Here is a 53,399-nt window from a genome sequence, read left to right as displayed (position 1 = left end):
TTGTTTTAGAATAAATCGTTCGCAAAGTAAGAACACAATATTCAATAACTTAATAACAAAAATGGTCGATAGAGATAAAATATATCAAACTAAATTAATAAGTAACTAACTACTGACCTCTATTCATTTTTACAGTTTCTATAAGATATCTTTCTCGTTTTACCCATAGAGGCCAAAGAAACCGGATTCGTCAACACATATTCAGCTCTAGCCTATCGGCGAGCCGAATACTTAGTTATTGTAACAAGTTTTTTATTCTTGTCTATACTTATCATATTTTCTTATTAATTTTTCAATAGTTTTTAAAGCGAGTTTTTTTCCAGGGGTAGTGTAATCAAGTAAACCTTCAAGAACACTCTCGTCATCTTCAGATCTTTTGGTTACTTTTACTTGACCAAATGCAGTGGATTCAGATATCAACTCCAACTTGTCTAAATCATATATTCGAATTTTCGTCCAAGCTTCATTATATTTTATTGCCGTACCGAAATCAGGGGTATGGTGAGAAGAGCTACCCATTTGATTTTTTTCAATTTTTGATTCAATATTGATTAAAAAATTAGAACCTGAGAATTTCTTAATTTGAGATAATTCATTGGTTGTCGGATTTAGAGGTAATTTCTTTTCAATTATTTTAGTTTGCCTTAATTTTATTAACTCCACTAATGAATCTCCTAGGATTTCTTCAAATTCCACTTTAGCATACTTGTAAGCATCGTTGTCCTTATAATTTGTAAACGGTTCATTTAAAATCCATTTTCCGCTTTCGAAATTTATGTTTTTTCCCTTTTCAAAATTGTAACTATATTTTGCACCTCCACAGCTTGAAATAGAGATATTCAAAAAGAATATTATTATATGTTTTTTCAATTAATTAATTAATTTTTAGTTAGGAGTGATATTCATGTACAAAGAGTCTAATTGAACCTTATTTTCTAAAAAAACAATCCAGAAATATCCCGGGTGTTAGTAGCAAAATAAAAGGGGTGTGGATATGCAAGATCCCCTTCCATAGTAAAATTATTATTTATAATACTTGTCATTTCCTTTTCGAACTCGTATTGATAAAGGTCACCTAATATAAATCCACTAGCTAAAGCAATAGAATCTCCTTTTTTATCTTTTAAATCGCCATTTAATGTGTAATTATTTTTCTCTTGACCTAGACATTTACCAGTAGCCAATACAGATATAAAAACTAAACTCAATAATACATACTTTTTCATTATATATTTTTTTAATGGACTTGTTTTAACTATAAAACTCGTTGATTAATGTCTGTCTTTATTTGAAAAATATTCCAATATTAATTGTAAAAATAAAAATAAAAATAAAAATCATGATTTTAATAACTAAATTTATTGATCATAGTCAATTTTTAGGAATTAAAAACCCGCTTAATTAGCTTAAGTTAAGTGTTTTATGTTTGTTTTAAAATAGTCGTAAAAAATTCTGTTTTAAATATGTTTTTCGTTGTAAATTAATATGTTTTATGGAGTTTAACATTATTTCTATAAATGAAAACTACTAAGGTGAAATAGCTGTAATATTTATATGACTAGACTCTAAAATCGCGACCCCAAATCCTTCATCGTTTTCACGAAATTTGAAGTAATTTTTTCACGTTCCAAATGTTGTCCATTTTTAGCTTTCCACTGTCCATTAATTATGGTTCCTAGTTGATGAGACACATCACTAGAATACACAAACGTGTTACATAAATGTTTTGTAGAAGTTGTAGCAACTAAAGGTGATTTTGCATCCATAATTACAGCATCAAAAGGCTCTCCAATTTTAAAGAATATTTCATTTTGTTTCCCCATTGCTTTTCTACCCGTTTGCCAAGCCATTTTTATGGCGTTAAATCCGCTATCCCCCATATTGGTTTTGTAAAAGGTGTTGCGTTTATGGGTGTGTAATCGCTGACCATAATCTAAAATTCGCAACTCTTCAAACGGATTAATTCCCACATGACTATCGGTACCAATACTCCAATTTCCGTTTAATTTTTTAAAGTCATTAAACCGGAATAATCCATCACCTAAATTACCTTCTGTAGACGGACAAATCACAACATTAGCGTTTTGTTTGGTAATGCCTTTTAATTCGAATTTATCTAAATGTGTAGCATGAACCAGATGAAAATTATCGTTTACATTACAGTTGTCTAATAACCATTGTACGGGTCGGACACCATACATTTCAATACAATCTGCAATCTCCTTTTTTTGTTCAGACACATGTATATGGAATGGTTTGTCTCCTTTTAGATTAGTACACAATTCAATACAGCTATAACTATCTACGGCTCGTAATGAATGAATTCCGATTGCCACATTTACATGATTATAGTGTTTAGCAACCTGTTCTGTGCTTTCTAAAAGCTCGTAATACTCGTCTATGGTTTTCGAGATAAAACGACGTTGTTTATCTTCTGCAGGCATATTAAATCCGCCTTTCTGATAAAACATGGGAATTAATGTAATATGTATTCCTGCTGTCTTTGCTGCCGAAATTAAGCGTTCCCCGAGCTCGGCTAAATTTGCATAGCGGTTCCCGTTTAAATCGTGATGTAAATAATGAAATTCGGCAACTTGGGTATAACCATGTCGTACCATTTCGGCATATAACATGGTGGCAATGTCTTCTAAATGCTGTGGAGAAATACGCAATGCTAAATTGTACATAGCTGTTCTCCAACTCCAAAAATCGTCGGTGTCGCCTGTGTCTTCATGTAATTCTGCTAAACCTGCCATCGCATATTGGAAAGCATGTGAATGTGCATTCTGAAATCCAGGTAACGCATAACCATCGACATATTCTGAAGGTGTTTCTGAATCTGTTGAAATATCTGAAATTTCACCAGTAGAGGTCACTGAAACAGTTACGTTCTCTAGCCAACCGTTTTCGGTTAAAAGCCCTTTAAAAGTATAGTGTTTAGACATGATTAATTAGGATAAGGTTTGTATAAGATCTTGAAACATAGCTTTAAGAGTGACTTGCATTTTTGCGGCACGTTCGGCATTATATTCCGTTTCGGCATCATTCATATAATTGGTTTTTGCCATTTCTAACTGAAGTGCGTGAATGTTTTCGTCTGGCCTGCCAAAAGCACGTGTAATCTGTCCGCCTTTAAACGGGTGATTATGCTCTAAATGAAGGTTGGCACGTTTTAAAGCGTTGTAAGCGGTATCAATAATCTGTTTAGAAGCAGAAGTTTCATCATTATCACCAAGAATTAAATCAGGAAATGGTGTGTCTTGGATGCCAGGTACATGTTTTCGAATAGAATGCGCATCAAAAAGCAGTGCTTTTCCAAATTGTTTTTTAGTGTCTTGAAGCAGTTCTTCAACTTTCAAATGATACGGTTTGTAATAGTTTTCAATTCTAAAATTGATATCGTCTTGTGTAGGCGTTTCAGATTTGTAAAGTTCGTCCCCATTAAAATTTGTGGTAGAGACTAATCCCGTTATTACACGACCGTCGTTGTATAGTGGTTTGCTTTCGGGATCACGATTTAAATCGACCACCCAGCGGTTATAATTTGCAGAAATTATGGTGATTCCTAAATCAGAAGCAAAACTGTATAATTTATCAATAAACCAATCGGTGTCATCTGGATTTGAAACAAACTCAGGATAAAACTGCGATCTAATTTCAGGAGGGAAGTAGGTTCCTGAATGTGGTGAACTAAGTATAATTGGAACGGCGTTTACCTTTGGATTAATGATGTTGTAAAGTGTCATGATACAATCTCTTTTTTTGATTTACTATAGAAAAAAGTAAGTCTTACAAAAGTACAAGTAATATGATTAATTACTTAGAGAAATAGGATGGGTTCTGATAAACATGAATTGAAAGGAAATTTCAGGAAATAAAAGTCTTCAATTCTAATAAGTTATAATGATTTAAGGTTTCTTTAACAAAATTAAACTAAACTTAAAGATAGTTTTGGAGTCTAATACGTTTTAAAGAACCCTGTATGAGAAAAATTATACTTAGTGTCTTAGGCTTGCTTTTTATTGTTGCTTCTTTTTTTATAGCAAAAAGCCTTATTGATAATAAAAATAAAGTTAAACCTATCGCGCCAAAAGTTGTTAAAGTTGTTTTTGCCGATACGGTTAGAAATAGTACAATTCCTATTGTAATTCCTGCAAACGGTAATCTGACTGCCAAACGAAGATTCGAATTGTATTCTGAAGTTCAAGGTATTTTTAAACCAGGTACACCTTTGTTTAAAGCGGGCCAATCTTATAGAGCCGGACAAACTTTAATTCGTATAGAAGATTCGGAATATTATGCGAGTGTACAATCTGCAAAAAGTAATTTATATAATTCAATTGCAGCAATAATGCCTGATTTAAGGTTAGACTTCCCTGAAGTTTTTCCGAAATGGGAAGCGTATTTAAGTCATTTCGATTTAAATAAAACAACACCTAAACTTCCTGAAATGACTTCCGAAAAGGAAAATTATTTTATTACGGGTAGGGGCATTGTTTCTAATTATTTTAATGTAAAAAATCTAGAACAGCGATTATCAAAATATGTGATTAGAACGCCTTTTAACGGCATCCTTATCGAAGCCTTGGTTAATGAAGGGACTCTGATTAGAAGTGGGCAAAAGTTGGGTGTATTTATAGATCCTTCTGTTTATGAAATGGAAGTGGCTATAAGTAAATCCTTCGCCGGTTTGTTAAAAGTAGGAGAGTCCGTTGCCCTTAATAATTTAGAAGGTACTGAAACTTACCTCGGAAAAGTATCTCGAGTAAACGGTAGTGTCGATGCGACAACGCAAACCATTCGAGTTTTTATTGAAGTAAAAGATGAAAGTTTAAAAGAAGGCATGTATTTAGAAGCTAATGTAGATGCTAAGGATGAGGAAAATGCGATAGAAATTGACAGAAATCTACTTCTAGATACTCAAGAAATTTTTGTTGTTCGCGATTCTGTTTTAGATGTTATTCCTGTTAAACCTATACATTTTAGTGATACTAAAGTTGTTTTAAAAGATGTGCCAGAGGGTAGTGTTATTGTATCTCGTCCTATTCAAGGTGGTTATGCTGGTATGTTAGTAACCGTTTTTAAAGAACAAGAGCCTAAAAACAACTAACGACACATGAGAAAAATAATAGCTTATTTTATAAAGCATCATATTGCCGTAACTATATTTATTCTGGCTTTTACTGTCTTTGGAATTATAGGATTGATGTCTTTAAAATCATCTTTCTTCCCGATTATAGAGTCTAAAATAATTACAATTCAAATCGTCTATCCTGGAGCTTCTCCTCAAGAAATTGAAGAAGGAATTGTACTTCAAATAGAAGATAATTTAAAAGGGTTGCAAGGTGTAGATCGTGTGACGTCTTCGTCGTCAGAAAACAGTGGTATGATTACTGTTGAAATTGAAAAAGGCGAGAATATAGATTTCATGCTTTTAGAAGTTAAAAATGCGGTAGACCGTGTGGCAAGTTTTCCTTCTGGTATGGAGCCTCTTGTTGTTTCTAAGACTGAAAATGTAAGAGAAACAATATCTTTTGCTATTAGCGGGAAAGATATTCCTTTAGCAACCTTAAAACAATTAGGGAGGCAGATTGAAAACGACTTAAGGGCCATTGACGGCATTTCGCAAGTAGAAGTTTCGGGATATCCAGAAGAGGAAATCGAAATAGCCGTTAACGAAAACAGTCTTTTAGCTTATAATATTACTTTTAATGAAGTAGCTGCAGCAGTAAGCAATTCCAATATATTAGTAACTGGTGGTAACATTAAAACCAATTCCGAAGAGTTTCTTATTCGTGCTAATAATCGTTCGTATTATAGTGATGAACTTTCTAATGTTGTGGTGCGTGCTTTTGCAGATGGAAAAACAATTCGTTTAAAAGATGTTGCTATTTTAAGAGATCGCTTTTCAGAAACACCTAAAGCGACTTATTTTAATAAAGATTTATCTGTAAATGTTAGTGTAACGAGTACAGATAATGAAGATTTACTGACATCGGCAGATAATGTTAAAGCATATATAGAAGAGTACAATCAGTCGCATAATAATGTGAAATTAGATATTGTTCGTGATTTATCGATTACCCTAAAACAGCGTACGCAATTATTAACAGAAAATGCCATTGCAGGAATGCTTTTGGTGTTAGTGTTTTTATCTATTTTCTTAAATACTAGATTAGCATTTTGGGTGGCCTTTGGACTGCCAATTTCTTTTCTTGGGATGCTTATTTTTGCGAGTCAGTTTAATGTCACGATAAATGTATTCTCACTTTTCGGAATGATTATCGTTATCGGTATTTTGGTGGATGATGGGATTGTAATCGCAGAAAATATCTATCAGCATTTCGAAGACGGTAAAGATCCTATTAATGCGGCTATTGATGGAACAATGGAAGTTATTCCGCCAGTTGTTTCTGCTATTATTACAACTTTATTAGCATTTTCTACCTTCTTATTTTTAGACAGTAGGATTGGAGAGTTTTTTAGTGAAGTTTCGGTCATAGTTATCTTAACATTAGTCGTTTCATTAATAGAAGCTCTTATTATTTTACCTGCGCATTTAGCGCATTCGAAAGCGTTACAAAGACATAAAGAAAGAAAGAATAAACCGAAAACGAAGGCAGGATTGTTTTTCTCTAAAATGAGAGGAATTAATGCTTTTGGAGATCGTATTATGATTTTTCTAAGAGAAAAAATCTACGTACCAGTTCTCGATTTTATGTTCGAGTTTAAAATATTGGCCCTTGGTTTATTTTTAGGAGGCTTAATTTTAACTTTTGGTGCCATGGGAGGCGGTGTAATTGGTGTCACTATTTTTCCAAGTATCGCGAGTGATCGTGTGTCCATAGAACTAGAAATGCCAAACGGAACGAATGTTCGAGTTACAGATTCCATTATGTCTATCATTGAGGAAAAGGCCTATTTGGTGAATGAAGAATTCAGTAAGAAATATCTAGGAGATACCGATAAAAAGCTTTTTGAAAACACTATTAAGGAAATTAATAGTGCGTCTAGTGCCACTTTAAGTATAAATATGTTGCCTGGAGAAGAACGTCCAGATGTGATTAATGCGTCTTTGGTTGCGAATCGTGTACGCGACTTGGTAGGGCCAGTAATTGGTGTTGAAAAATTAATCTTTGGATCTGGAGGGAACTTTGGAGGAAGTCCAGTCGCTGTTTCATTACTAAGTAATAATATAGAAGAATTAAAGGCTGCTAAAGTCGAATTGAAATCTATTTTAGAGAGCAACCCATTATTAAAAGATGTTGCCGATAATGATCCTGCAGGTATTAAAGAAATTAGACTAGAGCTTAAAGAAAGTGCTTATTTATTAGGCTTAGATTTAAGTGCGGTAATGAGTCAGATTAGAGCTGGATTTTTTGGAGTACAAGCGCAACGTTTTCAGCGTGGCCAAGACGAGATTCGTGTTTGGGTACGTTACGATATAGAAAATAGAGCGTCTATTAACGATCTAGACGATATGCGTATTGTAACACCTTCAGGAGAGCGTGTCACTTTAAAAGATATTGCTAATTATTCTATTGAGCGTGGTGATGTGTCTATAAATCATTTGGAAGGACGTAGAGAAATTGAAGTGTCTGCCGATTTAGTAGATCCAAATACAAGTGTAACAGATATTTTAGATGATATTAAAGCTACAATTATACCTGATTTACAAGCTAAATATCCTACAATTTCAGCGTCTTACGAAGGACAGAATAGAGAAGCCGATAAACTGAAACGTTCACTTAATAGTGCAGGTTTGGTTATCATTCTATTGATATATATCACCATAGCTTTTACGTTTAGAAGTTTAAGTCAGCCGTTACTTTTAATCCTTTTAATTCCGTTTAGTTTAACTGCTGTAGCTTGGGGCCACTGGCTTTTAGGGTTCCCAGTAAACGTACTGTCGTTACTTGGTATTATTGCATTAATAGGTATTATGGTTAACGATGGATTGGTGCTAATCGGAAAATTTAATACCAATTTAAAGGCCGGATTAAAATTCGACGATGCGTTAAAAGAAGCAGGTAAATCTCGTTTTAGAGCTATCTTTTTAACAACCATTACCACAATGGCAGGGTTAGCACCTTTACTAATGGAAAAAAGTAGACAAGCACAGTTTTTAAAGCCTATGGCCATTTCTATTACGTTTGGGATTGCTTATGCAACCATCTTAACATTATTAGTATTACCACTATTGTTATCGTTTAGTAACACTATTAAACAGAAAACAAAATGGTTAATCACTGGAAAGCATGTTACCAAAGAAGAGGTCGAGCGTGCTATTAAAGAACAAAATGAAGACTATGGACATTAAATATAAAATAGTTGCACTCATGTTGTTGGTTTTTACTTCGGCTAAAGCTCAAGAACAATTGCCGTTAACGAAAGCTATTTCTATTGCGTTAGAAAATAATTATGGTATTAAAATCGCGAATAACAATACTGAAATAGCCGAAAATAATAAGGATGTTTTAAACTCAGGTTACTTGCCAACACTAACAGGTGATGCTGGTGCAGGTTATAATTTAGATAATACAGAAGTGGAATTTTCTGACGGAGGAGTCACCACATTAAATGGCGCAGAAAGTTCGAGTTATAATGCGTCAATTAATTTAAACTATACCCTTTTTGATGGCTTAGGACGCTATTATAATTATAAACAATTAAAAGAAGAATATCAATTATCAGAACTTGAAGCTAGACAAACTATTGAAACGACCATGGAACAATTGTTTACGGTTTATTACAATGTGGCTCAAGTGTCCGAAAACGTCGAAGCTTTAACGCAAACGCTAGAAATCTCTAACGATCGTGTGATAAGAGCGCAATATCAGTTCGATTATGGGCAAGGTACAATGTTGGATGTATTAAACGCGCAAGTAGATGTGAATAACGATAGTATTAATTTAATGAATTCTCAACAAAACCTGTTTAATACGAAGCGGGATTTAAATGTGGTTTTAGGAACAGAATTAGCGCCAAGTTTTGAAGTAGATACCCTTATAACTTTTTCATTAGACATTAATAAAGACGATTTATATGCTAAAATGAAAGAGAATAACGTGTCTCTTTTACAAATTGAAAAAAATATTGTTATTAACGAGTTTACTATTAAGGCAAATCAATCTGGGTATTTACCAACTTTGGGATTAGTTGGGTCTTATGGATGGAATAAAAATAATAATAATGCCGCCTCTTTTACTGCACAATCTACAAATACAGGGCTTTTTGGAGGATTGAATTTAAGTTGGAATTTGTTTGATGGCGGTAGTACAATTACTAATGTTAGGAATGCAAAGATTAATTTAGATAACCAAGAGTTGCAAAAAGAATCTATTGCTATAAGTTTAGATCGCGATTTTGAAAATGCATGGGGAGATTATCAAAACAAGCTTAAAATCTATTATATACAAGAAAATAATATAATAACAGCACAAAATAATTTCGATCGGACTAAAGAGAAATTTAAATTAGGACAAACAACTTCTATAGAGTTTAGACAGGCGCAGCTTAATCTTTTAACAGCAGAGCTTAGTATGAACAATGCAAAGTATCAGGCTAAACTAGCCGAATTATACTTGCTTCAATTAAGTGGAGAATTATTAAATATTTCCTTTTAATATAAACTTTATTCTGGTTTAAGTATTGAAAAACGCCATGTTCAAATTTTGAATATGGCGTTTTTATTTAAGTTTAAATTAAAGTGTGCTTATTTTAATTTAAGAGAGTCTAAGCTGTGGAAAAAGAAATCTTTTTCGTCGTTCATGGATACAAATAAACCATTCGGGTATTTAGGGCCTAAAGATTCTGTGGTCACATCGCAACCATCGGTTTCAATTGTCCCAAGGTTTAATGTTTTTACATAGCTATTATCACCACGTTTAAAAATATTAAAACTGTGGTCTTGTTGGTTAGAAACGATTAAGAACCCATCGCCATCAGTATAAGTTGCTAATGCGATTCCTTCGATATCATCTCTAAAATATTCAGATCCAAATATTGAAATTTGTGCATCTCCTTTTGCCGGATCAGCATAGAATTTTCTTATCCCAACACCTTCATCAGAAAAATATACATGTCCCAATTCATCATCTACAACAATAGCTTCAATTTCTTTTTCGCCACTAAATGTTCCGAATTTTCTAACGAGGTTAGCAGAAATTCCGTTTGCTGTAGATACTAATTCATATTGATACAGATAGCCTTCAAGAGGTCCTTTTTTACGACTAACTATTGCGTACGTCTTTTTGTTTTCTGGGTTTTTGTAAATGCTAATTCCCATAGGACGTCTTAATTCAATATCCGTTTCGTCTTCAAAAACAGGAAAACCCCCATTGTCTAAAGGCGTCATGTCTGGAACCGAATACAAACGAATCTGATTTTTTTCACGTTCCGTAAACATCATAATGTCTACTAGAGTAGAATCGTTTAAAGCGAAGTCGTATTCAATATCTACATTGTTTGGGTAGTTTACACCAGTTAAACTTTTGTCTTCAATGATTTGACCATCTAAATCGAAGGCGTAAACACCGCCATTAACTTCATCCTTATCTGTTCCAAAAACAATACTTTGCTCTGGATTGGTTTTGTTAATCCAAATGGCAGGATCGTCTGTATCGTGAGGTGTTTTTTGTGAGACTAGAGTGGGTTTAATTTCAGGTAGATTGCTTTTACAAGCTGTTAAGCAAATTGCAGCAATAGCGATACTAAAAATCTGTTTTTTCATGTGCTTTGTTTTAAAATTAGCCGTTGTATTAAAAACAAACACAACGGCTGTTGAGGTTATTTTTTAAATAAATCGTATTTCAATCCAAAAGTAATATGTGCTTGATAGTATTCCATTTGCATGGTTCTTGCGCTTTCACCTTGGTAATAACGTAAGGGCTGGTTGGTCATGTTATTCACATCTACATATAAACTTAGTTGTTTTGTAATGTTGGCACGTGCATTAAAATCTAAAAAGAATTGCTCGTCGTAATAACGATCATAGAACGCGTTACCACCAATTTCGTCTATATATGCACCAGAGTAGTTTGCAGAAAGACGTATGCTAAAATATTTGTTTGTGTATCCTAAAGAGCCATTAAACATATTTGGAGCTGTATTTGGAAGATCTAAATCTGTACGCTCTTCTCCGTCTTCGTTTCTAATTCCGGATGTTTCAGAAGTTAGGTAGGTGTAATTTAAATAAATATTGAAGTTTTTAAGGAAACCAGGTAAGAAATCTAAATTGCGTTGGTATGCAGCTTCAAATCCAAATAAGTTAGCTTTATCTCCATTAAACGGTTGGTAAACCTCATATCCTAATTCATCTTCGTACTGGAATGTGTAAATAAAATCTTTAATATTTTTATAGAAAACACCACCGGAAACTAAACCTACATTGGTAAAATAGTGTTCGGCCATAATATCGAAGTTCATAGATGTTGTCGGGTCTAAGTTTGGATTCCCGAAAAAGATCTCTTGGTCTTCGTTGTTAATTTCTTTGTAAGGTACAATATCTACATAATTAGGTCTAGCAAGTGTGTTTGTCCAAGCAAAACGTAAAACAGTTTGGTCTGTAACATCGTATTTTAAGTGTACACCTGGTAATACGTTTGTGTAAGAATTTTTGCTAGTTACAGGAGATGTTTCAAAATAATCACCGTCTGCATCAAATATAATTTCATTCCCTGTAGCATCTGCAGTAGTATGTTCCAAACGTATTCCTATAAGTAAACTGAAGTTGTCAGAAATGTTTTGCTCTGTCATAACATAACCTGCATAAACATTCTCTTTTACATTATAATTTGCAGTTGCATATTCTTCAGGTTTGTCTTCTGCTTCAAAAAGTGAAGTATTGTAAAGGTTTAAATTACCTAAAAAACTCGGTGTTGCAAAATTTCCAATTTGATATTGACTTCCTGCATTAAAATCAGATTCAGTATAATTTTCTGTTGGAATTTGTCCTAAAAACTCCATGTCGTTACTTAAAGGCGTGTATTCTATATAGCCATTATTACGTGCTTTCTCTTTTATTCTGGTTTTAGCTCCAAATTGAAGCATTCCATTTTCTTTATCGAAAATATGAAGAGGCACTTCAAAATTCACTAAAAAGTTTAAATCGGTTTCATCTGTAAATTGTTGTTCTTCTGATAAATCTCCTAGTTCAAAACGTTCGTAATTTGCCTCTTCTTGATCAATTGGAGTATAATTTGGCTTTCTAGAATTGTTATTATAATAAATGCTATACTCACTATCGTATTCTACGTAACGTTCGTTTAAACGCTCCTCTGATGCTTCAGAATACGCTGCCATCCAATCAATTTGTAAGTTGTTTATTAAGTGCTCCCCGCTAATACTATAGTTTTGCATGCGCTGATCTTCTAAACGCGTGTTTTTAGATCTATTATTGTCTATACCACCTTTTGTTTGACGATTAGCTTCAACAGGAAACGATGTTAAATTTCCGTTAGAGTCTACTGTAAAGTCCCCTAAACCAATATCTTCCCCATCAAGAATTTCTTGTTGTAAACGAAATCTGTTTTCACGATCGTCTCTCCAGTTATAAATAGATTTAAAGAAAATGGTATTGTTATCGTCTAGCTTATAATCGAAGTTTGCTGAAAAACTACGACGAATGCGCTGTATATGATATTCTCTAATTTCTGAAACACTAGCGTATGGATTAACATCTACGTCTTGCATGATAGCGTCTCCATCTTCATCTTCAATTCCTGTGTTGTACTCAAATTCGTTTTCCCATTCTGCTTCAACATCATCCGATCCTAAATGCGAATCGTTATAAGATGCTGCAATTACCCATCCGAATTTGTTGTTTTTGGTACGATCTCCAAGTAGAAAAGCACCATTAATAATGCCTTTATCATTAATTAAATTAATACCAGAACCTCCTGTTGCAGAAAAACGAAATGCTTGTGGAGATGTTTTTGTAATTAAATCTACAGAACCACCAATAGCATCGGCATCCATGTCTGGAGTTACAGCTTTGTTGACTTCTACAGTTTGAATCATGTCAGATGGAATTAAATCCATTTGAACGTTTCTGTTATCGCCTTCAGCAGAAGGAATTCGACTTCCGTTTAAGGTTACCGAATTTAATTGAGGCGCTAAACCACGAATAATAATATTACGCGCTTCCCCTTGGTCTACTTGCATTGTAATACCCGGAATACGTTTTACGGCATCTCCAATATTTGCATCAGGGAACTTTCCAATTTGGTCTGTAGAAACGATGTTTGTAATATTCTGCTTGTTTTTTTGTGTGTTAAGAGCTCTCGCTTGACTACTAAAACCAAAGTGTAATACTTGAACTTCGTTTAATTCTGTAATCTCTTCATTTAGTCTAATCTCTAAATTTGTAGTTTGTGTAGGGTTAACTGTAAATTGTGCGATGTAATCTTTAAAACCTAAATACTCTATAACCAAAGTATAAGTTCCCGCTTCTACATTAACAAAAACGAATTTTCCGTTAAAGTCTGAAATTGCTCCTTTATTAAGTTCCTGTATGATTACAGAAGCACCAGGTACTATTAATTGGTTTTCATCTGTAATGAGTCCTTGCACTTGTCCGGTTTGTGCTAATGCGCTAAAAGTGGTAACCACAAGCATCATTAATGTAATCCAGTTTTTCATAATTATTTGTTAAGTTAATTTTTTTCAAAGTTAGATTTAGCACTCGGTTTTAATCTAAAGTAGTCGTTAACAAAACGTGATAAAGCATGCCAATTGGCCTATATTTTAAGGCAACATTAACACTGAAATTACAAGTTGGTAATGTTTTAAAAACATTGCATTATAAATTTAAGAGGAAGATTTGAAGGTCTTCTTTAGCGTCTATCGGGAGTTTTTTTCGTAGTCTGTAACGTGCAATGCGCACACTGTCAGGTGTTATTCTAAGTATGGCTGCAATTTCTTTGGAAGACAAATTAAGCCTTAACAACACGCATAATCGTAACTCGGAAGCGGATAATTCTTTTGTAACATCGTTTTTTAAATTTTGGAAAAAATTGGGATGTATTTGCTCGAAAAAATTAACGAATTCTGTCCACTCTTCTTCCTGAGAGCGATCTAAATCGATGTCTTTTATTACGGCTTCTAGCTTGGATTTCATTAATACTGAATTTCTATCTTTTATATTACTCAAGGTTCGAGATATATCTGAAATCATTTTGTTTTTATGTGCTAAATGCAAACTGTAATTTGTGAGGGCAGACGTTTTAATAGCATTCTTCCTTTGTAAAGAAGCTTCCTCTTGTGTCTTTTTATCAAGGTTTACTTGTAAAAGTTCATTTTTATAATGCTGAATTTTGGATTGCTGTTTTTTGCGTTTTCTGAAGTAAAGAAACCAACCTAGTAATAAGAGTAGGAGAAAAACCCCGCTAATTAAAAAAATATTTTGTCTGATTTTATTGACTTCATGTTGCTTGTTTAAAAGCTTTACTTCGGCTTCTCGTTCTTCAACTTCATAAAGAATTTGTAAAGAGTTTACTAATTCTGCATTTTGATTTTCAATTAGCTTTTCATTCAGATCTTTATAGTTTATCATATAATCGAAAGCCAATTTATAATCCCCTAAATCTGCATAGTTTAACGCTAAGTCTTTAAGTGCCGATTCTTCTTCATAGGTGTTTTTAGCAGATTTAGATTTTTGAAGTGCTAAAAGAGAATAAGGAAGTGCTTCATGCGGTTTCATCATTTTTCTATGGGCATCTCCTAAGTTATTTAGAATATTTATTTTAATATAGGACGGGGTGTTTTTAGAATATGTCTTGGCTTTTAAAAAATAGCTTAATGCATTTTCAAACTGTTCCAAGTCTTCATAAATACTCCCTATATTTTCATAGGTAATTGCTAAACCTGTACTGTCGGCAAGGGTCTTAAATATAGCCAAACTTTCTTCTTGGTTTTTTATAGCCAATGTGTAATTTTCTTCTTTTTCGGCAACACTACCTAATAGCCCATAAGATGTTGCTTTACCCTTTTTAAAATTGATGCGTTCTGCAGTCGCCAAACTTTTAGTTAAATACGTAGTTGCGTTTTTATATTGCTTTAATGAAAGGTATATACGACTCATTTTATTTCTAATATAAACAGCAGTAGTGTCTTCTTGATTATGCTGCTCTAAAGCATCATGATAATGTTTTATAGCTTCGTTTGCTATCCCTAAATGCTCGTAGAAATTAGCCAATTGAATGTGAGATTTAACAAGCTCCTCACGATTATCAGTGTACTCAGCTTTATCTAAAAGCTTGTTTAATTTGGTGAAAACGGAATCTATATTACGATGAATAGGAATCTGTGATTCTTGGGCATTGACACCTGTTGTTATGAAGAGAATAATAGTAACAACGCTTAAAAATTTAATAGTGTTATGATGTAGCATGCCACAATAATGGCTGTAGGTCTTAAATATAATCATGGCCAAAATTAAAAAATGCAATGTTACTTAAATATTACTTTTTTATAATTAGCATTAAAATACGATACTAGGCAGCATGTATTAATTATTTGAAAATATTGAAAAATTACTAGCTCAAACTTTAGTTCTAAAAATGAAAATGTTCTGACAAATGATTTAATATCGAGTTAAAATACCGCTTCTGATATTTTGTAATGCGTGTAAATATGAAGCAAGAAAAAAGCGAGGATGGACCTCGCTTTATAACTTTACTTTTGAATATCGTTTGATTCTTATTTTTTAGGATGAACCAATTTCATTTCATCAATTAAGCGTTGTGAATCTGCATATTTATCTATTATAAATAATACATAACGGATGTCTACCATAATATTTCTACAAATTTCTGGATCGTAATTCATGTCACTCATGGTTCCTTCCCAAACGCGGTCAAAATTTAATCCGATTAAATTTCCATGTGCATCAATTGCAGGGCTTCCAGAGTTTCCTCCAGTGGTATGATTTGTTCCTAAGAAACATACAGGTAGTTTCCCGTTGGCATCTGCGTAACGTCCGTAATCTTTAGCGGCGTATAAATCTTGTAGTTTTTGTGGAACATCGAATTCATAATCACCAGGAACATATTTTTCCATAACACCGTCTAAATACGATACTGGATTATAATATACAGCATCTTTAGGGGCATAACCACGAACTTGTCCGTAAGTCACACGAAGCGTACTATTTGCATCTGGATAATAACGTTCGTTAGGTACAACTTCCATAAGTGCTTTCATATACTGTGTTTCTAAAGCATTGATCGCCGAATTTTTTGCTTGAAAATCAGGTTCAATGTTGGTGTAAAAATCATCAATAAATGGTTTTGCATACGCATAAGCAGCGTCGTTATTAAGTTTTTCAATCACTTCTGTAGGCGTGCCTTCAAGTAAAGCCATAGCACTTTCAAGATTTGTAAATGCTGTTGTATCGTAAATTGTAGGATCTACATTAGAAGTGTAAAATGGCATAATAGCTTCAAAAACACCTTTATCTACTTCGGTGTTGTAATTTTTTAAAGTGCTTTTAATTCTATCCTGTGTTACTGATATGGCTTTGTTAAACGTTTCATCTCCTTTAGTTGCTGCAGCTTCCATTTGTGATAAATAAAACATCATGGACATTAGCTCGTTAGTACGTATAAAAATTTCAACAAAATTGCTTCTTTTTATATCTACAGGAGCAAAAGCTTCGTATTGTATTTCAAGTTCTGGAAGTATGTTTCCATATTCGCTTTCTAAATTTTGTGCTTTCAAAGCGTCTGTAAAAGCAGCTTCTTCGGCTCTCTTTTTTGCAATAGCATTACTCTTTTTAATGCCTTGGTTTTCGCCAATCCACTTTTTCCAATAATTTGCAATACGTGCTTGTTTTGAAGCATATTGAATACGAATTTCGTCGTTCGCTTTCATATTTGCGTCAATCACCTTTAAAGCAGCCTCACGAATAGCAATGTTGCTTGGATTTAATTGTTCTGTAATTTCTTGGATCGCAACTGCGGGTAAATATTCTTCTGTAGTACCAGGGAAACCAAAAACTAAGGTAAAATCACCTTCGCTAATCCCATCTAAAGAGATTGGTAAAAAGTGCTTTGGTTTGTATGGCTTGTTGTCTTTAGAGTATTCTGCTGGACGATTTTTTTTATCGGCGTAAATTCTGAAAAGCGAAAAATCTCCAGTATGTCTTGGCCATACCCAGTTGTCTGTATCCGATCCAAATTTTCCAATACTTGTTGGAGGTGCACCAACTAAACGAATATCGTTAAAGCGCTCTGTAACAAATAAGAAATATTGATTGCCTTTAAAAAACGACTTAATCTTGGTGTTTTGCCAATCTTCTTTTTTTGTTGCTGCTTGAATTCGGTTACTATTTCCGTCGGTTTTAGATTGTTTTTCTTTGGCGGTCATGTCTGTAGTAACGCCTTCAAGCACTTTATCAGTAACGTCTTCTATACGTACAATAAATTCCACATAAAGACCTTTGTTGGGTAATTCATCTTCAAAAGACTTTGCCCAAAACCCATCTTTTAAGTAGTCGTTTTCTAAAGAAGAATGTGATTGAATTTGTCCGTAACCACAATGGTGATTTGTTAATAATAGACCGTTTTTAGAAATCACTTCGCTTGTACATCCGCCGTTAAAATGGCCAATGGCATCTTTTAAACTTGAGTGGTTAACATCGTAAACGTCTTTTGCAGTTAGTTCGCTTCCTAAGGTTTCCATATCGTCTTCATTCATCCCTTGAAGGAGCGAAGGAATCCACATACCACCTTGCTGTGCACTAACTTGAATGGTTACAAAAAGGATTAAAAGTTTTATTAATTTCATGAGTTTATTTTTAAGTTTTGCAAAGATAAAAAAGAGTAGAATATATGTGGGTTTTTGGATTAATATATGTCTTTTAATATCTGAAATTTGGATAAAATAAATTGAAAAACATGTAGTTAAAACAAAACTTTAGGGAAATAGGTTGGCTTTTAGTAAATTCGTAATCCCAATCAAATTTATATGAAACAACAACTACTTTTAACTTTTACTTTTTCAATATGTTTTATCTCAGCTTTAAATGCTCAAGAAATTGAACATGAAGGCAATATTTATGAAATAAAAGGGTCCTCGATTATTTTAGATGGTTACGATGTTACCGAAAGTTTAACGCTAGACGACCAGCATGAAATTAGATATGAACATTCTGAAAAAATGGAAGAATTCAGAATTAATAAAAAAAGCAAAAAAACTCAAAATAAAGCAGTTGCCAAAGCAGAGCGAAGACAATTAAAGGAAGAAGAAAAAGCTGAAAGAAAAGCCAAAGGCGAAAAGAAATTTTTAATTTTTTAATGCAAGACCAATTACACATAGCGTTAATTCAAACCGATTTGATTTGGGAACAACCTAAAGCGAATCGAGATAAAATACGTCTGCTTGTAACATCCATTCCCGATGCTGTAGATGTTGTTGTGCTTCCAGAAATGTTTACTACTGGGTTTACAATGAATGCGTCAAAATATGCAGAAACAATGTCTGGCGAAACTGTAAGTTGGATGCTGAAATTAGCAGCAGAAAAACAAGCCGCCGTTATGGGAAGTCTTATTGTTTCTGAAGCAGATAAGTATTACAATCAGTTAGTTTTTGTATATCCAAATGGCGATTTAAAAACCTATAAAAAACGACATACGTTCACTCTTGCTGGCGAAGATAAAATATATACTGCAGGCACAGAACGTACTATTATAGATTTTAAAGGTTGGGCACTTTGCCCATTAGTGTGTTACGATTTGCGTTTTCCAGTTTGGTCACGTTACCAGGACGACTACGATGTACTTTTTTTTGTTGCAAACTGGCCAAATATACGCATTGTGGCTTGGACAGCTTTATTACAAGCACGTGCTATAGAGAATATGTGCTATTGCATAGGTGTAAACCGCGTTGGTATAGATGATAATGGTCATGAATATTCAGGGCATTCTGCTGCTTATAATACTTTAGGTGAAACTATTTCTGAATTTTATGAAAACGAAATTGGTTACCGTATTGTGACTTTAAACAAATCGGATGTTGTAAAGACTAGAAAGAAATTTAAATTTTTAAATGATAGGGATTCTTTTATTTTAGAATAAATTCATATTCCGAATCAAATCCTGCACGCACATCAATTTCTTCAGGATAATAACTTATACGTTCTGGTTGTATCTTTTTAAGAACATTACCTGTGCTGTATTTTTTGTTTTTGTTCGTATCATAAATCACGCGAACCCAATATTTTCCCTTTGCTAAATACGTAAAATCCACAGGTTCTGGCTCTGTGCTGTATTGTTCATATTTCACTTCTCCACTTTCCGTTGTTAACTGAATAATTAAAGGGTATTCGGCATTTTTAATAATTATACGAACATTTGGGTAATCGTCGTAAGCCCTTGTTTCCATTAAATACTGAAGTGTATCGTTTTTATTATCGAAGAAATCGGTTATGGCTCCTGGGAACAATTGTAAACGGTATTTTAAATTTTCTTTCTTTTTAAACGAAAACTTAATGTTATTATTCAACGTGTCCATTTTAGTTGTATATGGCACTACGATAGAATCTTTATCAATAAAGAAAATATGAGATTTATCTAACGATTTAAACGGTGTTGTTGCTGTTAAAATAAAATCGTCGTTAAAATTAATCTGTCCAGAGTGAGACCCTTTAATAATCAAGGAATCCTGATATTTATCTGTAATCTTTACACTAAAAGTATCTATTGCTGTATGTTTATATCCGACTTTAAAACGAAGCGTGTCTAAGTCTAGTTTTGGGCGATACCAATACAGTAATGAATCTGTTTTCTCTTCTTTTGTAATGGTATGTTCAAAATCAGGAGGTGTTTCAGTTAGTATATCAATGTCCATGTTTTCGTAATCACCTTCAAAACCAAAAGCTATTTTGCCTTTAGATACTAATCGCGGTTTAAATGGTTTAAATTCTAATTCTTCTTTAAATAATTTTAAATGATAAATGGTGTCTGTAGGAACCGTTATAATCGAATTTAGAAATCCTATTTTGTCTGACTTTGGTTGGAATTTATAATCCTGATTCTCATCTTTCATTGCCACTAAAAGATATTTCCCGGCTTTAATATTTTCCAAATTAAAGGTTGTAATACTGTCTAAAGTATTGGTAACGTATTTTGGTTTTTCCTTAAAAATTATAGAATCTGTAAAAGTAGAATCTATTTCATATAAAGCAACCGTCACAAAATTATCAGGTTTTTTTAAAGTCGCATCCATAATTACACCTGCTACTTGTAACGAATCGATATAATCGCCGGTAGAAAACACATATTTATAATAAGGAAATGGGTTTTCTTCGTGGTTATCTACAATACTACTCCCAAAATTAATCGCATAGGTTGTGTTTGGAATTAAGGTGTCGTAAATTTTAATGGTTATATATTTACTCGCGCTCCCTAAAGGTGTAATATCAGGTTGGGTATTCATTGGTGGCGAAATAATAAGCTGCTTACTTAAATTCTTAATCTTAATGTATTCATTAAAATAGATTCTAATTTCATCACTTTTAAACTGAGTTGAGAAATTTTCGGGTTGTGACTTTACTATAGCTGGTGGCGTTGTGTCTATTTTTCCTCCTGTAGGATTTCCTTTATTTGCACAATTTATTATAGTTAAACATAAGACTGTTATGAACAAAAAATTTGAAAGCGTTTTACTCATTATTCAATTAGAATTTACGCAAAGAAACAATTTATTTGGCAGTAACCGAAAACACTTTAAGCAATTGCCATAGCCGCGATGCTTATTTTAACATTTTTACCAGATAGAAGTAGGTTTGCACAGGCTTCCATAGTGGCACCGGTGGTAATAATATCGTCTACAAGTAAGATGTGCTTATTGTTTATTTTGTCTAAATGCTGAACACTAAATATGGTTTCAGAAGCGGTCCAACGGCTTAATCTGTTTTTTGAAACTTGCGAGTTTGTATTTGTAATTTTTATTAACACATCATCAATATATTCGGCTTGTAAAGCTTCAGCCAGTTGTCGTCCGAATTTGTCGACCTGATTATAACCACGTGTTTTAAGTTTCTTTTTATGAAGCGGAACAGGAATAACAACATCAACAGTTTTATAAGCCTCTAAAGTTTGCAATTCGCCACCCAACCAATCGCCTAAAAAAGTTCCAATAGGCTCTTGACCTTTATATTTTAACTGATGAATGAGTTTTTGAGTGATGCCTTTCTTTTCAAATCTTAATAGGGCAGTGGCTTGTTCAACTTTAACTCTTCCATAAAAAACTTTAGAAACACTAGAATCATTATTAAAATGAAATTGAGTTACCGGTAAGCTATGTCTGCAATCTGTACAAAGCGTTTGTTCGCCATCGGCTAGAACATTTTGACAGCTGTAACACACTTTAGGAAAGAAAATATTGAATAATGCTTCAAACATAAGACCCAAAACCTTTAAATTACAAAATTTTACAATACTTTAAATAAAAGATACGAATAGTTTTCAAGCGTTTTATATTTTTGTAGCATGGCAAATCAAGATGATCAATTTAAGAAGGTAATTTCGCATGCCAAGGAATACGGTTATGTATTTCAGAGCAGTGAAATTTACGACGGTTTAAGTGCAGTATACGATTATGCACAAAACGGTGTGGAGTTAAAGAAAAATATACGTGACTACTGGTGGAAAGCCATGGTACAAATGCATGAAAATATTGTAGGTTTAGACGCCGCAATTTTTATGCATCCAACCACTTGGAAAGCTTCTGGTCATGTCGATGCCTTTAACGATCCATTAATAGATAATAAAGATTCTAAAAAGCGCTATAGAGCCGATGTTTTAATTGAAGACTATTGTGCTAAAATAGAAGCTAAAATAGATAAAGAAGTCGCTAAAGCAGAAAAACGTTTTGGTGAAACTTTTGATAAAGCAGAATTTGTTAGCACTAACGGACGTGTAGTAGGATACCAAGAAAAAATTGATGGTATTTTAGCGCGTATGGGGAAATCTTTGGAAAAAGAAGATTTAGTAGATGTTAAAGCACTTATAGAGGAACTAGAAATTGCAGACCCGTTAACAGGATCTAGAAATTGGACAGAAGTAAAGCAGTTCAATTTAATGTTCGGAACCAAAATTGGAGCTTCGGCAGATACGGCAATGGACTTATATTTACGTCCAGAAACGGCGCAAGGGATCTTTGTGAATTTCTTAAACGTTCAGAAAAGTGGACGTATGAAAATTCCTTTCGGAATTGCCCAAACAGGTAAGGCGTTTAGAAACGAGATTGTTGCAAGACAGTTTATTTTCCGTATGCGTGAATTTGAACAAATGGAAATGCAGTTTTTTGTAAAACCAGGCACTCAAAAAGAATGGTACGAAGAGTGGAAACAAACACGTTTAAAATGGCATTTATCTTTAGGAATGGGCGAAGAAAATTACCGTTTTCACGATCATGATAAATTAGCACATTACGCCGATGCAGCAGCCGATATCGAATTTAAATTCCCATTCGGATTTAAAGAATTAGAAGGAATTCATTCACGTACAGATTTTGATTTAAGTCAGCACGAAAAACATTCTGGAAAAAAATTACAATATTTCGATCACGAAGAAAATAAAAGTTATGTGCCTTACGTGGTAGAAACCTCAATAGGTTTAGACCGTATGTTCTTAGCCGTGTTTTCTAACTCTTTAGTAGAAGAAGAATTAGAAAACAATACAACACGTACTGTTTTAAAATTACCAGCAGTTTTAGCACCAGTAAAAGCAGCCATTTTACCTTTAGTAAAAAAGGATGGTTTGCCAGAAGTTGCAAGAAAAATTGTTGAAGATTTAAAATGGGATTTCAACGTTGCTTACGATGAGAAAGATGCTGTTGGGAGACGTTACCGTAGACAAGATGCTAACGGTACACCGTTCTGTATTACTGTAGACCACGATACGTTGGAAGATAATACGGTTACGATTCGTAATAGAGATACCATGGAGCAAACACGTGTTAAGATTGAAGATCTTCGCGATATTATTAAGAAAGAAGTCGACGTGCGTTCTTGGTTAATGAAAATGTAATTAATATTCGATACTAATTATAGTGCGTCAAACTGAACGCGTTTCAGGGTCTCATTATATGGGCTTCATTGTTTTTGTTTAAATAGTTGGAGCTACTTATGGGAAGCTGAAATAAATTCAGCATGACGATATAAAAATTAAAAAAGTATATAAAATCCTCAAGTTCTGCTTGGGGATTTTTTACGAGATAGATTTACGAGGAGAATTTATCTAGTCTTTGTTCTTGGGTCTAACGGCGAAGCGGTCTAATGTCTAATTTAGAAGTAGGCTTTTAACTGTACATTCCCAGTATGAATACTATTACTGGTTTCTGTTTTTCTACCAAAATAGGATAGGTTTAAATCTAAAAACTTGGTGATTTTTTTCTGAATTAAAACCGTCCAAGTAAAATTTTTCCCGGGTTGTAAACCTTCTAACATTTGGTAAGCAACTGGAGTATTAGCGTTTCCAGTATATACATTCGAAAAGTAATTAAATTCTCCACTAATTGCCGATTTTTGAACATTAGAAATAGATAGAGAGGTCCCGTATTTTTGTTGCTTTAAAGTTTCAAAACTACCTATAGTATTTTCTTTATTTGTGAATTGGTAGTAAACGTCAAATCGTGTATTCTCATTTAACAAATAGGTTAATTTTGGGTTGAATTGCGATTCATCAATATTGAAATTTTTACTCACATAATTCTCGCTAATACTTTCGGTATTACTTAAGCTACTTAAAAACGTAACCAGCCAACTTTCGGCAAATTTATGATTGAAATTTAATTGATGACTTTCTAAATTATTTTCTATAAAACCAATGGTTAAAAGTGTTTTAGCTTTATTATTTAAATATGTAAACGAGGTTGTGAAATGCTGTTTGCCACGATTAAAAAAGAGGACATTTCTAACATTTAATAGTAGCCCAATCTGATTTTCTTCATCATTGTTAAATGGGTTAATCTGAAAGCTATTTCCGTCTCGAAGATTTTTTCTATCGATTAAATAGGCCGTCTGATTGTAAAAATGAGATATAAAAGATTTAAAACCAGATCCCGAATTTATCCATTGTTGTGGGTTTAAAGTCAAAGTTTGGCTAAATCTATTTTGGTGTGTTTTAATATAAATTTGATTTGGTAGTAAGACCCGAATATATTTGCCTTCATCTTGAAATTGTGCCAATTCAAACTCTTCTAATTCCTGAATACCGTTTTCGTTATAATCTATCCATGTATACGTCCCTTGGCCAGGTTCGACTTCTACATATGTAAAATCTTGTTGTGGTAAGGTTCCCGAATTGGTTTCAAAAATAGTATTCCATTGTACCATTTGTTTGAAGAAATTTTGGCTGTAAATTAATCGCGAATTCAACGATTTTTCATCATCTTCATATACATTATCTAAGGTTCTGAAATTTACAAAGAGCGATAAGTTTGTATTGGTATTTTGTATGATTTTGGAATCTAAGAAATAAGTTTTAGAGGTGTTTACATGTTGTAATTCGTTATTTCTAATACTATCGTTTACGCGATATTTAAAACCTACTTCGGCAAATATATTAGTGCTATCTCCAACTCCTGTAAATACTTCGTAGCTTTTAAATTTCTGACTTTCAGGTAAAAATAGTTCTGTGTAAATCTCTTTTTGTTGATTGTTCTCGGTAGAAAATTTTGCTCCAACCCAAGGTTTTCCAAAGCTGTATGTGGCCTTATTGTAAGATCGTAAGAATGTTGAGGTACTAGTTTCTGAGTCTGAATTTAGAAAACTAGAGTTCGTGTAAAAATGAAAATTATTTAAATGGAAAAATCCATTGGCTACATGTCGGTTTCCATTAAAATTATTATGATAACTTAAATGCTCAAACTGATAATTTAAAAACACCTTTTCAGGTAATGTAAGTTGAAGTCCGCTAACCAATAATTTCTGATTCCCGATCGGGTTTTCGATATTCCAATCGCGAATAAATTCTGTATTATAAATGACTTCAATAGTTCTGAAATTTTCTCCAATATAATTAAAATCTGCAAACGCATCTAGACTCCAAAGACTGTCCTGCTTAATTATATTTTGATTGATTTTTAATTTTCCAGCAAAACCATCATTATTACCATCGTCTAAATCTGAAAATAGGTTTAAATCATTTTTACTTCCGGCACCTTCAAAATAAATATTCGTTTTTGCAGATGGCTTATACACTCCGTTTATGTCTGCAATTTGCAATTTTGTTGGAGCAACTAGGCGTGTAACAGGTGCATAATTCCCTTGAGATATTCCGTTTTCTGGAGCAATATATTCGTAAATATTACTAATTGCATTAATGTCGCTTAAAATATAATCGCCCAGCCTTTCGCCTACTAAGCTAAATTTTACACTATAAAGTTCGTCTTCCGGGTTGTTAGAAAATACATAAATGGATTTACTATCTATCACTTCTTGTTTATATAAAATTCTGTTTTCGTTATAGGGTTCTTCAGTTGCAGATGGAGAGATCATTTTAGAGGAATCGTCTCCTGCATTTGCTAAAATAGCGACTTGTTCTGTGGATAAATTTTGTTGAATGGGGTTGTTTTTTGAATCATTTTCAGAATATACAGAAGCACCAATACTAAATTTTTCACTTTCATGACGACCACCTCCATAACCTATTAGTCGGGAATAATTACGGTCGCTATATTGAAAATCGACTGTAATTCGCATTTCCGAAGTTACTGGGAATGTGGAGTTAAAAATAATTTCACCAGCATTATAATTCATAATGTAATCTTTGTTTTCGCCACGTTCTAAAACAACACCATTCACATATACAAGTTCACTTCCAGAAAGAATAAGTACATAAAGCTCGTCGTTTGGTCCCTTTAATTTATAAGGCCCTTGATTACCTTCTTGAGCCGTAAACTGGCTACGTGTAAATAATCCTCGAACAATAGCACCTGCAGCAAATACTTCAGTTTTAGAAATGTCATGACTAAGGGTCGCATTTAGAGAAAGACCTTGTATACGCTTGCTAAAATTAGCAAAGAAGGTATTTGTGTTTTGTAAATCGATATCACCTGCGCGTATATTCCAAGTATCGCTAAAAATTTCGATAAACACTTGATCAAATTCATCTAAACGTTGAGAATATCCGCTTTCTTGTAACGGTATATTGGCATCTTGAATAGAAGCACGCAGTGAGACTTTATCATTCAATTTTCCTGTAATTTGTAGATCTAGTTCGCTATTTAAAACCGAATTTTGGTTGTTACCAACAGTAACACCACGAGAAATACTTCCGGAAGTTGACAAACCATCAAAAGGGACAAACTTTTTAGTACTTGTAGACTGCGAAAGTTTATATAATTTTTGTTGATTGTTGGTGTTAGAAAGAATAATACCGTCATCTAACTGTCTGTACGTTTTTGTCAAAAAATCAGGAAATTTTAAATAAGAAATCTGAACGGAATCGGCATTAATAGGTTGTTTGAAAACCAATAAAGCTCTAGGGAAATCGACTGTGTAAAAACTACTGTCTATAACCGTATTCGTTGCCGTTTTTAAAGTAAACCAGCTGGGGTTTATACTTACGCTATCAATAACAATTGTATCTTTAACCGCAACTTTTTTTGTTTTGTAATTGGTGCTTGGCTCTTGTGCAAATACACAAAGGCTAGAACAAAAACATATTAAGACGATTATAAACTTCATGTGGTATTTAAACTGCGAAACGTTTAAAATATTTTACTCACTAAGTGAGATTTAAGTTGCTCCGATTTTTATGTCGAAATAATTTTATTAAACGCTTCAGGGATTTGGCTTGAGGCGGTTTATAATGTATTGTGTTAAAAGGTCATTAAAATAATAGTGTAAAAGTAACGCATTATTTATTTTAGCTGAAATTCTATAAAAAATAAGCGCACAGAATTAAATAAACGCATATTGCTTGCAAATATTGAAACAACCGCGCAATAAAATAATAAAAATGAAGATAATTTCTTACAATGTAAATGGTATTCGTGCCGCCCTAAAAAAAGGATTCATAGATTGGTTAAAAAGTGCAGATCCAGATGTTATTTGTTTGCAAGAAATTAAAGCTAATGAAGACCAGTTAGATTTAGGAATTTTTGCCGAAGCGGGTTATCCATATAACTATTGGTATAGTGCGCAAAAAAAAGGATATAGCGGTGTAGCCATTTTAAGTAAAACAAAACCAAACCATATAGAATTTGGCACAGGAATTGAGTCAATGGACTACGAAGGACGAAACATTCGTGCTGATTTTGATGATGTTTCTGTAATGAGTTTATACTTGCCATCGGGAACAAATCTGGCTCGTTTAGAACATAAATTTGAATACATGGCTATGTTTCAAGATTATATATCTGAATTAAAACTGGAGTTTCCGAATTTAGTGATTTGCGGAGATTATAATATTTGTCACGAAGCTATAGATATTCATGATCCAGTAAGAAACAAAAATGTCTCTGGGTTTTTACCTGTAGAGCGCGAATGGATAGGTACTTTTATGGATAGCGGATTTATAGATTCGTTTAGACATTTTAATAAAGAACCAGATCATTACAGTTGGTGGAGTTATCGTGCAAATGCTAGAAATAATAATAAAGGTTGGCGTATCGATTATTGTTTGGTGTCCAAACCGTTAGAAAATAGATTAAAGCGTGCTGTTATTTTACCCGAAGCCAAGCACAGCGATCATTGTCCTATTTTAGTTGAAGTTTAATATTTTTTAACCCTGAATTCGTTTTTGTATGAATTGTAAATTAATTTTATCGGTATTATCTATTGTTGTTGCATCATCTTGTGTGTCGCCTAGAATTTATAAAGATTTAGAAGCTAGACACGAAGTGTTGAAGACAGAAAATCAATCGTTGATGGATGAAAATTCTGAATTGACTACAGCAAAAACACAATTAGAAAATGATTTAAGTGCACTTCAGAAAAATTACGATGACACTGTAAACAGACGTGATCGACTTCAAAATGATTATAATGCTTTGAAATCGAATTACGATAATTTGCAAACATCTTATGATGCTTTAGAAAAAAATAGTTCAGCATCTATTGCTAAAAACGTTCAGCAAAATAGAGAGTTGTTAGCGCAATTAGAAGCAAAAGAGCAAGCTTTAGCTGCCGAGAATACACGATTAGAAGAATTAAAGAGAGAATTAGAGTCACGTTCACAACGCGTAGCAGAATTAGAACGTGTAATTGCACAAAAAGATGCAAGTATGCATGCCTTAAAAGATGCTATTTCTAGAGCGTTAACAGATTTTGAAGGTAAAGGTTTAACCGTGGAACAGCGAGACGGAAAAGTCTATATTTCTATGGAAAATAAACTGTTATTTAACTCAGGTAGTTGGGCTGTTGGGACAGAAGGTCGCAGAGCTGTGGAGCAATTAGGAGCAGTATTGTCTGAAAACCCAGATATAGCAGTGCTTATTGAAGGTCACACAGACGATGTGCCGTACAAAGGAACCGGACAGTTATCTGGAAATTGGGATCTTTCTACCAAACGCGCTACAGCAATCGTGAATATTTTAAGAGAAAATAGCGGTATTAATCCTGAAAATTTAACGGCGGCTGGTCGTGGAGAATTTGCTCCAGTAGCCTCAAATTCAGCTGCTGAAGGTCGTGCTAAAAACCGTAGAATTGAAGTGGTTTTAACTCCTAAGTTAGATGAGATCTCTAAACTTTTAAATGAGATTTAATGTAATACTAGACAGAAATACTTTTTTAAAATGACGCTAAATATCCTCTTTAATTTATATTAATTATAAAGGATATTTAGCGTTTTTTTTTCTTCATGGTAGAAATATATTTTAACTTAGTACCTTAAGTTAATTCTACATTTATAACGTATATGAAGCATTTTTTTTGGATTGTTTGTTTGGTAGTGCTTTCGTCTTGTAATTCTAAAACTAAACAGTCAGATTATGTAGCCGTCGAAGATTTAAAACTTCAACATGAGGATGGTTTTGTTGGTGATTCCCAATGTATGACATGCCATAAAGGGGTGTTTGATGACTGGAAAGGATCTGATCACGATTTGGCTATGCAAGTTGCCAATGACTCTACTATTTTGGGAGATTTCAATAATGTAAAAACTATAATAGACGGCGTGTCTTATCATTTTACGAAAGCAGATGATAAATTCATGGTTCATATTAAAGAAATAGATGGAAGTGAAGTCGATTATGAAATAAATTATGCTTTTGGAGTAAGACCACTTCAGCAATATTTAATAGATTTTGATAGAGGAAGAAAGCAAGTGCTACGTGTTACTTGGGATTCAGATAAAAACAGATGGTATCATCAATATAAAGGTGATGAAATAGATCCGCATGACTGGTTGCATTGGACAGAAACTGCACAAAATTGGAACACGATGTGTGCCGAATGTCATTCTACAAATTTAAATAAGGATTACGATGTCGAAACAGATACCTACAATACCACATATTCTGTAATTAACGTGAGTTGTGAAAGTTGCCACGGGCCTGCAGAACGACATGTGTATTGGGCCGAGAATATTCAAGATAGTATTCATACCGAAAACACATATATTATTCCTGGAAATTCTCAAATTAGCCAGATGAATATGTGTGCTCCGTGTCATGCTAGACGTGCGCGATTAACAGAGAAAATGATACCGGGAACGCACTTCGAAGATCAATATTTACTTCAAAATATATCAGACGATTTGTATCATGGCGATGGGCAGATTGAAGATGAAGATTACGTTTATGGATCTTTCCTTCAAAGTAAAATGTACCACGAAGGTGTGAAATGTTCAGACTGTCACGATCCACATACTTTAAAAGTTAAATTCCCAGATAATAAATTGTGTTTACAGTGTCATGCACCAAAATACGACGAGCCTTCTCATTCTTTTCATGCAAAAGAAACAGAGGGTGCGCAATGTATAAATTGCCACATGACAGGTGCTGTGTATATGGGAAACGATTTTAGACGCGACCATAGTTTTAGAGTGCCAAGACCAGACCAAAGTGTGGAATATGGAACACCAAATGCTTGTACGCAATGTCATCAGGATAAGTCCGATGAATGGGCTGCAGAACAGGTTGTAGATTGGTATGGTCCAGATAGATCAGATCATTTTTCAGACGATTTATTAATCAGTCATAAATCGAATATAAATGCTCAGGAGCGTGAACGTTTAGATATGTTTATCAATAATCTAAATTATCCTGCGATTGCAAGATCTACTGTAATCGAGAGTTTAGAAGTTACAGATACCCAACAGTTTCAAGCGATTTTGAAAAGTTTAGACGACCCGTCTCCAATAGTACGTTTTAGTGCGCTTCAAAAGTTTAGAGGTATTAGTGTTCAAGATCGTATATCTATTGCAACTAAGCATTTAAGCGACACTACACGATTGGTTAGGATAGGTGCCATGCAGTTGTTAACTGGAATTGACACACAAGAACTCGCTATTATAAATCAATCGGTTTTAGGTAAAGCGAGACACGAGTTAGAAACGATGATGTTTACAAATGCAGATTTCGCTACTGGACGATTTCAATTGGGCGATTATTATTATCAGAACAATGATATTGATAATGCTATAAAAAATTATCAATTAGCTATAAAAAAAGACAGTTTGTTATTACCTGTATATTCTAATTTAGCAACGGCTTACAGTTTACAAGGAGATTCAAATTCAGCTTTAAAAACATTGAATATTTGGTTGAAAAAAGAGCCAACTGCTGGTCGGGCTTATTATTTGCGTGCACTTTTAAATTTTGAATTAAAACAAAATGATTTTGCAGTTTCCGATTTAAAGAAAGCAATTCAGTTAGATTCTGCAGATACAAGATCTATGTATAATTTAGCAACATTCTACTATCAAAATCAGAAGTTTTCTGATGCAGAACTTTACATACTGAAAGCTTTAAAACTTCAATCAAATAATCAGGATTATCAATATTTATTGGCTTTAATTTATCAAGGTCAGGGAAAAACGGAACAAAGTAACAGGATCATGCAAACGTTACAAGCCAGTCAAAATAATTCATAAAATAATAGTCTACAATGAAATATACAACATTGCCACATACTGATATTAAAGTGAGTAAACTTTGTTTGGGAACCATGACATGGGGAAATCAAAACACTCAGGAAGACGGTTTTCAACAGATGGATTATGCTGTAGAACAAGGTATCAATTTTTTCGATACTGCCGAGATGTATCCCGTTCCAGCACAAGCAGAAACCTATGCGGAGACGGAACGTATTATAGGGAAATGGTTAAAGAAAACAGGAAAACGTAGCGATATAGTTTTAGGATCTAAAATTGCTGGTCCAGGCGATTATACAGCACACGTTAGAACAAACGGATTTGCACCAGAAGCGATTGAAGATGCTATAGAGCATAGTTTAAAACGCTTGCAAACAGATTATCTAGATTTGTTTCAATTACATTGGCCTGAACGCGAATCTAACTTTTTTGGAACACGAGATTACAAACACAATCCGGAAGATGCTTGGACAGATAATTTTAACGACGTTTTAAATAGCTTATACAAAGCAATACAGGCAGGTAAAATTCGCAACATAGGAATATCTAATGAAAAAGCTTGGGGTGCAATGCGTTATCTGGAAGAGTCTAAATACAACGGAATGCCTAGAGTGAAAACCATTCAGAATGCGTATTCTTTAATCAATAGGGGTTTTGAAAGTGATTTGGCAGAAATATCTATGCGTGAAGGTTTAGGGTTGTTAGCCTATTCGCCTATGGCTTTTGGAGTATTGTCTGGGAAATATGTTGAAGGTCTTGCTGATGAAAATTCTAGATTAAATTTATATCCACGTTTTGCGAGATACAGTAGTGTAAATTGCACTAAAGCAACCACTCAATATTTAAAAATTGCACAAGATAACGGATTGAGTCTGGCACAAATGTCTCTAGCTTTTGTAACACAGCAACCGTTTGTAACGAGTAATATTATAGGAGCATCTAAACTGGATCAATTAAAGGAAAATATAGAGAGTATTCATGTTGATTTAAGCGATGAGATTATAGCCGAGATTAACAAAGTACATGAAGAAATTCCTAATCCTGCAACTTAAATAATTATATTTAATACTTAGATTGTAATGAAAATTGCACAAAACAGAGGTTCTAAAAAGAAAGAATTTGAACTTATAAATAAAACTGAATTAGTAATTAAAGAAAAAAGTTTTTTAAGTTCGAAGGAATGGACTGTTGATATTGAATCTATAGGACATCATAAAGTTATAGAAATACATTCTAGAAAAGGATTGAGAATTGTAGGAAGTTTTTTTGTTCTAATTGCAATAACAAGTTGGATTGCTTTTTTTATTGAAGAGAATTTAGGTGGTGAATTAGATGGGTTAATTTGGGGAGGATTGTTTTTTTTATATTAGGAATAACGTGTTTTAAGGCACCACTCAACAATCTATTAATTTTAAATGGTGGCTATTCTAATTTAAATTTTTATCTAGACTCACCATCACGGGAAGAGGTCGAGTTATTTGTAGATAAATTAATAGAACTGTCTAAGCATAAGATTAGAGAGAAATATTCCAGAATAGATTCAGACTTACCTGAAGACACATTTATGAATCAGTTAAATTGGTTACTGAACACCAAATTAATTACAGAAATGGAATACGACGAGAAGAAAAGAGAATATAAAGTTTCTAAATTAATAAAATAGTTTTTTAAGTTTACACTTAATAATAAAGCATAAAAAAAGCCTTACTTGAATAAAGTAAGGCTTTTCTATTAGTTGATTTGATTACCATCTTTATCAAAAAAGTGGTATTCTAGATATGTGTAAGCATCTCTGGGTAGTATTTTTACCCATTTTTTGTGTTCAACGAACCATTTTGAACGTATTGATGGAAAGCCTTTTGTTAAGAAGGCTGCTATAAAAGGATGTGTGTTTAAAACCACCTTTTTATAGTCTTTTTTTAATAGTCGCTCAAGTTCTTGAGTTATTTTTTGTACCAATATAATTGGTGCTTCAACCTCTTCGCCTTGTACACCGTTCGGATTATCTTCACGGGTTTTTATATTCATTTCTGGGCGAACGCGTTGCCTTGTAATTTGTATCAATCCAAATTTACTTGGAGGTAATATTTTGTGTTTCGCTCTATCATCCTTCATTTCTTCACGAAGGTAATTGTAAAGCGTTTTTCTGTTCTCAGCATTGGTCATGTCAATAAAATCGACAACTATAATGCCTCCCATATCACGTAAACGTAATTGTCTAGCAATTTCTTGGGCAGCAATCATATTAACTTCTAAAGCTGTGTCTTCTTGTGAATTGGCTTTGTTAGAGCGATTACCGCTGTTAACATCTACAACATGAAGGGCTTCGGTATGTTCTACTACCAAGTAGGCACCTTTTGCCATAGAAACCGTTTTTCCAAACGACGTTTTAATTTGTCTTTCTACTCCAAATTTTTCAAAAATTGGAACATTAGACTGATACAATTTTACAATTGATTCTTTTTTTGGTGCAATAAGTTGCACATAATCTTTAATTTGGTGATAAAGTTCTTCATCATCTACCTGTATTCCTGTAAAAGAGTCATTAAAAATATCTCGCAATATAGACGAGGCTTTGTTTAGTTCTCCTAAAACTTTACTAGGGTGATGTGCTTTGTTTAGCTTCTTACACATTGCGGTCCAACGACCAAGCAAGTTTTGTAAGTCTTTATCTAATTCGGCAACTTTCTTGCCTTCTGCTACTGTACGTACAATAATTCCAAAGCCTGGTGGCGTAATGCTTTTAACCAGTCGCTTTAAGCGGTCTTTTTCTTCCTTGTCTTCAATTTTTTGTGAAATTGAAATACGATCAGAAAAAGGTACAAGAACAATATATCTACCAGCAATAGAAAGCTCTGAGCTTATTCTAGGGCCTTTAGTAGAAATAGGTTCTTTTACAATTTGTACTAGTAAAGATTGATTAGATTTTAAAACATCTATGACGCTTCCATCTTTATCAATCTCTTTTTCAAACGGGAAGTCTTTTAAAAAGAAATCCTTTAGTTTACCTGTGCTTACACTCTTTGTGAATTTCAAAAGGGAAGGAAGCTTAGGACCTAAATCGTGATAGTGTAAAAAGGCATCTTTTTCGTAGCCAACATTTACAAAAGCAGCATTTAGCCCAGGAACAGTTTTTCTTATTTTGGCGATAAACACGTCACCAACAGAAAAGTTATTACCTCCTTCGTCTTTATGTAATTCAATAAGTTTTCCATCTTTTAATAAGGCAAAATCAACATGTTGGGGACCAGATCTTACGATCAATTCTTTATCCATTTCGTTAATTTTTATCCATACTTTCTTGTTGAAGTTAAAAATTGAAAAGTAAAAGGTTAAATAAGAAACCTGTTACCTATCAATAATCGACCAAACATTTAATTGTACAGATGGATTATACATTATTTTTCACAGGATTTAATCTGTGGAGTTTCCTTTTTTTGCGAAAGGTATATCGCGGGGAAACTCATGTCAAAGAACAATTTTATTAAAAACCGAAAAAGTAGTTATAAAACTACTTTTTCAGATTACTTTTTCTTTTTGTGACGATTAGCACGAGCACGCTTTTTACGCTTGTGCGTCGCTACCTTATGTCTTTTACGTTTCTTACCACTTGGCATAGATCTGTCTTTTTTAGGTTAATATTAAGTTTTTTGTTATTATTTAACGTCTACATTAGTTTTTACACCTTCTACAAATACTTTTGCAGGTTTAAATGCAGGAATGTTGTGTGCTGGAATTTTAATAGTAGTATTTTTTGAAATATTTCTACCAGTTTTTTCAGCTCGAGTTTTGATAATAAAACTACCAAAACCTCTTAAATATACGTTATCACCAGCTTCTAAAGATGTTTTCACTTCTTCCATGAATGTTTCCACAGTTGCTTGAACATCACCTTTCTCGATTCCTAATTTCTCAGAAATTTTCGCTACTAAATCAGCCTTAGTCATTATTTATTTTTTTAAAGTTATCAATTAATTATAAAGGGATGCAAATATAGTCATTTAATATTCAATATTTCTAACCTAATTCATTAAAATTTAAGATTATAAACGATTATTTTTGCAGCACCTAAATTTATTATATGTCTTTTAGTAAAACTTTAACATCTTGGTACTCAGTTAATAAGCGTCAACTTCCTTGGAGACAGACAACTAATCCTTATTATATCTGGCTATCAGAAATAATTTTACAACAGACTCAAATTAAGCAAGGGTTACCATATTATGAAGATTTTGTTGCCACTTTTCCAACTGTTTTCGATTTAGCGAACGCAAATGAAGCAGAAGTTTTGAAACTTTGGCAAGGTTTAGGGTACTATTCTAGAGCTAGAAACTTGCATTTTGCAGCAAAATATGTTGTAGATGAGTTGCAAGGAATTTTCCCTAATAATTATAAAAACTTATTAAAACTTAAAGGTGTTGGTGATTATACGGCGAGTGCAATTGCTTCTATTTGTTATAGTGAAGTTACTGCGGTTGTAGACGGTAATGTATACCGTTTATTATCGCGTTATTTTGGCATTTATACACCTATTAATTCTTCTAAAGGCGCAAAAGAATTTAAAGCTTTAGCGCAAGAATTAATAGATATTAAAGATCCTGCCACTTTTAATCAAGCGGTTATGGAGTTTGGTGCGGTACAATGCAAGCCTAAAAGTCCAAATTGTTCAGTTTGCCCATTTAATACGAGTTGTTATGCATTTAGTAAAAATGTAATTGGTGAATTACCTGTGAAAATTAAAGCCGCTAAAGTGACTAAAAAGTATTTTAATTTTTTAGTCTTTTTAACTCCAAATCAGACAACCGTTTTAGAACAGCGTCAAGGAAAAGGAATTTGGCAAAATTTATACCAGTTTCCTTTAATCGAGTCTAAAAAGGCATTGACACATAAACAGCTTCAGTTAGAATTAGAGTCTTTAGATATTTTAAAAGGGAAAACCTTCGATTTGTCATTATATAATAAAGACGAAATCGTTCATAAATTATCACATCAGCACTTGTACACACAATTTTGGATTGTAGATGTAGATACAAATATTAATGGTGCAATTCCTGTTTCGGAAGTTGAAGATTTTCCAGTTCCAATCTTGATTGGAAATTTCATTGAAGCCTTCAATTTTTAACATCAGAAGTTTATATCTCATAATTTTTTTATTAATTTTAAAAAAGTTGAAGTACAAAGCGTAATTTTGTAGTTCGTAAACAAATATATATATGTCTGGAACGTTAAATAAAGTAATGCTAATTGGGCATTTGGGAGATGATGTTAAAATGCACTATTTTGAAGGTGGTGGTTGTGTTGGCCGTTTTCCTTTGGCAACCAACGAAACCTATGTAAGTAAGCAAACTAACGAACGTGTTACAAATACAGAATGGCATAATATTGTTGTACGTAATAAAGGTGCCGAAATTTGCGAAAAGTATTTAAGCAAAGGCGATAAGATTTATGCTGAGGGACGTCTTAAAACCAGAAAATGGCAAGACGAATCTGGGCTAGAACGTTATTCTACCGAAATACAATGTACAGATTTTACCTTTTTAACAACGAAAAAAGAAAGTGGAGCGAATGCGCAACAATCGCCGCAAGCTACAAAAACTACAGAAAATAAACCGGCAATGAATCAAGACGCTTCAAAAGTTGAAGAAGATGATTTACCGTTTTAATTGTTTAACTAATTTTATTTCAATTGGACCCTGACCCCTCGAGCATTCTAGCTCTAATTTCCACGATAAATGTTCCATTAATTTTTGGTATCGTGCTCTTATGTGTATTACTAACTTGTTCTGCACTAATCTCTGGAGCAGAAGTTGCTCTATTTTCTCTAACAGTTACAGATATTAAAGAAGGCATAGAAAACGATTCTAAAGCCATTCAAATAATTTCAAAACTATTAGATCGCCCTAAAAAATTACTTGCAACTATACTTGTTGCTAATAATTTTATAAACATTGCTATTGTAATTCTTTTCGCCTATCTGGGTAATTTTATGTTTAGTAGTGTCACATCAGAAGTTATTCGTTTTGTTGTCGAAGTTGTATTAGTAACGTTTCTAATTTTGTTATTTGGAGAGATTTTACCAAAGGTCTATGCAAGTAGAAATAAAATGAAATTCGCGACTTTTATGGCTGTTCCATTACAAGTTATGGACGTTTTATTTTCACCACTAAGTTTGCCAATGCGTAGTATTACATTAGGAATTCATGAAAAATTAGGAAAGCAAAAATCTAATTTAAGTGTCGACCAATTATCGCAAGCTCTAGAGTTAACTAGTGAAGACGATACGTCCAAAGAAGAACAGAAAATTTTACAAGGAATAGTCTCGTTTGGTAATACAGATACTAAGCAAGCAATGCGCCCACGAATCGATATTTTTGCTTTAAATGAAGATTTAAAATACACCGATATCATTCCAGAAATTGTGGCTAATGGTTATTCCAGAATTCCAGTTTACAAAGATAATATAGATAATATTAAAGGTATTCTTTACGTTAAAGATTTACTGCCTTATGTAGATAGAAAGCAATTTGATTGGCAGTCCTTAATTCGTGAACCTTTTTTCGTTCCAGAAAATAAAAAGTTAGACGATTTAATGTCGGAATTCCAAGAGAAAAAAGTGCATTTAGCAGTTGTTGTAGATGAATATGGCGGAACATCCGGATTGATATCTTTAGAAGATATTATTGAAGAGATTTTTGGTGAAATTAGCGATGAGTTCGATGATGAGGATCTAGTGTATTCAAAATTAGATGATAATAATTATGTATTTGAAGGAAAAACATCTTTGAAAGATTTTTATAAAATCATTAAAATTACAGACGATTCTATTTTCGAACAGAAAAAAGGTGAAGCCGAAACTATAGCAGGTTTTGTTTTAGAACATTCAGGCAGTTTCCCAAAAACGAATGCAAAAATAAATTTTGAAAATTATCTATTTACTGTCGAAGCTTTAGATAAAAAACGCATTAAACGCGTAAAAGTTACCATTTTATAATATGTTAAAACACTCTCTTAATTGTCTTATATTTTTTATAGTTATCCTAGTGGTATCCTGTGAAGATGCACCTACGCCAAAACCAAATGCATATTTAAGATTAAGTTATCCTGAAGCCAGTTATATTGAAACTAATTTAGAAATTCCTTTTACATTTCAGAAAAATAAATTTGCTTCAGAAGTTGGTGTTAAAAACATGGTTGGCCAAGATAATTATGGTGTAAATATTGAGTATTCTAATTTAAAAGGGACCGTTTTTCTGACTTATAAAAATATAAATGCGGACTCTAAAAATTTAATGGAGTATATTAAAGATGCTCAAAACTTTACTCAAAAGCACACCGTAAAAGCCGATGAAATTACCGAGCAAGTCTATATAAACAACGAGCGAAAAGTATACGGTATGTTTTACGAAGTAGGAGGGAACGCTGCATCTCAATCACAGTTTTATATAACCGATAGTGTAAAACACTTTTTAACCGGATCACTGTATTTCTATGCAAAACCCAATTACGATTCTATTTTGCCAGCAGCCAAGTATCTTGAAAAGGATATAAGGCAGATTATGGAATCTGTGAATTGGAAGTAGATTGAAAATCTTAAAGTTTTTAAAATCTTAAAATTGTTTTCAAAAAAATGATTAATTTAAGGGGATGAAAAAACTTAAAAAAGAAGATATAAATCAGGAGGTTTTTGATTTATATGACGACTACGCACACGATAAAATTGAAAGACGCCAATTCTTAAAGAAACTATCGTTGTATGCCGTGGGTGGTATAACAATGTCGTCCTTGCTTAGTTTTATCTCTCCAAACTATATAGATTCCATTTTAGTAGATATAGACGATCCACGATTAATTTCGGAATACATTACTTACAATTCTCCTAAAGGTGGAGGTGGCATTCGTGGGTTGCTCTCTATGCCTGATAATACATCAGAGAAACTTCCAGGGATTATCGTAGTTCATGAAAATAGAGGCTTAAATCCATATATTGAAGATGTCGCAAGACGTGCAGCTTTGGAAGGCTTTATAACATTAGCTCCAGATGCATTAACACCACTTGGTGGTTACCCAGGAAACGACGATGAAGGTCGGGAAATGCAAAAGAAACGTGATAAGAATGAGATGTTAGAAGATTTTATTGCAGCTTATAATTATCTTAAAAATAATGATAAATGTACAGGTAAAATAGGTGTTGTCGGTTTCTGTTTTGGAGGATGGATTTCCAATATGATGGCTGTTAATATACCAGATTTGTCTGCTGCTGTGCCGTATTATGGAGGTCAGCCTAGTGCAGAAGAAGTTGCTAGTATAGAGGCGCCACTTATGTTGCAATATGCAGAATTAGACAAACGTGTTAATGAAGGTTGGCCTGCATACGAAGCTGCTCTTAAAGCAAATAATAAGCAATATGAAGCTTTTATTTATCCAGAAGTGAACCACGGATTTCATAATAATACAACCCCGAGATACGATGAGGCTGCTGCAAGTTTATCTTGGAATCGTACCATGACTTTCTTTAAAGATAATATGATGTAGTTAATTTATTTAAACTTATAGAAACAAAAAAGCATCCCGAAAGAGATGCTTTTTTTTGTTATGCTATTTTGTAATACTTGGGTCTGTGTTTTGTTATTGTATAGTAAAACCCTGTATTCGTTATGGTATAATATGAATGGATTTAATTCTAAGTTTCTTTAAAATGTTTCTCCAGCTGAAAGATAAAACCCAAAGGAATTCTCTCCAAACCCAATATCCATTGCGAGGTTTGTACGGGATTTTTTATCTACCATTAGTCGCGCTCCAAAACCATAACCTGGTTTTATAGAATCAAATAAATCTACGGATAGTGTTGGGTTATTCGCAGTTGTAGCATTTGCAAATAAGACACCTCCCCATAAGCCACTACATTGAGAAATTGGGAAACGATATTCTGTTTCTGCATACATCATTTGGTTTCCTCTAAAACGACCCTGTGCATAACCACGACCACTTCTGCTTCTTTGGTCGTAGGCAGTTGCTGGTAAAATAAGATAGGGCAATTCGCCTTCCGGAGAAGATTCTCCCATAACCCAAAACGCAATAAGATGCCTTGGATTTGTTTTAGATAAAGGTTGGAAGAACCGGCCTTCCATAGAAAAGTAATCGGCAGATTTATCGCTACCAAGGATTTTTAAGGAGCTATTCCAACTTATCATTGCATAATGACCTTTGTATGCATTAATCATATTATCTCGGGTATCCGAAACCATATTTAAACCTATGGCAGACGATGCATATTTTTCAGGATTGAAACCGTATTTTTTACTATAGGCGTAGTTACTTGTTAATAAAGTGTCGCCAGGAGTTAGATTAAGTTTCTCGTCGACAATATTGGAATAACTATCTAGGTAATACCCTGCACCTATGTAAAGTGATCGTGTTATATTATAAGAAATAGACTGGTAAAAGCGCAAGAAATTAAACTTTAATGGTTGAGCCAAAGAGTCTATAGATGTTTCTTGTCCACTTAAATTATACTGATAATCTAAAATACCATCTTCTGGAGCATCGGTACCAAGACCATAAGTTGGCTGTGAAAAGATTTGATAACGCCAATCCCCAGTTAGAAAGAATTTATTATTTTTAGAGTAGATACTATTCTTCATCAAAAAAAGCATTTGATTTTTAGTGGTATACTGTGCACTACCAGAAATCATTGAATAATGTGTGTTTTCTCCGGATCGTTTAAATGCTAGCTGCCCTCCAACGCCCATCATAAAACCAATTGCAGGATTAGAACCAATAATTGGAAACAATAATAATCCACCTGATTTATCAGAGACTTTTTCGGTTTTGTGGAATGCTTTTCGAATCACATCACTCATATCTATTTGGACACATGTCGTATCTACCTTATTTTGAATGGTATCTTGCGCAAATGCAAAAAATGGAAAAAGGATTCCCAATAGCATAAAAATTGCTCTCATGAAAATGAATTTGATTGGACGGACTCCTGAGTTTGCATGAAACCTCAGTAAATCTATGTTATAATTACTACTATCGTACATAATTGATGCTTGTAAGTTTTAGTCTTAAAACACTATTGTTTTTACCTTTACTTTATCTTGTAGCATATGTGTATAAATAACGATTTGTTCGTTTTTAAACCGTTTTTTTATTTAAGTTAAATGTAAATAATAATTTTGAATATCCTTTGAAATCTTCTCCTACTTTAATATTTGGGAGTTTTCTAATCGTACTCTAGACAGGAGTAGTAATCAGTCTATTGTTAACGGTGTGTATCAGTAAAAGAAATTCTAAAACATTTTTTTAGTTTGCTTTTAATGCGATAGTTAATATCTGTAGAGCGCTATAGTAAAGAGAAAATCGCTACAATTTTAGTTGGATGATTGATATCCATAATGCACCTTCTACCTGAAAAACCCTGACTTCTTAGATAACCGGATACATTCGAACATTTAATTTAGTTTTAAAATTTGAAAAGTTATATTTACCAACTATTAGTTTAAAGTATGTAGTTTCATTTTAATGATGAGCTAATTCAATAAAAGAAAAAACATGTATATTCATATAGCCGTATTAGCGTCTTTCATTTTAATTTATAATCTTTTTGCTGAAAAAATTGAAAAAACGACTATTAACGGCCCGCTTTTCTATTTAATTTTTGGAGTAATTGCAGGCCCTGTATTTCTAGGAGTTCTAAATTTGGAAGCAGATAAGGAAACCTATAAAATATTGGCAGAATTAGCGTTGGCTTTGGTTTTGTTTACAGACGCTTCTAATGCTAATATTAAAACATTAAATCATAACCTAAGTCTTCCTATTCGGTTGTTATTTATTGGCTTACCGCTTACTATCCTTTTTGGCTACGTTGCCGGTTCTTTTATTTTTAACGACTTTGGCTGGTTAGATCTTGCAATATTAGCAACCATTCTAGCGCCTACAGATGCTGCTTTAGGAAAAGCTGTTGCAACAAATCCAAAAGTACCGTCAAGGATTAGAGAGTCTTTAAACGTTGAAAGCGGTTTAAACGATGGAATTTGTGTACCTATATTATTGTTGTTAATGTCTTTAGTTTCGGTTTCATCAGAAGTTCAAGTGAATTTCATGTATGGATTACAGCTTTTTGGAGAACAAATAGGATATGGTGTTCTAGTGGGTGTAGGAGTAACTTATGTTGGTACAAAACTAATTCACTATAGTATTTCAAAAAATTGGATCAATGGGCCAAGAAAAGCAATCATTATTATTGCGCTTACGTTTACATGTTATGCCATCTCTCAAATTGTTGGTGGAAGTGGTTTTATAGCGTGTTTTTCAGCAGGATTATTATATGGTATTTTGAATAAAAAAAGAGATGAAGAATTAATTGAAAATGCTGAAGGAATAGGAGATACGCTTGGGTTAATAACTTGGGTTGTTTTTGGAGCTGTTGTTGTTGGAAACTATTTTACATATTTTACTTGGGATACGTTATTATATGCGATTCTTAGTTTAACTGTTGTTCGAGTAATACCAGTTGTTTTGGTGTTAAGTAACTCCGGATTGACGCTTTATGAGAAAATTTTTACTGGATGGTTTGGTCCTCGTGGATTGGCGAGTATTGTATTTGCTGTTATGATTTTAGATCTAGATTTACCACATAAAGGAACCCTTATCATTACAATTGTTTTAACCATTTTATTAAGCGTAATACTACACGGCATTACTGCAAATCCGTTTATAAAAATGCTTTTAAAAAATGAAAAAAAGTAATCAGCAATATTGAAGATTATATGCTAAGTTTTTTTTAATGAAGAGTTGCTTTTAATTTATAATATGTCTTGGAGCAATTCATTCATTATATTCCTTTTTTGAATAAACCATCTTAAACACAGGTGGATTCTGATAGTCTTATCTCCTCCAGATATTCTACACTAAATTTCACACAAATAATCCACTATTAGTAAAGCGTTTTGTTTAAATAAAGTTTACTAAGAATGAAAATCAAATATTAATAGATTTTATTTAACTCTTTTGAATCGAAACAACTTTAAGATCCAGTTTGGTAAAGGATGATTTCCTCTCTTTCTAAAATCGATATACCATCCAATTTTTTTAACCAGTGGAATTTTATGTGTTTCTACAAACTCTATTAATGTTCCTTCTGGAGCTTGGATGTAAGAAAAGTTTCCAGCGGCATCTCCCATATCAAAAGTATCCATCGCTCTTGCGCTATCAACAGTAAAAGGGAAGCCAAATCCTTCAGATTTTTTACGTAAGGCATCCATATCGTTAATGTCGTAACATAAATGAATAAAACCTGGATCTCCCCAAATTCTACCTTCATAAATAGCTTGTGGCGATCCATCTATTACTTGTATTAATTCAATTTCAGATGCTCCAAAAATCGGGCTAAGAGCGCCATTTTTAACATCGGAATGACGTAATATAACTCTTCTGAATTTTTGATCTCCTCCTGGAATTCCAGAAAAATCTTCGAAAACTTTGGTGTCATCGTAAACGATTTCATCGAATCCTAATATATCGCGATAAACGACTAAGCTTTCTTCAATATTTTTGACTCCAATTACAGTTCCTAAAACCCCTCCGTTAACAGCTTTTTCTTTACTAAAAACGAAATTATGTTCTTTTACTTCCCAAATATTATCATAAGGGTCTTTCAGGAAAAAATGTTTAGCACCACTTGGTGAGTCTGCAATTTCTCCTAATAAATTTAATTTGGATTCTTTGTATTTCTTATAAGCGGCTTCAATATTATCGGTTTTTAAAACTCCTATATTTATACCCAGATCTCCTAAAACAATAGGGATAACTTTTGGAGTTGGTTTTTTACCTGTATGTTGCCAGATTTCGAAACCTCCACCGCCTTCCATATTTAAAGCCAATATAGCATGTCTTGACGCCGTTTTCCCATCGGTATGAGCAAGCATTAGTTCTGCAACAGCTTCCTCGTCGAAAATTAAAATATCTACAGAAAAATGTTCACGATACCAGCTCCATGCTTCATGCACATCTACTACTCCTACTCCTAATTGTTGAATTCCGTTAATTTTCATGATCTGTTTTTAATAACTACGATGGCTTAACTTTAGTTGATAAATAGTAAAATAAACTTGGACAAAATCTCCTAATATGGACCATCATTAATTCTTTGCCGCCTACTAGTATTTCTTTTTTTTCCTTTTCTAATTTCTTGACAATAATTCTGGCTGCCATTTCTGATGTTATACCTTTTTCTTGTCCTTCATCCATTTTATTATGAGCATTTCCATGTTCATCTATGGCATTCAAGGAGATATTTGTTTTAACACGTCCCGGAATAATCATAGAAATCAGAACTTTATTACTAACATTTTCTGCTCTTAAACTTTCGAAAAAACCATGTAATGCGTGTTTTGTTGCCGAATATGAAGACCGATATGGGAATCCGAATTTCCCAACTATACTGCTAGTAACTCCAATTTGTCCTCCTCCATTTTTAATCATGGTTGGTAAGACTCTTTTTGTAAGTTCAATAGTTCCAAAAAAATTGATTTCAAAAATTTTACGATCCATAGCTATGGGCGTATCATTTGCGAAAGATCGTTGACTAATACCTCCAAAATGGTATAAACCATCTATTTTAGTTTCAGTTTTTAAAACAATATTAGCTGCTTGTTCAATAGAAGATGACTCACTCAAATCAAAAGGGACAACAGAAGTTGTGCTTCCGTTTTTCTGACAAATACTAGCAACTTGTTCTAAGTCTTCCGTTTTTCGCGAAGAAAGAATTAAATGACAGTTCTTAAAAGACAACTCAATAGCTACTGCTCGTCCGATGCCCGAAGAGGCTCCTGTGATCCATAAAGTTTTTCCAGTGAATTTCATTTAAAGACTATTTTCAGAAAAGGCGAAGGTAATGTTTTGCCCCTATAAAACTAAAATATTCTTTTAAATTTCAATGAATAAAATAAGTGATTCTTTTATAATAATCAGATTTTAATCTGTGTTCCATTTTTATATTTCTCCAAACGTTCTAAGCCCGAGAATTTTATTATAACTAATAGCGTTAAGACTATTAATTATGTTGATGGAAGTATTTAAATAAAGGATTTAAAATAGTGTTGTTTAATTATTGATGTTTTTTAGGGTATAGGTTTAAAATATACTGGATACTTAATCAATAAGAAATCAATTATGTATCCAGCTATATTTAGAAAAATATAATAATCACTAATAAATTTTAATATGAAGTAAACTTACCTTCTTCCACCAAATCCGCCTCCGCCAAAGCCTCCTCCGCCAAAGCTTCTTCCGCCACCAAAACCTCCGCCTCCGCCAAAGCTTCCCATATTGCCGGATCTTCCGCCAAATTGTTGAGCCTGAGTAGCGCCTCTTTGTCTGTTTTGAAATTCATTGTTCATACTATTCATTTGGGATGAACCACTTCTATCTGCGGTATTAGCACCATTAAACTGATGATTATCTGCAGTGCCTTTATTGGCATTATTCCAATTGCCATTACCGTTATATCCTTGCCACCCATTTGAAGATTTTTTATACACATTTCCATTCTTAGAAGCGTACATATCTCCATCTGCACTTTGACCTATTTTGGCTGAACCATTTGCACCAACTTTTCCTGCCATTTCTGCGCCAGAATTACTTGTTACATGTCCTGTATATGCTGTTCTTCCATCTCCAGACGTTACTCTGCTCGCCCCTGCGCTACCGTTAGGATTTGAATACTGACGTGTTCCTGCGCTACCTCCAGTATACGGATTGTAAGCTTGACCAGCACCTCTTGAATAGGCGCCATTAGTAGCAGATACACCTCTTGAGTACGTTCCTGTTGAAGGGTTGTAACCTCTTCCTGCAGATGCACTTCCGTAAGGACCATATGCTGTTACACCATGACCGTAAGCCCCAGTAACAGAATTGTATGATGAGTGATATGCAACACCACCATAGTAATATGGATGATACGCATAACAACCATAAGTCATAGCCATTCCAAAATATAGTGGGTAACCCATTGGTGGATAGTAGTAATACGGAGGATAATAAAAACCAGAACCGTACATTACTACAGCCCCAACGCCTGTACTTGCAACATAAACACCTTCATATCCTGATGTGTAACTTGAATTAACCATACCATTTGCAGAGACTGTTTGCGTTACATAAGTAACATTGTAAACAGGCGAACTTGCTGGCATTGCATAAATTGCCTGTGGTATTGTAGCTGCTGCTTGCCACGGACCATTTGGTGTTGTAGCATCAAACCAAACACCATCTACACAAGCATAATATGAATCGCTTGAAACTTCAATAACTTTATCGTTAGTATTTACTGCATATTCTAAATTAGTATCATCAATAGCCTTAAATTCTGGTGTTCCCGAATATTTAATATCAACATTTTTAGCGGCCTCAACTGCATTTACCTGGATTTTTGTTGGCATTTCAGCAATCATTATAGCATCTGCAGCTTCATCTGTTCCAGGTACATGAGCTAAAATTGATGAGGCTGGACTTGTTGTCGGAATATTTAAAAAATCTTTTGGTAAATTATTTGAAGCATAAGTCCAAGGACCTTCTAAGCTTGATGCACTAAACCAACGGCCTGCAGCTAAATAATAATACAGGTTTGTGTTACTACTAAAAAACACATCGCTTTCTGTGTTTGTTGCATATTTTAAGGTTGTGCCTTGAATGTCAGAATACTCAGGGTTGCCTTTAAATAAAATAAGTACAGCTGATTTATCCGAATAAAAAATTTGAGGTATATTTTCATTCGCTTGCATCACTGGCGGAAGCGCATCTTTTAAATGTGACCAATTCGAATTATTAGAAAGTGTATCTAACGATTTTGGTAAACTACTTGTAAAATCCCAAGGACCGTTAACCGATTTGCTTTTTTGCCATTCTAGGCCATCATATAGATAATATAATGCACTAGACGTGTAAAAAAATAAAGGGAAATTGGAGTTTACAATATACTCTAATGATTTATTGGTTGAGGTTACAGGAGATTTTACAGCCTCACCTTCTAACTGAAGTAAAATTGTTGGCTTATAACTGTATAATATAGCTGGTGGTGTGTTGTTAACTTCAATTGTTTTTTTTGGTGCTGTTTTAGGCGTAGATGCAACTATTTGTTCTAAAGAAATGTTTAGGGTTCTGTCGGGTGTTATAAATTCACGTACAACTTTATCCATCATTTGAATTGAATCTTTACTTAACGACGGGAAATCTGCTTTAACAAATTTCATATCTTTAATTAATACGTCGTGAGTAGATGTATTAACATTAGTTGTTGCATTTAAATATAGAACACCAATAACATCTTTTCCTCCAGAAGGAGATAATTTAAAAGCCATTCTGAAATCTAAAGTTTCCTGGTTTTCCCAACTTTCAACTTGTGGTTGGTAAGTTGATAAAGTTGTGTCTCCATTGGTTAACTCCTTTGGCCAACTAATTTCTTGAGAAAAAACGTGTGTGGAAACAACCAAAAACGCGATTAGGTTTAGTATTAACTTTTTCATTTTTATATGATTAAAATAATTTTACACCCAAAACTAATATTAATTATTAAGTTAATTAAAATTAGTTTCAATATTTTTTAAATTAAGGAATGTTGGTGGTTTTAAATTTAAGCCTAATTTTTGACTAAAAAATATATCGCCTTTTAGGTCTGTAGCCATGGATAAAAACAAATAAAACAATAGAATTATATCATATTCATTCTGATATGACTGGTTTAAAACTATTGGTAAATGTCTTTTTCTTTAGTAGTTAAGCGTTGTTGTTGTTGTTGTTGTTGTTGTTGTTGTTGTTGTTGTTGTTGTTGTTGGTTTTTTTTGAGTTCAAATTTTACTTTTCTAATCCCGAAATCAGTGTCCCATTGCTTAACTGCTTTGAAATTTAGTTTTTTATACAATGTATTAGCCGGTACATTTTTAAGCCCCGTTTCGACAACAAAAAGACTAGAGTCGTATGTGTTAATAATATACTCCATTAACGTTTTTGCAATGCCTTGTTTAAAAAAATCGGGATTTACAACCAAACTATTAATATACGTAACATTAGTATTATGATCAATTTCAACTACTCCTACAAGTTTTCCTTCTTTTATATACCCAAAGTAATCGGTATTACTTTTCACGAAATGTTCAAGAGGTCTTTTTAGTGGAGGAAAATCGTTAGCATTTAATAATTTTGCTTCAATTTTATAAGATGCTTGAAAAACGGAACGTATCTTTTTAGATATTACTATATCCTTATTTTGAAGTTTTTCTATCATATTCTGTAGCCATTAGTAAATACTAATTATTCTCAATTTTTATTCAATATAGTTAGGAGTTGCTTTTTTCCAACCATCGGCAAGTTGCTCTGACAATCCATTTACAATGTCGCTAAGTTTTAGTTCTTCAGAGATATTAACTGTTTCGTAGGGGTCGCTCTCACGATCAAACAACTCTGTGTTTTTTAATTCTCCTCTAGTTCCAGTTTTAGGATCCCAAGTATACCATTCTATGTAGTGATATTTTTTAGTATTTATAGAATAGCCCATATATCTATTTCCGTCGGCAGCATGCCTTGGCCTGCGATGAAACTGACTAAAAGCAGCGGTTTTCCATGGGCGTTCAGGGTTTTCTATTAAAGGTACAAAACTTGTTCCTTGCATATAATCTCCTTTTTCGTACTGCTACAGTTAAATGTTTAAAAAAAAGTAAGTATTATTAAACAATATTTAGAGTGATTTTTTTTCATCGTTTTATAGTCGGAAATAGTTGCTAATGTGTGTGGTTAAGCACCTAATTTAGTGAATAAAAAAAGAAGTTCAAATTCGAAAAAGTTTTATTAAATGGGCTGTAATTAGTAGGGTATAAACAGCTTAAACTTAATTTCTTATAAATTAGATATGGATTGTTTCTAATATTTAAAAATTAATACTTTCAGTCTATTTTAATAAACAATCGTGTAATTGCTTCTGGATATCTGCGTTCTATAGTTAATTCGAAATACTATCTAATAATACGTTTTAGCTTTAAGTTATTCCTTTTTGTTAGTACAAGTACTTCTTTAATAGTTGTAACGTTTAGTGGGAATTCTAATAATACATGTAAAAAACTCAATAAATATAAGGCTATTAGCCCTGTCTTAAAATCATAAAGATATAATCCTATAGATGCAGTCCAAATAAGTAATATTATAAGAGCTCCTTTTTTTGAAACAGCTTTTTTCCATCCAATTATAGATGTTTTTGAAAACCAATTTAAATAATGATAGGTGTAAGCAAAAGATATAAAGATTTGGATTCTAAGTCCTATTTCTGATAGTGTTAAGAATGTTTTATCTTGAAAATTATTGAAAACTTTAGCAATAAAAGTAATAATACCCATCATATTCATAGTATTAATATGTTCCAATGCGCCTTTAGAAGGTTTGTAATTGGTGTAATTGAAAGGTATGTAGCAAATTATTAAAGGGACTAAAAGTAAAAGTATTCCTAAGTAATATCCGTAATTGCTTTTAGCTTTTAATGCACCGAAAAGAATGAATAAAAAAGTAAAAATGTAAACATGAATAAGTGTAGGAAGAAATGCTCCTATTAGAAAAAAGGGTCTAGGTATATAACTTATTGTAACAAAAGAAATTAAAGTAATTAACAGGAGTGCTATTGTTAAATCCCTATTCCTTTTTAAAAAGATTAGACTAACTGCAAATAAGAATCCTATTACTAGATAAATTTTGGTTTGTTTACTTGCTAATTTTATAATATTCTCTAAAGATTGATTGATTTCCAAATTACTGAATGCAATAATTGGATACAGAGATATTAAAAAAGTCAAGAATATGAATATTAGGGACCAGTTTTTATTAGCTGAAAAAAAATAATTCTTCTCTCGAAGCCAAGTTATTTCGGTTAAATAATGTAGGGGTCCTAAAACAGCATATGAAAATAAAAAAAGTTCAAAAGGAATTTTAATTGCTATAACCAATGAAATAATTATAAGAAATATATTTAGTAAATCAATTTTCTTGGAATTCATTATGTTTTTATTTCTAATCTTGACTTAATTGACATGTTGAAATTCGGTTGTACTTTAACGCTTTTTGCTAACAGATCCTTCATTAAACATTTTTAGTGAAATTATTAAAAAGATGTATTTAGATTTTGTCATTTAGCAGAATAGTACGATTACTTTCAATTTTTATCAATTACCAATCGCGCAAGTGCTTCTGGATATCCACGTTCTATAGCTAACTCGCAAGCCAATATATCGATTTCAGTTTTCGAGATACTATCTAATAATACGTTTTGATTTAATCGAGTAGGTATTCGAGGAATAATACCCTCTTCCTGAATTTTATTTATAATTTGATTGGCAACGGTTAGGGCAGAAGATGCTTTAATGATTTCGCTTCTCGCATAAGATTTACAAGGAAAACTAACTTCACCAACTCTAAGGCTTGGATCGTCTCCTGGGATTTGCTGTGCGCCATATAATGGTGGTCCACCAACTGTAGCAGATTTAAACGAAGGCACAAATTTAGAAACAAATTCGATAGCATTTTCAGTTCTGGTTTTGATTTCAGAATCGTCCCAACTCCTATTTAATTTTTTAGTAATACCTTTATTAAATTCAGGTTGAACGGCATTGTCTTTGGACTGTACCAATCCATTTTCAAACAACGTAATATCGTTTGTCATGCCATGAATTTGATAAAAATCATCGCTATATGGTGTAAGTTGTGCCATTCCATTAGGTGTGCCACGTTCACCATGAAAAATTAGTTCTGGAATTAAGCCTGCAATAGGTTGCCATTTAGAAACATAAGCCGCCTTAAATTCTATTAAGCGTTCTGTGTTTAAGTCTAAAGACTCATCAAAAATCCCCGTTTTAAATCCACATGAATTCACCAAATAATTCACTTTATATACGCTATCATTAGTTGAAATTTCCCAGTTATAATCTAAATTTTCATTCCGAACATCCTTAATATTGGTCACATTCGTGTTTGTTTTTAGATTACATTTTTCAGTTTTGTTCAGAGCTAATTGTGCTTGAGCTGCTAATCTAAAAAGGTTCCATCCGTATTCTTGAACTATGTATACAGGAGTTTTTAACTTTTTGTAATCAATTAGTTTAATCGTATTAGTCATCCATTCATCAGACGTGTTTGGACGCTTTACATTTGGATGTTTCGATAAAGCAATTAAATCGTCTTCAGTATAAATTTTATAATAATCTTCTGGATTGCCCAGAATTCTATTTTCAGGATCTTCAGCTATTAACTCTTTGTAATATGCTACTAACATATCCAAACGATGCTCGATGTTATCTACTCCGTATTTTTCTGTTTTAGGAATGCTTATAAACGTAGGTCTTTCGTCTATAGATTGTGGGAATAGTCTTGCCATTTCTATAGACTGCTTCATGAGTACTTTACATTGCTCTTCGGAGATATCTGGATATAAGTTTCCTCCAGCATGCAAATGGCAGAATGGAGGTCCATTTACTACACTTTTCTCTTGCTCGAACAAAATGGTGTCTACTCCATATTTGGCTAATTGTAAAGCGATAACAACACCAGAAACTCCACCACCTATAATTCCGACATTGTAAATTCTATCCATATTAAAACAGGTCTTGTAGGTCTGCAAAATTATCTACTACTCGTGTAGGATTATAGTCTGCAATGTTTTCGTTATAATTATATCCATAACTCACACCAATACTTTCCATACTTGCATTTTGTGCAGCAAGAATATCATTTTTAGAATCTCCAACCATGATACTTTTTTCTATAGTTGAATTCATTTCTTTAGCTAAATATAAAAGCGGTTTCGCATTTGGCTTTTTCTCAGATAATGAGTCTTCGCCAATCCAAATTTTGAAGAATTGTTTAATCGATAATTTATCTAAAATGGGTTCGATAAAACCGAAAGGTTTATTTGTGCATATCGCCATTTTATAACCTTTTTTATCTAAATCGATTAAGGTTTCTAAAACGCCAGGATACATAAAAGTGTCTTTACATGTCTCTTCTTGGTAAGCCGAAAAATAAATTTTAAAAGCCTCTTCTAAAAATGCATTCGAAAGATCTTGTTCTGGGATGGCGTGTTCTAAGGATCTTTTAACCAAAGGCATTGCTCCGTTCCCTATAAATGGCGTAACCTGTTGCACTGTTAATGGCATTGCGTTATAATGCGATAACATTTTATTTACGGCTAAAGTGAGGTCTGGAATGCTATTGATGAGTGTCCCATCAAAGTCGAAAATGATTAGTTCTTTGTCTTTAAAGTTCACAATTTTAATTTTAGGACAAAGATGCGGAAGTTTTAATAAAATAGTAAGGATTTATACTATTGTTGAGCAATAATATTTGAACAAATTATTTTTTTGAAATGAAACTGATGTCATTATAAAAGCTTCGAGTTTGCATGCATGATAATCCAATGGGAAAATATGGCTTTACAAACTCGAAGCTTCAATTATTCTTATATTTTTATGATTTGTGGGTTCTAATTCGCAAGTGATGCTGCGCCACCTAATAAAGCCAATCCTGCAAATATAAATATCAGAAAAATAAAACCGATTAAAGAAATAACAAGTCCTGCTATAGCAAAACCTTTAGGACGTTTAAAAACACCTACAAATGATAATATTAGACCTACAAACCAGATTATCCAACCAAAAACGGGAATCCATCCCAAAAACAGTGATATAATGGCCAATACAAATCCTGCCATTCCAATTCCGTTCGATTCTTGATTTACAATAAGAGTAGTATGTCCTTGATTACTATTATTTTGTTCTTTAGTACTTAAAGTTTCATTCATGTTTGCGCTTCTAAATTAACTATAGTGTGTGTTTATAAGTAGTGTGATAATAATAAAGATTTTCATTTTGAAAATTAGGATTCGTAATAATTCACGGTCTCAATTTGAAGACTAAACTACGGAATTAATTTTAATAGTAATTCTTAATGGTTTTATTTTCAGTCGTTTTTGCGACTTTAATTATTTCTGAAGGATAATTTATTCAAAGTTAAATAACCTAGCTTAATATTTATTGATTTTTTTGACAGATAAAATTAATTCTAATATTTTTTAAATTATATAAATCATTGATTTTGTGTGTATTATTATTATTATTATTATTGAAATGCATTGTTTTAATAAAGTGGTTTTAGTATTCAGAAAAAGATGTGGAAGTTTTAATAAACATGGTGAGGGTTTTTGATTGGTCTCAAAGGTAGTTCAAACTATGTACTTTAGTGCATTTCGCTTTAGCTTCTAAAAACTTTACCTTAGCCTTATGAATGAACAAAGATCCAATGGCCATAGTATATCTCGATTGA

Annotated in this window: 41 protein-coding genes and 1 pseudogene; 19 read left to right on the top strand and 23 right to left on the bottom strand. The window is 33.1% G+C overall.

Annotated elements, in window-relative coordinates; genetic code table 11:
- Positions 1-109 (top strand): annotated as a pseudogene (locus tag R6X41_RS17645) (IS1595 family transposase); the annotation flags it as partial.
- A 143-nt stretch (positions 110-252) separates the two neighbouring features.
- Here R6X41_RS17645 and R6X41_RS17640 read toward each other — a convergent pair.
- The 4 genes from R6X41_RS17640 to R6X41_RS17625 all read right to left on the bottom strand — a co-directional run bounded on the left by R6X41_RS17640 (position 253) and on the right by R6X41_RS17625 (position 3,746).
- Complete coding sequence (locus tag R6X41_RS17640) at positions 253-870, bottom strand: hypothetical protein (RefSeq protein WP_318501678.1); 618 nt, start codon at positions 868-870, stop codon at positions 253-255.
- 65 nt (positions 871-935) lie between these two features.
- Positions 936-1,226: a hypothetical protein gene (locus tag R6X41_RS17635; protein ID WP_318501677.1), complete on the bottom strand. Its 291-nt coding sequence runs from the start codon at positions 1,224-1,226 to the stop codon at positions 936-938.
- 339 nt (positions 1,227-1,565) lie between these two features.
- On the bottom strand, positions 1,566-2,945 hold the full coding sequence (gene hutF / locus R6X41_RS17630) for a formimidoylglutamate deiminase (protein WP_318501676.1): 1,380 nt from the start codon (positions 2,943-2,945) through the stop codon (positions 1,566-1,568).
- Between the two features lie 6 nt (positions 2,946-2,951).
- On the bottom strand, positions 2,952-3,746 hold the full coding sequence (locus R6X41_RS17625; protein WP_318501675.1) for an N-formylglutamate amidohydrolase: 795 nt from the start codon (positions 3,744-3,746) through the stop codon (positions 2,952-2,954).
- Between the two features lie 236 nt (positions 3,747-3,982).
- Here R6X41_RS17625 and R6X41_RS17620 point away from each other — a divergent pair, with 236 nt between their 5' ends.
- From R6X41_RS17620 to R6X41_RS17610, 3 genes are read left to right on the top strand one after another with little or no spacing between them, the layout of a single operon-like run.
- On the top strand, positions 3,983-5,110 hold the full coding sequence (locus R6X41_RS17620) for an efflux RND transporter periplasmic adaptor subunit (protein WP_318501674.1): 1,128 nt from the start codon (positions 3,983-3,985) through the stop codon (positions 5,108-5,110).
- A 6-nt stretch (positions 5,111-5,116) separates the two neighbouring features.
- A complete protein-coding gene (locus tag R6X41_RS17615) occupies positions 5,117-8,320 on the top strand; it encodes an efflux RND transporter permease subunit (RefSeq protein WP_318501673.1) in 3,204 nt (1,067 codons plus the stop codon).
- Complete coding sequence (locus R6X41_RS17610; RefSeq protein ID WP_318501672.1) at positions 8,310-9,626, top strand: TolC family protein; 1,317 nt, start codon at positions 8,310-8,312, stop codon at positions 9,624-9,626. Before R6X41_RS17615 ends, R6X41_RS17610 begins: the two co-directional genes overlap by 11 nt.
- Positions 9,627-9,715: 89 nt before the next feature.
- Here R6X41_RS17610 and R6X41_RS17605 read toward each other — a convergent pair whose 3' ends face one another.
- The 4 genes from R6X41_RS17605 to R6X41_RS17590 form a co-directional block, all read right to left on the bottom strand.
- Positions 9,716-10,732, bottom strand: coding sequence for a phytase (locus R6X41_RS17605; protein WP_318501671.1), 1,017 nt, complete (start codon positions 10,730-10,732; stop codon positions 9,716-9,718).
- 56 nt (positions 10,733-10,788) lie between these two features.
- A complete protein-coding gene (locus R6X41_RS17600) occupies positions 10,789-13,641 on the bottom strand; it encodes a TonB-dependent receptor (protein ID WP_318501670.1) in 2,853 nt (950 codons plus the stop codon).
- Positions 13,642-13,801: 160 nt separating this feature from the next.
- Entirely contained in the window at positions 13,802-15,427 is a 1,626-nt protein-coding gene (locus R6X41_RS17595) for a tetratricopeptide repeat protein (RefSeq protein WP_318501669.1), read from the bottom strand.
- A 272-nt stretch (positions 15,428-15,699) separates the two neighbouring features.
- A complete protein-coding gene (locus tag R6X41_RS17590; protein ID WP_318501668.1) occupies positions 15,700-17,787 on the bottom strand; it encodes a S46 family peptidase in 2,088 nt (695 codons plus the stop codon).
- 180 nt (positions 17,788-17,967) lie between these two features.
- Here R6X41_RS17590 and R6X41_RS17585 point away from each other — a divergent pair, with 180 nt between their 5' ends.
- Positions 17,968-18,297 carry a hypothetical protein gene (locus tag R6X41_RS17585; protein WP_318501667.1) on the top strand — a complete coding sequence of 110 codons (330 nt, stop codon included), beginning with the start codon at positions 17,968-17,970 and terminating at the stop codon, positions 18,295-18,297.
- Positions 18,297-19,076 (top strand): nitrilase family protein, encoded by a 780-nt coding sequence (locus R6X41_RS17580; RefSeq protein WP_318501666.1) that lies wholly within the window; start codon positions 18,297-18,299, stop codon positions 19,074-19,076. Before R6X41_RS17585 ends, R6X41_RS17580 begins: the two co-directional genes overlap by 1 nt.
- Here the strand turns inward: R6X41_RS17580 and R6X41_RS17575 are convergent.
- Both R6X41_RS17575 and R6X41_RS17570 read right to left on the bottom strand, forming a co-directional pair.
- Entirely contained in the window at positions 19,063-20,646 is a 1,584-nt protein-coding gene (locus R6X41_RS17575) for an Ig-like domain-containing domain (protein ID WP_318501665.1), read from the bottom strand. The two genes, R6X41_RS17580 and R6X41_RS17575, sit on opposite strands and share 14 nt — an antisense overlap.
- A gap of 80 nt (positions 20,647-20,726) precedes the next feature.
- Positions 20,727-21,404, bottom strand: coding sequence for a ComF family protein (locus R6X41_RS17570; RefSeq protein WP_318501664.1), 678 nt, complete (start codon positions 21,402-21,404; stop codon positions 20,727-20,729).
- 87 nt (positions 21,405-21,491) lie between these two features.
- On the opposite strand from R6X41_RS17570, the gene R6X41_RS17565 reads away from it, so the two are divergent.
- The gene (locus R6X41_RS17565; RefSeq protein WP_318501663.1) at positions 21,492-23,033 is read left to right on the top strand and encodes a glycine--tRNA ligase; all 1,542 of its coding nucleotides are present in this window, start codon (positions 21,492-21,494) and stop codon (positions 23,031-23,033) included.
- A 257-nt stretch (positions 23,034-23,290) separates the two neighbouring features.
- Here R6X41_RS17565 and R6X41_RS17560 read toward each other — a convergent pair whose 3' ends face one another.
- On the bottom strand, positions 23,291-26,695 hold the full coding sequence (locus R6X41_RS17560; RefSeq protein WP_318501662.1) for a DUF8818 domain-containing protein: 3,405 nt from the start codon (positions 26,693-26,695) through the stop codon (positions 23,291-23,293).
- A 274-nt stretch (positions 26,696-26,969) separates the two neighbouring features.
- Between R6X41_RS17560 and R6X41_RS17555 the strand changes: the two genes are divergently transcribed.
- From R6X41_RS17555 to R6X41_RS17530, 6 genes are all read left to right on the top strand, one after another.
- On the top strand, positions 26,970-27,728 hold the full coding sequence (locus R6X41_RS17555) for an exodeoxyribonuclease III (RefSeq protein ID WP_318501661.1): 759 nt from the start codon (positions 26,970-26,972) through the stop codon (positions 27,726-27,728).
- Positions 27,729-27,756: 28 nt separating this feature from the next.
- Positions 27,757-28,716 carry an OmpA/MotB family protein gene (locus R6X41_RS17550; RefSeq protein ID WP_318501660.1) on the top strand — a complete coding sequence of 320 codons (960 nt, stop codon included), beginning with the start codon at positions 27,757-27,759 and terminating at the stop codon, positions 28,714-28,716.
- Between the two features lie 152 nt (positions 28,717-28,868).
- Positions 28,869-31,046, top strand: coding sequence for a multiheme c-type cytochrome (locus R6X41_RS17545; RefSeq protein ID WP_318501659.1), 2,178 nt, complete (start codon positions 28,869-28,871; stop codon positions 31,044-31,046).
- A 14-nt stretch (positions 31,047-31,060) separates the two neighbouring features.
- A complete protein-coding gene (locus R6X41_RS17540; RefSeq protein ID WP_318501658.1) occupies positions 31,061-32,098 on the top strand; it encodes an aldo/keto reductase in 1,038 nt (345 codons plus the stop codon).
- A 27-nt stretch (positions 32,099-32,125) separates the two neighbouring features.
- On the top strand, positions 32,126-32,416 hold the full coding sequence (locus tag R6X41_RS17535; protein ID WP_318501657.1) for a hypothetical protein: 291 nt from the start codon (positions 32,126-32,128) through the stop codon (positions 32,414-32,416).
- Complete coding sequence (locus R6X41_RS17530; protein WP_318501656.1) at positions 32,389-32,709, top strand: hypothetical protein; 321 nt, start codon at positions 32,389-32,391, stop codon at positions 32,707-32,709. The genes R6X41_RS17535 and R6X41_RS17530 overlap by 28 nt, the downstream gene beginning before the upstream one ends.
- A 68-nt stretch (positions 32,710-32,777) precedes the next feature.
- Here R6X41_RS17530 and R6X41_RS17525 read toward each other — a convergent pair whose 3' ends face one another.
- Both R6X41_RS17525 and R6X41_RS17520 read right to left on the bottom strand, forming a co-directional pair.
- Entirely contained in the window at positions 32,778-34,322 is a 1,545-nt protein-coding gene (locus R6X41_RS17525; protein WP_318501655.1) for a ribonuclease E/G, read from the bottom strand.
- Positions 34,323-34,702: 380 nt separating this feature from the next.
- A complete protein-coding gene (locus R6X41_RS17520; RefSeq protein WP_013869848.1) occupies positions 34,703-34,993 on the bottom strand; it encodes an HU family DNA-binding protein in 291 nt (96 codons plus the stop codon).
- A 134-nt stretch (positions 34,994-35,127) separates the two neighbouring features.
- Here R6X41_RS17520 and mutY point away from each other — a divergent pair, with 134 nt between their 5' ends.
- The 5 genes from mutY (at position 35,128) to R6X41_RS17495 (ending at position 39,578) form a co-directional block, all read left to right on the top strand.
- Positions 35,128-36,168 (top strand): A/G-specific adenine glycosylase, encoded by a 1,041-nt coding sequence (gene mutY, locus R6X41_RS17515; RefSeq protein ID WP_318501654.1) that lies wholly within the window; start codon positions 35,128-35,130, stop codon positions 36,166-36,168.
- A gap of 91 nt (positions 36,169-36,259) precedes the next feature.
- Positions 36,260-36,709, top strand: coding sequence for a single-stranded DNA-binding protein (locus R6X41_RS17510; protein WP_318501653.1), 450 nt, complete (start codon positions 36,260-36,262; stop codon positions 36,707-36,709).
- A 23-nt stretch (positions 36,710-36,732) separates the two neighbouring features.
- Entirely contained in the window at positions 36,733-38,037 is a 1,305-nt protein-coding gene (locus tag R6X41_RS17505; RefSeq protein ID WP_318501652.1) for a gliding motility-associated protein GldE, read from the top strand.
- 1 nt (position 38,038) lies between these two features.
- Entirely contained in the window at positions 38,039-38,626 is a 588-nt protein-coding gene (gene gldD, locus R6X41_RS17500) for a gliding motility lipoprotein GldD (RefSeq protein WP_318501651.1), read from the top strand.
- A gap of 64 nt (positions 38,627-38,690) precedes the next feature.
- Complete coding sequence (locus tag R6X41_RS17495; protein WP_318501650.1) at positions 38,691-39,578, top strand: dienelactone hydrolase family protein; 888 nt, start codon at positions 38,691-38,693, stop codon at positions 39,576-39,578.
- 158 nt (positions 39,579-39,736) lie between these two features.
- Here R6X41_RS17495 and R6X41_RS17490 read toward each other — a convergent pair whose 3' ends face one another.
- Positions 39,737-41,008: a BamA/TamA family outer membrane protein gene (locus R6X41_RS17490; protein ID WP_318501649.1), complete on the bottom strand. Its 1,272-nt coding sequence runs from the start codon at positions 41,006-41,008 to the stop codon at positions 39,737-39,739.
- A gap of 592 nt (positions 41,009-41,600) precedes the next feature.
- On the opposite strand from R6X41_RS17490, the gene R6X41_RS17485 reads away from it, so the two are divergent.
- A complete protein-coding gene (locus R6X41_RS17485) occupies positions 41,601-42,797 on the top strand; it encodes a cation:proton antiporter (protein WP_318501648.1) in 1,197 nt (398 codons plus the stop codon).
- Positions 42,798-43,045: 248 nt separating this feature from the next.
- On the opposite strand, the gene R6X41_RS17480 is transcribed toward R6X41_RS17485, so the two are convergent.
- The 9 genes from R6X41_RS17480 to R6X41_RS17440 form a co-directional block, all read right to left on the bottom strand.
- Entirely contained in the window at positions 43,046-44,101 is a 1,056-nt protein-coding gene (locus R6X41_RS17480; protein WP_318501647.1) for a VOC family protein, read from the bottom strand.
- Between the two features lie 16 nt (positions 44,102-44,117).
- Entirely contained in the window at positions 44,118-44,912 is a 795-nt protein-coding gene (locus tag R6X41_RS17475) for an SDR family NAD(P)-dependent oxidoreductase (protein WP_318501646.1), read from the bottom strand.
- 371 nt (positions 44,913-45,283) lie between these two features.
- Positions 45,284-47,572: a hypothetical protein gene (locus tag R6X41_RS17470; protein ID WP_318501645.1), complete on the bottom strand. Its 2,289-nt coding sequence runs from the start codon at positions 47,570-47,572 to the stop codon at positions 45,284-45,286.
- Positions 47,573-47,793: 221 nt separating this feature from the next.
- The gene (locus R6X41_RS17465) at positions 47,794-48,330 is read right to left on the bottom strand and encodes a GNAT family N-acetyltransferase (protein ID WP_318501644.1); all 537 of its coding nucleotides are present in this window, start codon (positions 48,328-48,330) and stop codon (positions 47,794-47,796) included.
- Between the two features lie 39 nt (positions 48,331-48,369).
- Positions 48,370-48,714 (bottom strand): sulfatase/phosphatase domain-containing protein, encoded by a 345-nt coding sequence (locus R6X41_RS17460; RefSeq protein ID WP_318501643.1) that lies wholly within the window; start codon positions 48,712-48,714, stop codon positions 48,370-48,372.
- A 340-nt stretch (positions 48,715-49,054) separates the two neighbouring features.
- Positions 49,055-49,882, bottom strand: coding sequence for a hypothetical protein (locus R6X41_RS17455; RefSeq protein ID WP_318501642.1), 828 nt, complete (start codon positions 49,880-49,882; stop codon positions 49,055-49,057).
- Positions 49,883-50,238: 356 nt separating this feature from the next.
- Complete coding sequence (locus tag R6X41_RS17450) at positions 50,239-51,672, bottom strand: FAD-dependent oxidoreductase (RefSeq protein ID WP_318501641.1); 1,434 nt, start codon at positions 51,670-51,672, stop codon at positions 50,239-50,241.
- 1 nt (position 51,673) lies between these two features.
- On the bottom strand, positions 51,674-52,345 hold the full coding sequence (locus tag R6X41_RS17445) for a phosphoglycolate phosphatase (protein WP_318501640.1): 672 nt from the start codon (positions 52,343-52,345) through the stop codon (positions 51,674-51,676).
- A 215-nt stretch (positions 52,346-52,560) separates the two neighbouring features.
- A complete protein-coding gene (locus R6X41_RS17440; RefSeq protein ID WP_318501639.1) occupies positions 52,561-52,878 on the bottom strand; it encodes a hypothetical protein in 318 nt (105 codons plus the stop codon).
- Between the last annotated feature and the right edge of the window lie 521 nt (positions 52,879-53,399).

Origin of the sequence: Formosa sejongensis (assembly GCF_033447105.1) — a bacterium.
In the GTDB taxonomy this organism is placed as follows: domain Bacteria; phylum Bacteroidota; class Bacteroidia; order Flavobacteriales; family Flavobacteriaceae; genus Formosa.
This window is presented reverse-complemented; position numbering and strand designations above follow the sequence as displayed.

Bases quoted from the DNA above. Each gene is read 5' to 3' on its own strand.
- R6X41_RS17555 (WP_318501661.1), top strand. From the start codon at position 26,970: ATGAAGATAATTTCTTACAATGTAAATGGTATTCGTGCCGCCCTAAAA.
- R6X41_RS17450 (WP_318501641.1), bottom strand. From the start codon at position 51,672: ATGGATAGAATTTACAATGTCGGAATTATAGGTGGTGGAGTTTCTGGT.
- R6X41_RS17465 (WP_318501644.1), bottom strand. From the start codon at position 48,330: ATGATAGAAAAACTTCAAAATAAGGATATAGTAATATCTAAAAAGATA.
- R6X41_RS17475 (WP_318501646.1), bottom strand. From the start codon at position 44,912: ATGAAATTCACTGGAAAAACTTTATGGATCACAGGAGCCTCTTCGGGC.
- gldD (WP_318501651.1), top strand. From the start codon at position 38,039: ATGTTAAAACACTCTCTTAATTGTCTTATATTTTTTATAGTTATCCTA.
- R6X41_RS17440 (WP_318501639.1), bottom strand. From the start codon at position 52,878: ATGAATGAAACTTTAAGTACTAAAGAACAAAATAATAGTAATCAAGGA.
- R6X41_RS17480 (WP_318501647.1), bottom strand. From the start codon at position 44,101: ATGAAAATTAACGGAATTCAACAATTAGGAGTAGGAGTAGTAGATGTG.
- R6X41_RS17550 (WP_318501660.1), top strand. From the start codon at position 27,757: ATGAATTGTAAATTAATTTTATCGGTATTATCTATTGTTGTTGCATCA.
- R6X41_RS17460 (WP_318501643.1), bottom strand. From the start codon at position 48,714: ATGCAAGGAACAAGTTTTGTACCTTTAATAGAAAACCCTGAACGCCCA.
- R6X41_RS17580 (WP_318501666.1), top strand. From the start codon at position 18,297: ATGCAAGACCAATTACACATAGCGTTAATTCAAACCGATTTGATTTGG.
- R6X41_RS17615 (WP_318501673.1), top strand. From the start codon at position 5,117: ATGAGAAAAATAATAGCTTATTTTATAAAGCATCATATTGCCGTAACT.
- R6X41_RS17540 (WP_318501658.1), top strand. From the start codon at position 31,061: ATGAAATATACAACATTGCCACATACTGATATTAAAGTGAGTAAACTT.
- R6X41_RS17520 (WP_013869848.1), bottom strand. From the start codon at position 34,993: ATGACTAAGGCTGATTTAGTAGCGAAAATTTCTGAGAAATTAGGAATC.
- R6X41_RS17600 (WP_318501670.1), bottom strand. From the start codon at position 13,641: ATGAAAAACTGGATTACATTAATGATGCTTGTGGTTACCACTTTTAGC.
- R6X41_RS17595 (WP_318501669.1), bottom strand. From the start codon at position 15,427: ATGATTATATTTAAGACCTACAGCCATTATTGTGGCATGCTACATCAT.
- R6X41_RS17495 (WP_318501650.1), top strand. From the start codon at position 38,691: ATGAAAAAACTTAAAAAAGAAGATATAAATCAGGAGGTTTTTGATTTA.
- R6X41_RS17570 (WP_318501664.1), bottom strand. From the start codon at position 21,404: ATGTTTGAAGCATTATTCAATATTTTCTTTCCTAAAGTGTGTTACAGC.
- R6X41_RS17635 (WP_318501677.1), bottom strand. From the start codon at position 1,226: ATGAAAAAGTATGTATTATTGAGTTTAGTTTTTATATCTGTATTGGCT.
- R6X41_RS17585 (WP_318501667.1), top strand. From the start codon at position 17,968: ATGAAACAACAACTACTTTTAACTTTTACTTTTTCAATATGTTTTATC.
- R6X41_RS17525 (WP_318501655.1), bottom strand. From the start codon at position 34,322: ATGGATAAAGAATTGATCGTAAGATCTGGTCCCCAACATGTTGATTTT.
- R6X41_RS17485 (WP_318501648.1), top strand. From the start codon at position 41,601: ATGTATATTCATATAGCCGTATTAGCGTCTTTCATTTTAATTTATAAT.
- hutF (WP_318501676.1), bottom strand. From the start codon at position 2,945: ATGTCTAAACACTATACTTTTAAAGGGCTTTTAACCGAAAACGGTTGG.
- R6X41_RS17490 (WP_318501649.1), bottom strand. From the start codon at position 41,008: ATGAGAGCAATTTTTATGCTATTGGGAATCCTTTTTCCATTTTTTGCA.
- R6X41_RS17610 (WP_318501672.1), top strand. From the start codon at position 8,310: ATGGACATTAAATATAAAATAGTTGCACTCATGTTGTTGGTTTTTACT.
- R6X41_RS17625 (WP_318501675.1), bottom strand. From the start codon at position 3,746: ATGACACTTTACAACATCATTAATCCAAAGGTAAACGCCGTTCCAATT.
- R6X41_RS17545 (WP_318501659.1), top strand. From the start codon at position 28,869: ATGAAGCATTTTTTTTGGATTGTTTGTTTGGTAGTGCTTTCGTCTTGT.
- R6X41_RS17470 (WP_318501645.1), bottom strand. From the start codon at position 47,572: ATGAAAAAGTTAATACTAAACCTAATCGCGTTTTTGGTTGTTTCCACA.
- R6X41_RS17605 (WP_318501671.1), bottom strand. From the start codon at position 10,732: ATGAAAAAACAGATTTTTAGTATCGCTATTGCTGCAATTTGCTTAACA.
- R6X41_RS17590 (WP_318501668.1), bottom strand. From the start codon at position 17,787: ATGAAATTAATAAAACTTTTAATCCTTTTTGTAACCATTCAAGTTAGT.
- R6X41_RS17535 (WP_318501657.1), top strand. From the start codon at position 32,126: ATGAAAATTGCACAAAACAGAGGTTCTAAAAAGAAAGAATTTGAACTT.
- R6X41_RS17560 (WP_318501662.1), bottom strand. From the start codon at position 26,695: ATGAAGTTTATAATCGTCTTAATATGTTTTTGTTCTAGCCTTTGTGTA.
- R6X41_RS17510 (WP_318501653.1), top strand. From the start codon at position 36,260: ATGTCTGGAACGTTAAATAAAGTAATGCTAATTGGGCATTTGGGAGAT.
- mutY (WP_318501654.1), top strand. From the start codon at position 35,128: ATGTCTTTTAGTAAAACTTTAACATCTTGGTACTCAGTTAATAAGCGT.
- R6X41_RS17620 (WP_318501674.1), top strand. From the start codon at position 3,983: ATGAGAAAAATTATACTTAGTGTCTTAGGCTTGCTTTTTATTGTTGCT.
- R6X41_RS17565 (WP_318501663.1), top strand. From the start codon at position 21,492: ATGGCAAATCAAGATGATCAATTTAAGAAGGTAATTTCGCATGCCAAG.